This window comes from Streptomyces sp. NPDC058579 (assembly GCF_042718575.1).
GTDB lineage: Bacteria > Actinomycetota > Actinomycetes > Streptomycetales > Streptomycetaceae > Streptomyces.
In genome coordinates, this window is the sequence record NZ_JBHXPI010000045.1 from 1 (window position 1) to 51,676 (window position 51,676).

The 51,676-nt window shown below is 71.9% G+C and carries 49 protein-coding genes; 26 read left to right on the forward strand and 23 right to left on the reverse strand.

All coding sequences use genetic code 11. The annotated features are described in order from the left end of the window. Positions 1-37: 37 nt before the first annotated feature. Positions 38-271 (reverse strand): chaplin, encoded by a 234-nt coding sequence (locus tag ACFWRO_RS31670; RefSeq protein ID WP_384516354.1) that lies wholly within the window; start codon positions 269-271, stop codon positions 38-40. Between the two features lie 190 nt (positions 272-461). Then, entirely contained in the window at positions 462-665 is a 204-nt protein-coding gene (locus ACFWRO_RS31675) for a hypothetical protein (RefSeq protein WP_384516356.1), read from the reverse strand. A 152-nt stretch (positions 666-817) separates the two neighbouring features. Here ACFWRO_RS31675 and ACFWRO_RS31680 point away from each other — a divergent pair, with 152 nt between their 5' ends. Further along, positions 818-1,855 (forward strand): LCP family protein, encoded by a 1,038-nt coding sequence (locus tag ACFWRO_RS31680; RefSeq protein ID WP_384516358.1) that lies wholly within the window; start codon positions 818-820, stop codon positions 1,853-1,855. Here ACFWRO_RS31680 and ACFWRO_RS31685 read toward each other — a convergent pair. Both ACFWRO_RS31685 and ACFWRO_RS31690 read right to left on the reverse strand, forming a co-directional pair. After that, positions 1,852-3,882 (reverse strand): thioredoxin domain-containing protein, encoded by a 2,031-nt coding sequence (locus ACFWRO_RS31685; protein WP_384516361.1) that lies wholly within the window; start codon positions 3,880-3,882, stop codon positions 1,852-1,854. The two genes, ACFWRO_RS31680 and ACFWRO_RS31685, sit on opposite strands and share 4 nt — an antisense overlap. A 149-nt stretch (positions 3,883-4,031) precedes the next feature. Next, positions 4,032-4,424 carry a rodlin gene (locus ACFWRO_RS31690; RefSeq protein WP_384516364.1) on the reverse strand — a complete coding sequence of 131 codons (393 nt, stop codon included), beginning with the start codon at positions 4,422-4,424 and terminating at the stop codon, positions 4,032-4,034. A 243-nt stretch (positions 4,425-4,667) separates the two neighbouring features. Between ACFWRO_RS31690 and ACFWRO_RS31695 the strand changes: the two genes are divergently transcribed. Continuing rightward, positions 4,668-7,877 carry a tetratricopeptide repeat protein gene (locus tag ACFWRO_RS31695; RefSeq protein WP_384516366.1) on the forward strand — a complete coding sequence of 1,070 codons (3,210 nt, stop codon included), beginning with the start codon at positions 4,668-4,670 and terminating at the stop codon, positions 7,875-7,877. 127 nt (positions 7,878-8,004) lie between these two features. Here ACFWRO_RS31695 and ACFWRO_RS31700 read toward each other — a convergent pair whose 3' ends face one another. Continuing rightward, positions 8,005-8,241 carry a hypothetical protein gene (locus ACFWRO_RS31700; protein WP_384516368.1) on the reverse strand — a complete coding sequence of 79 codons (237 nt, stop codon included), beginning with the start codon at positions 8,239-8,241 and terminating at the stop codon, positions 8,005-8,007. Beyond that, positions 8,234-9,115 carry a mycothiol conjugate amidase Mca gene (gene mca / locus ACFWRO_RS31705; protein WP_384516371.1) on the reverse strand — a complete coding sequence of 294 codons (882 nt, stop codon included), beginning with the start codon at positions 9,113-9,115 and terminating at the stop codon, positions 8,234-8,236. The genes ACFWRO_RS31700 and mca overlap by 8 nt, the downstream gene beginning before the upstream one ends. 96 nt (positions 9,116-9,211) lie before the next feature. On the opposite strand from mca, the gene ACFWRO_RS31710 reads away from it, so the two are divergent. The 4 genes from ACFWRO_RS31710 (at position 9,212) to ACFWRO_RS31725 (ending at position 15,169) form a co-directional block, all read left to right on the forward strand. Then, positions 9,212-9,613: a DUF4307 domain-containing protein gene (locus tag ACFWRO_RS31710; RefSeq protein ID WP_384516374.1), complete on the forward strand. Its 402-nt coding sequence runs from the start codon at positions 9,212-9,214 to the stop codon at positions 9,611-9,613. Between the two features lie 189 nt (positions 9,614-9,802). Continuing rightward, on the forward strand, positions 9,803-10,300 hold the full coding sequence (greA, locus tag ACFWRO_RS31715) for a transcription elongation factor GreA (protein WP_384516376.1): 498 nt from the start codon (positions 9,803-9,805) through the stop codon (positions 10,298-10,300). 118 nt (positions 10,301-10,418) lie between these two features. Further along, entirely contained in the window at positions 10,419-12,797 is a 2,379-nt protein-coding gene (locus tag ACFWRO_RS31720; RefSeq protein WP_384516378.1) for a PQQ-binding-like beta-propeller repeat protein, read from the forward strand. 41 nt (positions 12,798-12,838) lie between these two features. Further along, positions 12,839-15,169: a protein kinase gene (locus tag ACFWRO_RS31725; protein WP_384516381.1), complete on the forward strand. Its 2,331-nt coding sequence runs from the start codon at positions 12,839-12,841 to the stop codon at positions 15,167-15,169. A gap of 67 nt (positions 15,170-15,236) precedes the next feature. On the opposite strand, the gene ACFWRO_RS31730 is transcribed toward ACFWRO_RS31725, so the two are convergent. From ACFWRO_RS31730 to ilvA, 3 genes are all read right to left on the reverse strand, one after another. Then, complete coding sequence (locus ACFWRO_RS31730) at positions 15,237-16,043, reverse strand: ABC transporter permease (RefSeq protein ID WP_384516384.1); 807 nt, start codon at positions 16,041-16,043, stop codon at positions 15,237-15,239. Further along, entirely contained in the window at positions 16,040-17,113 is a 1,074-nt protein-coding gene (locus tag ACFWRO_RS31735) for an ATP-binding cassette domain-containing protein (protein ID WP_384516386.1), read from the reverse strand. The genes ACFWRO_RS31730 and ACFWRO_RS31735 overlap by 4 nt, the downstream gene beginning before the upstream one ends. Before the next feature lie 170 nt (positions 17,114-17,283). Continuing rightward, complete coding sequence (ilvA, locus tag ACFWRO_RS31740) at positions 17,284-18,513, reverse strand: threonine ammonia-lyase (RefSeq protein ID WP_384516389.1); 1,230 nt, start codon at positions 18,511-18,513, stop codon at positions 17,284-17,286. Between the two features lie 147 nt (positions 18,514-18,660). Here ilvA and ACFWRO_RS31745 point away from each other — a divergent pair, with 147 nt between their 5' ends. The 4 genes from ACFWRO_RS31745 (at position 18,661) to ACFWRO_RS31760 (ending at position 20,262) form a co-directional block, all read left to right on the forward strand. Next, positions 18,661-19,176, forward strand: coding sequence for a MarR family winged helix-turn-helix transcriptional regulator (locus ACFWRO_RS31745; RefSeq protein ID WP_384516392.1), 516 nt, complete (start codon positions 18,661-18,663; stop codon positions 19,174-19,176). 105 nt (positions 19,177-19,281) lie between these two features. After that, positions 19,282-19,767, forward strand: a complete 486-nt coding sequence (locus ACFWRO_RS31750; RefSeq protein ID WP_384516395.1) for a sigma factor-like helix-turn-helix DNA-binding protein — start codon at positions 19,282-19,284, stop codon at positions 19,765-19,767. Further along, positions 19,764-20,012, forward strand: a complete 249-nt coding sequence (locus ACFWRO_RS31755) for a hypothetical protein (RefSeq protein ID WP_384516398.1) — start codon at positions 19,764-19,766, stop codon at positions 20,010-20,012. The genes ACFWRO_RS31750 and ACFWRO_RS31755 overlap by 4 nt, the downstream gene beginning before the upstream one ends. 58 nt (positions 20,013-20,070) lie before the next feature. After that, complete coding sequence (locus ACFWRO_RS31760) at positions 20,071-20,262, forward strand: DUF1059 domain-containing protein (RefSeq protein WP_384516402.1); 192 nt, start codon at positions 20,071-20,073, stop codon at positions 20,260-20,262. A 57-nt stretch (positions 20,263-20,319) separates the two neighbouring features. On the opposite strand, the gene ACFWRO_RS31765 is transcribed toward ACFWRO_RS31760, so the two are convergent. Continuing rightward, positions 20,320-21,474: a cystathionine gamma-synthase gene (locus ACFWRO_RS31765; protein WP_384516405.1), complete on the reverse strand. Its 1,155-nt coding sequence runs from the start codon at positions 21,472-21,474 to the stop codon at positions 20,320-20,322. A 73-nt stretch (positions 21,475-21,547) separates the two neighbouring features. On the opposite strand from ACFWRO_RS31765, the gene ACFWRO_RS31770 reads away from it, so the two are divergent. The 5 genes from ACFWRO_RS31770 (at position 21,548) to abc-f (ending at position 28,218) form a co-directional block, all read left to right on the forward strand. After that, positions 21,548-22,657, forward strand: a complete 1,110-nt coding sequence (locus ACFWRO_RS31770) for a hypothetical protein (protein ID WP_384516408.1) — start codon at positions 21,548-21,550, stop codon at positions 22,655-22,657. 200 nt (positions 22,658-22,857) lie between these two features. Then, the gene (locus ACFWRO_RS31775) at positions 22,858-24,465 is read left to right on the forward strand and encodes a M48 family metallopeptidase (protein ID WP_384516411.1); all 1,608 of its coding nucleotides are present in this window, start codon (positions 22,858-22,860) and stop codon (positions 24,463-24,465) included. Next, entirely contained in the window at positions 24,462-25,595 is a 1,134-nt protein-coding gene (locus ACFWRO_RS31780) for a hypothetical protein (RefSeq protein WP_384516414.1), read from the forward strand. Before ACFWRO_RS31775 ends, ACFWRO_RS31780 begins: the two co-directional genes overlap by 4 nt. 101 nt (positions 25,596-25,696) lie before the next feature. Then, positions 25,697-26,356: a peptide-methionine (S)-S-oxide reductase MsrA gene (gene msrA, locus ACFWRO_RS31785; protein WP_384516418.1), complete on the forward strand. Its 660-nt coding sequence runs from the start codon at positions 25,697-25,699 to the stop codon at positions 26,354-26,356. A gap of 230 nt (positions 26,357-26,586) precedes the next feature. Then, positions 26,587-28,218 (forward strand): ribosomal protection-like ABC-F family protein, encoded by a 1,632-nt coding sequence (gene abc-f / locus ACFWRO_RS31790; RefSeq protein WP_384516420.1) that lies wholly within the window; start codon positions 26,587-26,589, stop codon positions 28,216-28,218. On the opposite strand, the gene ACFWRO_RS31795 is transcribed toward abc-f, so the two are convergent. Both ACFWRO_RS31795 and ACFWRO_RS31800 read right to left on the reverse strand, forming a co-directional pair. Then, positions 28,201-28,557 carry a DUF1330 domain-containing protein gene (locus ACFWRO_RS31795; protein WP_384516422.1) on the reverse strand — a complete coding sequence of 119 codons (357 nt, stop codon included), beginning with the start codon at positions 28,555-28,557 and terminating at the stop codon, positions 28,201-28,203. The genes abc-f and ACFWRO_RS31795 overlap by 18 nt on opposite strands. A 129-nt stretch (positions 28,558-28,686) precedes the next feature. Beyond that, the gene (locus ACFWRO_RS31800) at positions 28,687-29,766 is read right to left on the reverse strand and encodes an NAD(P)-dependent alcohol dehydrogenase (protein WP_384516425.1); all 1,080 of its coding nucleotides are present in this window, start codon (positions 29,764-29,766) and stop codon (positions 28,687-28,689) included. 128 nt (positions 29,767-29,894) lie between these two features. Here ACFWRO_RS31800 and ACFWRO_RS31805 point away from each other — a divergent pair, with 128 nt between their 5' ends. Further along, complete coding sequence (locus ACFWRO_RS31805) at positions 29,895-30,758, forward strand: helix-turn-helix domain-containing protein (protein ID WP_384516427.1); 864 nt, start codon at positions 29,895-29,897, stop codon at positions 30,756-30,758. Positions 30,759-30,839: 81 nt separating this feature from the next. Here ACFWRO_RS31805 and ACFWRO_RS31810 read toward each other — a convergent pair whose 3' ends face one another. Beyond that, a complete protein-coding gene (locus ACFWRO_RS31810; RefSeq protein WP_384516429.1) occupies positions 30,840-32,108 on the reverse strand; it encodes an Ig-like domain-containing protein in 1,269 nt (422 codons plus the stop codon). A 224-nt stretch (positions 32,109-32,332) separates the two neighbouring features. Continuing rightward, positions 32,333-32,704, reverse strand: a complete 372-nt coding sequence (locus ACFWRO_RS31815; RefSeq protein ID WP_384516432.1) for a hypothetical protein — start codon at positions 32,702-32,704, stop codon at positions 32,333-32,335. Positions 32,705-32,814: 110 nt separating this feature from the next. On the opposite strand from ACFWRO_RS31815, the gene ACFWRO_RS31820 reads away from it, so the two are divergent. Continuing rightward, positions 32,815-33,075, forward strand: coding sequence for an LAETG motif-containing sortase-dependent surface protein (locus ACFWRO_RS31820; RefSeq protein WP_384516435.1), 261 nt, complete (start codon positions 32,815-32,817; stop codon positions 33,073-33,075). A gap of 69 nt (positions 33,076-33,144) precedes the next feature. On the opposite strand, the gene hutH is transcribed toward ACFWRO_RS31820, so the two are convergent. The 5 genes from hutH to ACFWRO_RS31845 form a co-directional block, all read right to left on the reverse strand. Continuing rightward, a complete protein-coding gene (gene hutH, locus ACFWRO_RS31825; protein ID WP_384516477.1) occupies positions 33,145-34,686 on the reverse strand; it encodes a histidine ammonia-lyase in 1,542 nt (513 codons plus the stop codon). 87 nt (positions 34,687-34,773) lie between these two features. Then, positions 34,774-35,889 carry a diguanylate cyclase domain-containing protein gene (locus tag ACFWRO_RS31830; RefSeq protein ID WP_384516438.1) on the reverse strand — a complete coding sequence of 372 codons (1,116 nt, stop codon included), beginning with the start codon at positions 35,887-35,889 and terminating at the stop codon, positions 34,774-34,776. Between the two features lie 93 nt (positions 35,890-35,982). Next, the gene (locus ACFWRO_RS31835; protein ID WP_384516441.1) at positions 35,983-36,780 is read right to left on the reverse strand and encodes an enoyl-CoA hydratase/isomerase family protein; all 798 of its coding nucleotides are present in this window, start codon (positions 36,778-36,780) and stop codon (positions 35,983-35,985) included. Between the two features lie 38 nt (positions 36,781-36,818). Next, positions 36,819-37,994 carry an adenylate/guanylate cyclase domain-containing protein gene (locus ACFWRO_RS31840; RefSeq protein WP_384516443.1) on the reverse strand — a complete coding sequence of 392 codons (1,176 nt, stop codon included), beginning with the start codon at positions 37,992-37,994 and terminating at the stop codon, positions 36,819-36,821. Positions 37,995-38,150: 156 nt separating this feature from the next. Next, on the reverse strand, positions 38,151-39,002 hold the full coding sequence (locus ACFWRO_RS31845; RefSeq protein WP_384516446.1) for a biotin--[acetyl-CoA-carboxylase] ligase: 852 nt from the start codon (positions 39,000-39,002) through the stop codon (positions 38,151-38,153). A gap of 133 nt (positions 39,003-39,135) precedes the next feature. On the opposite strand from ACFWRO_RS31845, the gene ACFWRO_RS31850 reads away from it, so the two are divergent. Next, complete coding sequence (locus ACFWRO_RS31850; protein ID WP_384516449.1) at positions 39,136-40,728, forward strand: acyl-CoA carboxylase subunit beta; 1,593 nt, start codon at positions 39,136-39,138, stop codon at positions 40,726-40,728. A 16-nt stretch (positions 40,729-40,744) separates the two neighbouring features. Then, complete coding sequence (locus ACFWRO_RS31855; protein ID WP_384516451.1) at positions 40,745-40,960, forward strand: acyl-CoA carboxylase epsilon subunit; 216 nt, start codon at positions 40,745-40,747, stop codon at positions 40,958-40,960. Positions 40,961-41,042: 82 nt separating this feature from the next. Here ACFWRO_RS31855 and ACFWRO_RS31860 read toward each other — a convergent pair whose 3' ends face one another. Beyond that, entirely contained in the window at positions 41,043-42,410 is a 1,368-nt protein-coding gene (locus ACFWRO_RS31860; protein ID WP_384516453.1) for an MFS transporter, read from the reverse strand. A 69-nt stretch (positions 42,411-42,479) separates the two neighbouring features. On the opposite strand from ACFWRO_RS31860, the gene ACFWRO_RS31865 reads away from it, so the two are divergent. The 3 genes from ACFWRO_RS31865 (at position 42,480) to ACFWRO_RS31875 (ending at position 44,001) form a co-directional block, all read left to right on the forward strand. Then, positions 42,480-43,115, forward strand: a complete 636-nt coding sequence (locus ACFWRO_RS31865) for a TetR/AcrR family transcriptional regulator (protein WP_384516455.1) — start codon at positions 42,480-42,482, stop codon at positions 43,113-43,115. Between the two features lie 96 nt (positions 43,116-43,211). Next, a complete protein-coding gene (mmpB, locus tag ACFWRO_RS31870; RefSeq protein ID WP_361442946.1) occupies positions 43,212-43,340 on the forward strand; it encodes a morphogenic membrane protein MmpB in 129 nt (42 codons plus the stop codon). Between the two features lie 55 nt (positions 43,341-43,395). Beyond that, on the forward strand, positions 43,396-44,001 hold the full coding sequence (locus ACFWRO_RS31875; RefSeq protein WP_384516458.1) for a nucleoside triphosphate pyrophosphatase: 606 nt from the start codon (positions 43,396-43,398) through the stop codon (positions 43,999-44,001). A 55-nt stretch (positions 44,002-44,056) separates the two neighbouring features. Here the strand turns inward: ACFWRO_RS31875 and ACFWRO_RS31880 are convergent, their stop codons facing one another. Beyond that, positions 44,057-44,500, reverse strand: a complete 444-nt coding sequence (locus tag ACFWRO_RS31880) for a hypothetical protein (protein WP_384516461.1) — start codon at positions 44,498-44,500, stop codon at positions 44,057-44,059. 362 nt (positions 44,501-44,862) lie between these two features. Between ACFWRO_RS31880 and ACFWRO_RS31885 the strand changes: the two genes are divergently transcribed. Both ACFWRO_RS31885 and ACFWRO_RS31890 read left to right on the forward strand, forming a co-directional pair. Continuing rightward, positions 44,863-46,617, forward strand: a complete 1,755-nt coding sequence (locus tag ACFWRO_RS31885) for an acetyl/propionyl/methylcrotonyl-CoA carboxylase subunit alpha (protein WP_384516463.1) — start codon at positions 44,863-44,865, stop codon at positions 46,615-46,617. Positions 46,618-46,693: 76 nt separating this feature from the next. Continuing rightward, positions 46,694-47,248: a TetR/AcrR family transcriptional regulator gene (locus ACFWRO_RS31890; RefSeq protein WP_384516466.1), complete on the forward strand. Its 555-nt coding sequence runs from the start codon at positions 46,694-46,696 to the stop codon at positions 47,246-47,248. An 82-nt stretch (positions 47,249-47,330) separates the two neighbouring features. Here ACFWRO_RS31890 and ACFWRO_RS31895 read toward each other — a convergent pair whose 3' ends face one another. Both ACFWRO_RS31895 and ACFWRO_RS31900 read right to left on the reverse strand, forming a co-directional pair. Then, complete coding sequence (locus tag ACFWRO_RS31895; RefSeq protein ID WP_384516468.1) at positions 47,331-48,287, reverse strand: DeoR/GlpR family DNA-binding transcription regulator; 957 nt, start codon at positions 48,285-48,287, stop codon at positions 47,331-47,333. Positions 48,288-48,464: 177 nt separating this feature from the next. Continuing rightward, positions 48,465-49,904, reverse strand: coding sequence for an NAD(P)H-quinone dehydrogenase (locus ACFWRO_RS31900; RefSeq protein ID WP_362017442.1), 1,440 nt, complete (start codon positions 49,902-49,904; stop codon positions 48,465-48,467). Positions 49,905-50,176: 272 nt separating this feature from the next. Between ACFWRO_RS31900 and ACFWRO_RS31905 the strand changes: the two genes are divergently transcribed. Next, positions 50,177-50,614 (forward strand): gamma-glutamylcyclotransferase, encoded by a 438-nt coding sequence (locus ACFWRO_RS31905; RefSeq protein ID WP_384516471.1) that lies wholly within the window; start codon positions 50,177-50,179, stop codon positions 50,612-50,614. Positions 50,615-50,808: 194 nt separating this feature from the next. Further along, positions 50,809-51,612 (forward strand): purine-nucleoside phosphorylase, encoded by an 804-nt coding sequence (locus ACFWRO_RS31910; protein ID WP_384516474.1) that lies wholly within the window; start codon positions 50,809-50,811, stop codon positions 51,610-51,612. Positions 51,613-51,676 lie beyond the last annotated feature (64 nt).

A 51,676-nucleotide genomic window follows, 5' to 3' on the forward strand; every position in this document is an offset into this window, starting at 1 on the left:
GTCGTAGGACGTTCCGGGGGCCGGCCCTGAGCGTGCGTCAGAAGTTGGCGCAGGTGTTGAAGGCAGCCGGGTTCAGGAAGCCGATCACGTTCACGGAGTTGCCGCAGACGTTGATCGGGGCGTGAATCGGAACCTGGACGACGTTGCCCGAGAGGACACCCGGCGAGCCGATGGCCGCACCGTACGCGTCGGCGTCCGCCATCGCGGGGGCGGCCGCACCCAGGGCCATGAACAGTCCGGCGACGACGACCGCGGCCTTCTTGCACTTCATTTTCTTAGGTCCTTTCCGCGGCGGACGGAATTTCGCGGATTTCGCGAATCGCCGGAGCATTGGAGCCCCCGACCTCCACCGCACACATCACAACGACCATGCCCCGGAAAGGAAACCGGCTTATCGCCACCAGGACGGTATTCACTCCATTGAGCCCACCGCACCTGGGGCGTCGAAGCAATCGGAGGCGTCAGCGCGGCCAGACGGGCATCGCGACCAGCCGCTCCCACTCGCGGTCCGGCATGCCGGGGACGGTGCGCCCGGCCAGCGCCCACTGCTGCACGAGCGAGGAATAGACGGGGAAGGGTCCCCTGTCGACAGGTGGCGGGTCGGCCACGTGACGGCTCTTCGGAATGAAGGCCATCCGCTCCCATTTCCCGGGATCCGCTGCCATCTTCCCTCCCCTCCACGGCGGTTCCCGCATCATTTCACAGTGCCCGCAGGAGAGTGATTCGGCCGGACCATGTCGCGTCGCGAACCTGTGTGCGACGAAACCCGCCTTACGGTGCGGGTCCCCCTGTTTCCGAACCTCGGTGGTGAGCACATATGACCGCAGTCAGATTCTCCCGCACCCGCCGGATCGCGCTCGCCTCGGCGGCGCTCGTCGCCCTCGGATCGGGGGCGCTCGCGGGTGCCGCCCCGGCCCTCCCGTCCCCGGCGCACGGGCTCAACATCCTGGTGGCCGGGCTGGACAGCCGGGCTGGGCTCACCGCCGACGAGAAGAAGCGGTTCAAGGCCGGCGGCAAGGGCTGCGACTGCACCGACGTGATGATGCTGGTGCACATCTCCGCCGCCGACGACCGGGTCAGCGTGGTCAGCATTCCCCGCGACTCGCTCATCTCCTACCCCGAGGAACACATCGACCAGCGGACGGGCACGGTGCACGCGCCGCACCTGGTGAAGGCCGGCTCGACTCACACGGAAGGCGGACCCGCGTTCACGATCGAGGGCGTCGAACGGATGACGGGCACGCCCGTCCACCGCTATCTGGAGATCGACTTCCGGCACTTCGTCGACGGCGTGGAGCACGTCGAAGGCGGCGTGCCGATCTGCACGGCGGAGCCGCTCAAGGACCCGGTCACGGGGATCGACCTCGCCCCGGGCACGAAGAGGGTCCGGGGCGGCGAGGCGCTGCAGTACGTACGGTCGCGGCGCGCGGACGGGAAGATGGACTTCGGGCGGATCCAGAAGCAGCAGAGCTTCGTCGTCAACATGTGGAGGGTGCTGGGGAAGAACCTGCGCGACGACCCGGTCCGACTGTGGCGGCTCGCCTCGACTCTGCCGAGCGCGCCGGCGGGCGAACGCTCCCTCTCCGTACCGGAGATGGTCGGGCTCGTCTTCCGGCTGCGGCACCTCCGGCCGGAAGACCTGGAGTTCGCGATGGTGCCGATCACCCGCTTCAACCCCACCATCGGGGGCGTCGGGTCCTCCCTCTCCTGGGACAGGGAGCAGGCGGCGGAGGTGTTCGAGGCGCTGCGCTCCGACCGGCCGCTGCCGGCGGCCCGCTCCACATCGACGAGCACGATTCCCCGGGGTCTGGGTCTCTACCGGCCGGTCGGAGGCAGCTCCCTCGTCTGCCTCTAGTCGGAGAGCGAGCGGGCCAGTTCGGCCGGGTCCGTCGTCGGCGCGTCGCAGGTGAAGTGGCGGCAGACATAGGCGGCCGCGCCGCCGTTCACCAGCGGGCGGTCCTTGAGCAGCGGGAACTCCTCGCTGTCCGGGGCGCCGAAGGCGACGACGGCGCCGGGCGCCGGGCCGAGCAGCGCGGTCCGGTGCAGCGCCCGGGCCGGGCCGTCGTCGCCGGGGCCGCCGACCACCGCGATCTCGCGCGGCCCGTCGAGCAGGGCCTCCGCCGTGGCGAGCCCCCAGCCGATGAACCGGGGCGCGCGCGGACCGAGCGCCTTGACCACGCCGAGCGCGCCCTCGGCGGCGGTGCGGTGCGCCTCGGAGCCGGTGTGCGCGGCGTACGAGAGGAGGGCGCCGGCGGCGGCCGTCCAGCCGGACGGGGTCGCGTTGTCGGTGGGGTCCTGGGGGCGGCGGATCAGGGTCTCGGCGTCGTGGGCGGTGTCGTAGAGCGCGCCGCCCTCGGCGACGAACTGGTCGAGCACGATGTCGAGGAGGAAGCCCGCGAACTCCAGCCAGACGCCCTCGCCGGTCACCCCGGCGAGCGCGAGGAAGCCCTCGGCGACATCGGCGTAGTCCTCCAGGACGCCCGCGTTCGCCCCGGCCTTGCCGTCCTTGGAGGTACGGGAGAGCCGCGCGCCCTCGCCCATGTGGAGCCGTACGAGAAGGTCGGCGGCCTCGGTGGCGCGCTCGACGAGGTCGGGCCGGTCGAAGAAGGCGCCGGTCTCGGCGAGCGCGGCGATCGCGAGGCCGTTCCAGGCGGCGACGATCTTGTCGTCGCGGCCGGGGCGCTCGCGCTCGTCGCGGGCGGCGAGCAGCCGCTCCTTGATCGAGGCGATCCGGTCGGCGTCGGCGACGCCCGCGTCCTGCGGGAGCTGGAGGACGGAGGCGCCCTCCTCGAAGGTGCCCTCGATCGTGACCCCGAAGTACCGCGCCGCGTACGCGCCGTCCTCCTCGCCGAGCACGGCGTCCAACTGCGCCGGAGTCCAGACGTAGAAGGCACCCTCGACGTGCCTGCCGGTCCCGTCGTCACTGTCGGCGTCGAGCGCGGAGGCGAAACCGCCCTCGGGGGTGCGCAGTTCACGGACCATGAAGTCGGCCGTCTCCAGCGCGACCCGCCGGGCCAGGCCGCTGCCGGTGGCCCGCCACAGGTGCGCGTACAGACGGCACAGCAGGGCGTTGTCGTAGAGCATCTTCTCGAAGTGCGGGACGACCCACTCGCGGTCCACGGCGTAGCGGGCGAAGCCGCCGCCGAGCTGGTCGTAGATCCCGCCCCTGGCCATCGCCTCGCACGTGTCGGCCGCCATCTGCAGCGCGCCCTCCGCTCCCGTACGGGCATGGTGGCGGAGCAGGAACTCCAGCGCCATCGACGGCGGGAACTTGGGCGCCCCACCGAAGCCGCCGCTGCGGCTGTCGTACTCGCGGACCAGGCCGAGCAGCGCCTGCGCCAGCTCCTCCTCACCGGGCACGCCGTCGCCGCCGTAGGCGAGGGAGCGGGCCGAGAGGTCCTTGACGATCTTCCCGGCGACCTCGCCGACCTCGTCACGGCGTTCGGTCCAGGCCCGGGCCACCCCGTCGAGGACGTCACCGAAGGAGGGCATGCCGTGCCGGGCCTCGGGCGGGAAGTACGTACCGAAGTAGAAGGGCTCCGCGTCCGGGGTGAGGAACACGGTCATCGGCCAGCCACCCTGCCCGGTCGCCGCCTGCACGGCCTCCATGTAGACGGCGTCGACGTCGGGGCGCTCCTCCCGGTCGACCTTGACGGCGACGAAGTGCTCGTTGACGTGGGCGGCGGTCGTCTCGTCCTCGAAGGACTCGTGGGCCATGACATGGCACCAGTGGCAGCTGCTGTAGCCGACGCTGAGCAGCACCGGGACGTCGCGGCGGCGGGCCTCCTCGAAGGCCTCGGCCGACCACGGCCACCAGTCGACCGGGTTGTCGGCGTGCTGGAGGAGATAGGGGGACGTCTCATGGGCCAGTCTGTTCGGCATGCCCCCATCCTCGCGCACACGGCGAGGCCCCGGTCGTACGCCACGGGTAGCGGGCGCCGGAACGGGGCAGGGATGGTGGTACGCGAAGCGGCCCCGTTCCTCGCAGGTCGAATGCGAGGAACGGGGCCGCCTCAACGGAGCGGTCGGACTCAGCCGCCGACGTTCCCGTTCTGCGAGAGGACCTCGCCCAGGATGTGCGAGAGGGCGTTGTCGCCGTTCTGCTGCACCGCGTTCTGGTTGCAGGTCTGGTTCGCGACCGGGTTGCCCAGGACGTCCTGGACGGCGACCGGGACGGCGATGACGCCGATCGGCACCTGCGCCTGGAGCTTCTGGACATCGAAGCAGTGGAGGACGCCACCGTTGACGAGACCGAAGTTCGGGCTCATGTAGCCGCCGGTGGAGTTGCTGCCGATCGACTGCTTCGACGTGTTGCCGATGATGTTGGCGCTGCCGCCGTCGTTGCCGGCCGCGGACGCGGCGGTCGCCGACACACCGACGACCGAAGCCGCAACTGCCGCCGTAGCGAGAACCTTCTTGATCACGAGTCTTCCTTCTTGAGCTCGAGGGCCCTGGACGCTCCGTTAGCCGAAGCACGCTGATCAACTGCCCGAAATCGGATTGGTTCCGGGGCGTCACTCGGACGCGGTATTCGGCTGATGAACGCCATCGGACGCCGTGTCGAGGGCCAGGCGTTCGGTAGGCGGGGCGGACCGCTCCCTCGCGCCGACGCGCGTCACGCAGGACACTTGGGGCCGGAAAGCGGAAGCTCTCGGAGGGGGACGCACATGCGGGACAGCCACCGGGCCGATGCCGAGCGGCTGTTGGCACGCGCCGTGGAGGAGGAGGTGCGGCGCTCCGGGGGCCGCTCCGACGCCACGACGCTGCTGGCACGCGGCCGGGCCGCGCTGGACACCATGGCGGCGAGTGCGGGCGAGGAGTACGCGGCCTATCTACGGGCCCTTGAGGAGACGGAGGCCGGGCAGCGGTCCCTGGGGGATCGATTCAGCAGAGCCGCGGTGGGAACGCCCGTGCTGGTCACGGCCGTCGCGGCGGTCGCCGCCTTCGGCGCGGACCTGGCGCTCGGCACGGCCTCCGGGACGGCGCTCGGCGCCGGGGCCGTGGTCGCGGTGGCGGGTGCGGCGACGACCGTGCTGAAGGTGACCGCGGGGCACTGGCCGGCCGCCCACCGAAGAGCGGGCGCGCTCGGCCAGCCGGGCGGCGCCGAGCAGCTGCGGCTGCAGTGGCTGACGGCGCTCGACGTACGGGGCGTGCGGCCGTTCCTCGACCAGCAGCGGGTGCTGCTCGCGACGGCCCAGCAGCCCGCGCAGAAGGTGGTGTCCCAGCTGCGGGGCTCCGACCGCAGCGCGGCGGCCCGCCGGCGTACCGTCCTGGAGCAGTCGTTCGGCCATCTGCCTGACCCGGGCGGGCCGTTCACGGGGCGGCGGGCCGAGCTGGCGCAGATCACGCAGTGGGTGCAGGCGGGCCGGGCCTCGACGCGGACGCGGCCGACGGTCGTGATGCTCCACGGGGAGCAGGGCGCGGGCCGTACGACGCTCGCGGTCCGGGCGGCGCACACGCTGCGGGACCAGTTCCGCGGGGCGTGCGTGGTGGACCTGCGGGGCGGGACGCGCGGCGAGAAGCCGCTGTCGACCCGGGAGGCGCTGCTGCACCTGCTGAACCGGCTCGGCGCGCCGCGTGAGCAGCTGCTGTTCCGCGAGCGGTCGTCTGCGGAGCAACAGGTGCGCAGGCTGGGCGAGTTGTACCACCAGCATCTGACCGGTCTGGCCGTGACGGTGATCCTGGACGACGCGGTGGAGGCGGAGCAGGTCCGGGTGCTGCTGCCGGAGCGCTCGGACAGTCTGGTCCTGGTCACCTGCCGGGAGCCGCTGGACCTGGGCGCGGACGTGCCGGCGTCGGTGCACGCGCTGCCGGTGGCGGCGCTTGACGCAGCGGGCGCGGAGGAGCTGCTGCGGGAGGCGGCGCAGGCGCCGGATCCGGGGCCGTACGACTCCGAGGCGTTCGGGGAGGTCCGGGAGCTGTGCGGCGGGCTGCCGCTGGCACTGCGGGTCGCCGGTTCCTCGCTGGGCCGGCGGTCGATGGGCGAGCTCGCGCGGTCGCTTGCCGGCCGAGGGAGCGCGGATCCCCTCGAACGGGCCCTTTCCGTGCGGTACTTCACCGATCTCGACGAGGACGGGCGGCGGCTGCTGCGGCGGCTCGCGCTCGCCGGGCGGGCCTCGCTGGGGGCCGCCGCGGCCGGGGCGCTGCTCGGCGCGAGCGGGCAGGAGGGGGCGCGGCTGCTCGCGGAGCTGGCCAGGGCGGGGCTCCTGGACCATGTGCGCGGGGAGCGGTACCGGCTGCACGACGCGGTGCGCGGGTTCGCGGCGGCCCGGCTGACGGACGAGGAGGACGCGGCGGCGATCGCGGCGGCGCAGGAGCGGCTGATCCAGAGCTACGCGGAGCTCGCGGACGCGGTGATCCGGATGGTCGACGGCAAGATGTCGACCCGCGCGGACCGCTTCGACGGGCACGGCTTCGGCTCGCTGGACGCGGCGCTGCGCTGGCTGGACGACGAGTCGAGCTTCATCACCGCCGCCCTGCGGCACGCGGAGGGCGTCGACCAGCAGGCGGTACTGAACCTGCTCGGCGCGCTCTGCGACTACTGCCTGCTGCGCGGCGACCTCTACCGGCTCGGCGAGATCAACGAGCTGACGGACGCGGTCGGGCAGGGGCTGCTGTCCCGGTCGGTGCAGTGGCGGACCGGTATCGCCGCCCGGCAGCTCGGCGAGCTCGACAAGGCGCGCACCACGCTGACCTCGGTGGTCTCCCTCTACCAGGAGGCGCACCAGGACGCGGGGGCGGCGCTCGCGCTCTGCTCGCTCGGGATCACCCTGCACCACCAGGGCAACCTCGCGGAGGCCTCGGCGAAGCTGCGGGAGGCGCTGGCGCTCCAGGAGCCGGCCTCGCTCGCGGCCGACCGGGGCTGGACGATGCACGCCCTCGCGGCGGTCGAGCGGGACCGGGCGAACCTGGCGGAGGCGCTGTCGCTGCTGGGCGAGGCCCTGGAGCTGCACCGGGAGAACGAGTCCCTGCACGGCGAGGCCTGGGCGCACTTCCAGCTCGGCCAGGTCTGTCTGCGCATGGGCGACGTGGAGCGGGCCGACACCGAGCTGCGTACGGCTCTGGACCTGTACGGGCGGACCCGCGACGGGCGCGGGGAGGCGTGGGCGCTGACCCAGCTGGCCCGGGGCCGGCTCGTCGAGGGCGAGATCGCGCCCGCGGTCGACGGGCTGCGCCGGGCCCTTGCCCGCCACCGCGAGCAGGAGGACGCCCGGGGCGAGGCCTGGACGCTGTACTACCTGGGGCACGCCCTGGAGGAGCGCGGGGACCTGGACCAGGCGGTACGGGAGCTGGAACGGGCGCGCACGATGTTCTCCCGGATGCGGGACGTGTACGGGCTCGCGTGCGCCCGGCACCACTCGGGGCGGGTCACCCGCGACCAGCGGGCGGCCCAGACCGGCAATCTGCGCAACTCCGGCTTCGCCCGGCAGCTCCTGGTGGACGCGCGGGCGGACTTCCATCGCATCGGGGTGGCCCACGGCGAGGCGTGGACGTGCCTGGAGCTGGCGATCGTGGACGCCGGGAACGGGAAGACGGCGCAGGCCCTGGAGCTGTGCGGGGAGGCGGAGCGGCTGTTCCTGTCGTACGTCGACCGGCGGGGCGCCGACTGGGCCCGCTTCCTGCGCTGCACGCTGCTCCCGTACGCCTCGCCGGGCGGGGCGGAGGTGGGCACGGCGGTGGCCCAGGAGGAGCTGGCCGTCCTGATCCAGGACCGGCACGCGACCCGGGACGGCAAGGTGGAGGACTGCGCGGAGGCGTACACGCTGGTCCTGGAGCGGGGCGTGCAGCTGGAGGCGGGCTGGCAGGCCTGGCAGCTGGGCATGGTCCCGAACCGCCACGCGCGCGAGGTGATGGGGGTGCCGGTGGGGGTGGGGTGAGGTGTGAGCCTCTAGGTGCGGGCTCCCTCTCGGGGAACCCGGGGTCGCCTAGGTGCGGGCTCCCGTGTACCCGGGGTCGCCGAGGTGCGGGCTCCCTCAGGGGAACCCGCACCTGACGGCCGTCGTGCTACTCCCGCGGGGCGGCCTTGGCGGCGGCGGGGGCCGCCTTCGGGTCCGGGGCCTCCTCGAAGGAGACCTTGCCCATGTGGCGGTTCATCGACTTCATCAGCATCCAGACGGCGACGGCCATCACGGCGAAGACGACGAAGCCGAGGACGCCGGGGGTGACCTTGTTCTTGTCCAGCTCATCGGCGGCGAAGGGGACAAGCTGGGTCAGTGCCAGGTGTGCGCTCATGTCAGGCATTGTCGCGGATGCCCGCGAAGAGGTCGTCCTCGGGGAGGGAGGTGGGCACCAGCGACTTGCTGAGCTCGTACTCCTCCGTCGGCCAGACCTCCTTCTGGATCTCCATCGGCACCCGGAACCAGCCACCGTCCGGGTCGATCTGCGTACGGTGCGCGATCAGGGCCTTGTCGCGGATCTCGTAGAACTCCGCGCACGGGACGTGCGTGGTCAGGATCCGCTCCGTGCGCTCGAACTCGTCCCAGCGCTTCAGCCAGTCGCCGTACGGCGACTCCATGCCCCGGTCGAGGAGCGCCCGGTGCAGGGCCTCGGTGCGGGGGCGGTTGAAGCCCTGGTTGTAGTAGAGCTTCTGCGGCTGGTACGCCGGGCCGAACTCGGCCTCCGGGTACTTCTCGGTGTCGGCCGCGCCCTCGAAGGCCACCATCGTGATCTTGTGGGTCATGATGTGGTCGGGGTGCGGGTACCCGCCGTTCTCGTCGTAGGTGGTGATGACCTGCGGACGGAACGCGCGGATCTTGCGGACCAGGGCCCCGGCCGCCGTGTCGACGTCCTCCAGGGCGAAACAGCCCTCGGGGAGCGGGGGCAGCGGGTCGCCCTCCGGCAGGCCGGAGTCGACGAAGCCGAGCCACTCCTGCTCGACGCCCAGGATCTCCCGGGCCTCGTCCATCTCCTTGCGGCGCACCTCGTGGATGTTCGCCTCGATGTAGGCGTCGCCCTGGAGCTTGGGGTTGAGGACGGAGCCACGCTCGCCGCCCGTGCACGTGACCACGAGCACGTCCACCCCCTCGGACACGTACTTGGCCATCGTCGCCGCGCCCTTGCTCGACTCGTCGTCGGGGTGGGCGTGAACGGCCATCAGTCGCAGCTGCTCAGTCAAGACTCGATCCTCTGTGATTCGTCGCTGAGGGAGGTCTCTATAGTGACGGAAACCGGGGGTCGGAAAATTCCCACCCCCGCTGCGAGAGGAACGATCATGAGCGCGGTGCGAGAGCAGCTGCCCGAGGGGCGCTACGGGCGCTCCGCGGACGAGCGCGCCGACCGCAAACTCAAGATCGCCGGTGCGGTTCTCGGCGTGCTGTTCCTCGGGCTCATGGGCTGGTTCGGCTGGCACTACGTCGTCGAGAGCAGGATCAGCGCCGAGATGATCAAATTCGACGTGGTGAGCGACACCGAGGTGCAGGTGCACCTGGAGGTCCGCAAGGACGTCGACGCGCAGGGCGTCTGCACGCTGCGCTCCCGCTCCGAGGACGGGGCCGAGGTGGGTCGCAAGGACGTCCGCTTCGACGAGGCGCGGGGGCGGATCGACACCGTGGTGACCGTTCGGACGACCGCGCGGGCGACCAGCGCGGAGCTGGTCGGGTGTAGCGCGCCGTAGCGGTGGGTAGGGACCGGGTGGCGCGTCGGACCCTGGTTCACTCGCTGACCAGGCGTGACGCCATCTTGATGGTTTATGTCCTCCCCCTTTCTGCCACTAATTGTTAGGCTCGTGGTTTCGCCCGCCCGGGAAGGAAAACCTTCTGGGTAGGGCGATGCTTTGTATTCCCAGTACCTACGAGGAGCACCTGTGACCCAGACCAGCGACAACGTCACCTGGCTCACCCAGGAGGCGTACAACCAGCTGAAGGCCGAGCTGGAGTACCTGTCTGGTCCCGCGCGAACCGAGATCGCCGGCAAGATCGCCGCGGCGCGCGAGGAGGGCGACCTGCGCGAGAACGGCGGGTACCACGCGGCCAAGGAGGAGCAGGGCAAGCAGGAGCTCCGGGTCCGCCAGCTGACCCAGCTCCTGGAGCACGCCAAGGTCGGCGAGGCCCAGGCCGACGAGGGCGTCGTCGCCCCCGGCATGGTCGTGACGATCGCCTTCGACGGCGACGAGGACGACACGATGACCTTCCTGCTGGCCTCGCGCGAGTACGCCAGCAGCGCCATCGAGACGTACTCCCCGCAGTCCCCGCTCGGCGTGGGCGTGAACGGCAAGAAGGCCGGCGAGGACGCCGAGTACGAACTTCCGAACGGCAACAAGGCCGCGGTGAAGATCCTCAGCGCCAAGCCGTACACCGGCTGAGCCCGCTCGCAGTGACGAGGGCCGGACCCCTTCGGGGGTCCGGCCCTTCGCTGTGCATGCACATGTAATGATGCGGGCTGACGTCATGTCACGTCGCGTCACAAGGGGGAGATGAGACGTGCTGGGACCGCTGCGTGAGGGCACGCCACGGCAGATCGGACCGTACGAGTTGTTGGCCCGGCTCGGAGCCGGCGGCATGGGAGAGGTCTTCCTGGGCCGGGCGGACCGCGGGGGCACCTTCGTCGCCGTGAAGACCGTACGGCGGGACGTGGCCTCCGAGCCCGCCTTCCGGGACCGCTTCCGCCGCGAGGTCAAGGTCGCGGGCCTGGTGCGGAGCACGTACGCCGCCGCGCCGGAGGGCGGGGACGCGGACGCCGAGGTGCCGTGGCTTGCGACCGCGTACGTGCCCGGGCCGAGCCTGTCGCAGGCCGTGCGGCGGGGCGGCGCGCTGCCGGTGGCGACGGTACGGGAGCTGGGCGCCGGGATCGCCCGCGCGCTCGACGACCTGCACACCGCCGGGGTGCTGCACCGTGACCTCAAGCCGGGCAACGTGATGCTCTCCGTGGACGGCCCGCGCCTGATCGACTTCGGCATCGCCCGCAGCACCGGCGCCACGACCATGACCGCGACCGGAATGATGGTCGGCACCCCGGCCTTCATGTCGCCCGAGCACGTCCTGGGCGCGCGGCACGTCACGGGCGCCTCGGACGTCTTCTGCCTGGGCTCCCTGCTCTGCTACGCGGCGACCGGCGAGGACCCCTTCGGGGACGGCCCGCTGGCGGCCGTCCTGTACCGCGTCTCCCAGGCGGAGGCGGACCTGAGCCGCGTACCGGACGACCTGCGCCCGGTGCTGGAACGCTGCCTGCGCCTCGCCCCGGCCGAGCGGCCGACCCCGGCGGAGCTGGTGGCGCTCCTCGGCGGCGAGCGCCGGCCGGCGTGGCCGGAGGGCGTGCGGGACCACATCGGCGAGTACGGGCGGGAGTTGGCGCAGCTGGTGGCGTCGGGGGGCCCGCTGGTGGAGGTCCCGGCGGTGGCGCCCGCGCCGGGACCCGGGATGGACCAGCTGCCGACGATGGGGGCGGTGGGGGTGCCTCCGGTCGCTCCGGGGAAGCGGCGGCGTGGGGTGATCGCGGGGGTGGTGGCGCTCGCGGTGCTCGGTGCGGGGGTGGGCGCGTACCTGCTGTGGCCGGAGGGCGAGAAGAAGGCCCCGCCGGCGAAGGCGGCTCCGCCGCCCGCGACCGCGCCGGCCGTCGCGAAGGTCGCCGGCGTCGACGACCGGGGCCTGTCCGACGCCTCCGGGGTCGTCCCGCAGAACCCGGCGCAGCGGCCGGCCGGCTGGAAGCCGTGGCAGGCCAAGCTGACGGCCCCGGCGTTCGGCTGCTCGGCCGGGGAGTCCGTGGTGGTGTGCCGGACGGTGGACGGGCGGTACGAGGCGCTGGATCCGGCTAGTGGGAAGCGGCTGTGGGAGGCGGACCTGGTGCCGGACTCGCGCGACGGCCAGAGCTTCATCGGACCCACCGGTGGGATCTTCGTCGCCGGTGCGACCGCGCGACCGGCGGTCCACGGTTCTGCCGTTGTCCTCACCTCCGGCGAGAAGCTCCAGGTGCGGGACGCGCGGAGCGGGAAGGTCCGCTGGGAGGAGAAGGCCTGGGGCGCGCAGGACCAGAACAGCAGACCGCTCGTGGGCGACGGGGTGGTCTTCGCCACGACCCGTTCCACCACGGACGAGGTCACGGGCAGGACCATGGTCTTCCTGAGCGCGTTCTCCCTGGCCGACGGCCGTCAGCTGTGGACCAAGTCGCTGACCAACGCGTCCCTCGCCCGCTCGCAGTTCCGCCCCTTCGACGCCGTGGCCTTCGCGCAGGGCCGGGTGTACGCGCTGAGCGACGCCGGAATCGTGGCGTACGAGGCCAAGAGCGGCTCCCTGCTTGGGCAAGTACCCAAGGAGGCCGAGGGCTGCGTGACCATGAAGGTTCTCGGTCCCGCGGCGTACTGCACCGATCTCGTGATCGACCCCGTGGACGGGTCGGAGCGGACCATGCTGCACGTCATGGACTCGGCCACCCTCGCGCCCAGAGCCGCCCTACCCGCTCCGGTGGCGGCGCTGAACGCCGCGGCGATGGACTCACGGACGGTCGTCGCCACCGGCGACAAGGGCGTATCGGTCCATGACGCGAAGACGGGGTCGCGGCTCGGTCAGTACCCGATCAAGGCCGCCCCGGCGGGGCTGCGGCAGGCGCTGTCGGCGCCCCTGCTCGCCGGTGACCAGGTCGTGTACGCCGACTACACCTCGCTCTACACCGTGCGGATCGGCAAGGACGGCAAGCCCTCCGCACTGGACGTGCGGCCGGTCCCGGGGGCACCGGGTCCGCGCGCGGAGAAGGACGAGCTCGACTTCGCCGAAATGATCCGGTCCCCCGAGGTGCTGGTCATCGGCGGGATCGCCCACATCGCCTACGACCAGGGCATCGTCGCCTCCGTCGAACTCCCCAAGTGACGTACTGAACCTCCAAGTGGCGTACTGAAAGGACGTGTTCGGTGCTGGAAGCACTGCCCTCCGGGCAGCCGCCGCGCCTCGTCGGCCCCTACCGGCTGCTCGCCCGGCTGGGCGCGGGCGGCATGGGTGAGGTCCATCTGGCGTGCCGGGCGGACGAGCCGACGGCCGATCCGTACCGGATGGTCGCCGTGAAGACCGTCCGGGAGGACCTGGAGGTCGACGGCGACTTCCGGACCCGGTTCCGGCGCGAGATCACGGCCGCGCGGGCCGTGAGCAGCCCGTACGCCGCGCTGCTCGTCGACGCGGACGCCGACACGGCCGTGCCGTGGCTGGCGACCGAGTACGTCCCCGGGCCCTCGCTCGCCGAGGCCGTCACCCGGGCCGGGGCGCTGCCCGTCGCGGCGGTACGGGCGCTGGGCGCCGCGCTCGCGCGGGCCCTTGACTCGGTGCACCGGGCGCAGGTGCTGCACCGGGACCTGAAGCCCGCGAACGTGCTGCTGGGGGCCTCCGGGCCCAAGCTCATCGACTTCGGCATCGCGCAGGCCTTCGAGGCGACGGCGCTCACCTCGACGGGGCTCGTGGTGGGCTCGCCGGGGTTCATGACGCCGGAGCACCTGGTCGGGAGCCGGGCGGTCGTGCCCGCGTCGGACGTCTTCTGTCTGGGCGCGGTGCTCGCGTTCGCGGCGAGCGGGCGCGGACCGTTCCACGACGAGGAGTTGGCGTCGGTCATCTTCCGGATCAGCCGGGCGGACGCCGAACTGTCCGGCGTGCCGGAGGAGTTGCGGCCGGTCCTGGAGCGGTGTCTGCGGCTCGACCCGGCGGAACGTCCGACGGCGGCGGAGCTGGTGGAGCTGCTGGGCGCGGAGGTGCCGACGGCGTTCCCGTGGCCGGGCGGGGTGCTGTCGCTGCTCGCGGAGTACGGGGACTCTGCGCGGCGGATCGGTGAGGCGGCGGCCTCGGGCACGGGCGTGGCGGATCTGCCGACGATCGGCCCTGTGGTCCCGTACTCCCCCACGGTGGCGGGCCGGCGGCCCGCGGCCGTCGAGGCGTCGGAGCCGCGTCGCCGTCCGTGGGGGCGGATCGCGGCGGGAGCGGTGGCCGTGGCGGTCCTCGCGACCGTGGGGGTCGTGGTGCTCAACCGGGAGGCCGGGTCCGGCGGGCAGGGCGGGCAGGGCGGCTCGGCGGGGGCCACGCCGAGCGGCGGCGCGAGTTCGGGAAGTCGCACGCCGACGCCGAGCGCGGGGCCCGTGGCGCTCGACCATGTGATCCAGCCGTACGGGGGCGAGGGGCACGCGGGCGACTTCGGCAAGGACGGCTCCGACCACAAGGCCCGGCCGAAGGGCTGGTCCCCGTGGGGGGTGCAAGTGCCGGCGGGCGTCGGCCCCTGCTCGCTCGGCCCCGAGGTGCTGGTCTGCTCGGGCGACGGCGGCTCCGCGGTCGCGCTGCGCGCCGCTGACGGGACGCAGCTCTGGACGAAGCCGTCGAGGGGCCAGGAGCTGCAGACCGGCTCTCAGTACCCGGCGGTCGTCGGGGACGTGGCCTGGATCACCGCGCACGACGGGCTCGTCGGGTACCGGCTTAGCGACGGCAAGGAGGTGGCGCGGCAGCCCGGGCCCGGGGGTGTGTACGCGGTCAAGGGGACGGATCTGCGAGGCGACGTCCTGTACACGACGTACATCGACAGCACGGACATGGAGAACCCGGGCGGCTTGGTGACGGCGGTCGGGCTTGCGGGCGCCAAGCCGAAGGAACGGTGGCGGACGCCGGTCTCCGTCTTCCCCGAGTCACCGGTCGTGGCGGGCGGGCAGGTGTACGTCACCGGGGACGGCTCGGTGCGGGCGCTGGACGCCGGGACGGGGAAGGAGACGGCCCGGGCGCGGGAGCTCGACAGCTGCTTCAACATCGTCGTCCGCTCGGGCCGCGTCCTGTGTCCGCCGTCGGGGCGAGGCGGCGTCGATGTGCTCGACGCCCGGACCCTGCGGCGGGAGCGGACCATCGGGAAGGGGATGCAGGTGACGGTCCCGCCCGCGGTGAACTCCGCGGGGGTGGTGGCGCTGATCGACGGCGAGCGGCTTGCCACGTACGACCTGAAGTCGGGAGCCGAGCGGTGGAGTCGGCAGCTCGATCGCGCGGGATCGTCGATCGCGTTCGCGGGCGACCGGGTGCTGTCCGTGTCGGAGCGAGCAGTCACGTCGGTGCCTGTGACCGATCCCCCGACCACCTCCCGCGGCGAGGACGAGAGGGACTTTCAGGCGCCCGAGGGATCGGGCGCGGTCGAGGGCGGGGAGTTCGCCTCCGGGGTGCTGGTCGCCGGCGGGGCCGTCTTCATCTCCCTCGCCAGTGGTGTCGTCGTCTCGGGGTACGCGCCCTGAGGGCCTGAGAAGTCGGCGAGGGCCGGAGGGGAGTCGCCCCTCCGGCCCTCGCCGTCCATCGGTGTCCTCAGCCGTCCGCGCGCCGGTACTTGCGGACCGACAGGGTGCGGAAGATGGCGACGATCAGGATCGAGTAGATCAGCGACGCCCACACCGGGTACTGCATCGGCCACGCGTCCGACGGTGAGACGCCCGGGTCGCCGAAGAGTTTGCGGCAGGCCTGGACGGTGGCGCTGAACGGGTTCCACTCCGCGATGGGCTGGAGCCAGCCGGGGAGGTTGCTGGAGTCCACGAACGCGTTCGAGATGAACGTGACCGGGAAGAGCCAGATCAGGCCGCCGGACGTGGCCGCCTCCGGGGTGCGGACGGAGAGGCCGATGAGGGCGCCGATCCAGGTGAAGGCGTAGCCGAGGAGGAGGAGCAGGCCGAAGCCGGCCATGACCTTGGCGAAGTTGGTCGGCTCCGCGTAGCCGGGGCGCCAGCCGATGATGAGCGCGACGATCGCGAGGACCAGCAGGGTCAGCGCGGTCTGCACGAGGTCGGCGAGGGTGCGGCCGGTGAGGACCGCACCGCGGGCCATCGGCAGTGAACGGAAGCGGTCGATGAGGCCCTTGTGCATGTCGTCCGCGATGCCCGCGCCCGCGCCGGCCGTCGCGAAGGTGACGGTCTGCGCGAAGATGCCGGCCATCAGGAAGTTCTTGTAGACGTCCGGGTCGGTGCTGTTGCCGATCTGCATGGAGCCGCCGAAGACGTACGTGAAGAGGATCACGAACATCACCGGCTGAATGAGCCCGAAGAGGATCATCTCCGGGATCCTGGTCATACGGATCAGGTTCCGCTGGGCGATGACCAGGGAGTCGTTCAGGGTGCTCATCGCGCCCCCTCCTTCCGGGCCGGCCTGCGGTCCTGGACCGCGCCGCCCGAGGAGCCGCCCGAGGAGCCGCCCGAGGGACCGCCGCTTTCCCTGTTCTCGCCGTTCCCCTCGGTCAGTTCGGCCGCGTGGCCGGTCAGCGAGATGAAGACGTCGTCGAGGGTGGGGCGGCGCAGACCGATGTCGTCGATCTCGACGCCGACCGCGTCCAGGTCGCGGATGACCTCGGCGAGCAGCTTGGCGCCGCCGGCGACCGGGACGGTCAGCTTGCGGGTGTGGTCCTCGACGGAGACTTCGGTGTGGCCGATCCCCGCCAGGCCGTAGCGCGCGAGGACGTCCTTGGCGCCCGGGATCATCCCCGGCTCGTGGACGACGACCTCGACGCGCTCGCCGCCCGTCTGGGCCTTGAGCTGGTCCGACGTACCCCGCGCGATGACCTTGCCGCGGTCGATGACGCAGATGTCGTGGGCCAGGTGGTCGGCCTCTTCCAGGTACTGGGTGGTGAGGAGGAGGGTCGTACCGCCCGCGACGAGCTCCTGGATGACCTCCCAGAGCTGCTGCCGGTTGCGCGGGTCGAGCCCGGTCGTCGGCTCGTCCATGAACATCACGGGCGGGGAGACGACGAGCGCGGCGGCGAGGTCCAGGCGGCGGCGCATACCGCCGGAGTACGTCTTGGCCGTGCGGTCGGCCGCGTCGGCGAGGTTGAAGCGGTCGAGCAGTTCACCCGCCCTGACCTTCGCCTGCTTGGCGTTCAGCTGGTAGAGCCTGCCGACCATCTGGAGGTTCTCACGGCCGGTCAGATACTCGTCGACGGCCGCGAACTGGCCGGACAGGCCGATCGAGCGGCGGACCTCGTTGGGGTGCTTGAGCACGTCGATTCCGGCGACCTCGGCCCGTCCGCTGTCGGGCTGGAGTAGCGTCGTCAGCACGCGTACGGCGGTCGTCTTCCCCGCGCCGTTCGGGCCGAGCAGGCCAAGGACCGTGCCCTCGGGTACATCGAGGTCCACGCCGTCCAGAGCTCGTACGTCGCCGAAGGTCTTCACCAGACCTTCGGCGTAGATCGCGCCTGGCATGTGGGTTCTCCCAGGGGATTTGGGCGTTTTCCACCCAAGTTTAGGTTTGAAGGGCGGGAGCCGCCCCATGGGTTTGTGACGGAGACCACACACTATCGCGATACATCGCGATATCACAAGACCTGGGAAGAAGCAAAATCGGGCCCCCCTCTCCGGCCCGCCCCCACTCCCTACGGCAGCACCACGTACCCCGCGTCCCGCAGCGCCGCCTCCACCTCCCGGCAGTGCTCCGGACCCTTCGTCTCCAACTGCAGCTCCACCTCCGCCTCCGTCAGACCGAGCTGCGGATCGGTGCGCACATGGCTCACGTCGAGGACGTTCGCGTCCACCACCGTAAGCACCGCGAGCAGCGTCGCGAGCGCGCCCGGCCGGTCCGTCACCCGCAGCCGCAGGCTCAGATAGCGGCCGCCCGCCGCCATGCCGTGGCGCAGGATCCGCTGCATCAGGAGCGGGTCCACGTTCCCGCCCGACAGGACCGCCACCACCGGCCCCCGGAACGCCTTCGGGTCGCTCAGCAGCGCCGCCACCGGGCTCGCCCCGGCCGGCTCGACCACCAGCTTGGCCCGCTCCAGGCAGAGCAGCAGCGCCGTGGAGAGCGCGTCCTCGGAGACCGTACGGATCTCGTCCACGTACTCCTTCACCAACTCGAACGGCACGTCGCCCGGCCGCCCCACCTTGATCCCGTCCGCCATCGTCACCGGCGACTCGATCGCCACCGGGTGCCCGGCGGCCAGCGACGGCGGATAGGCGGCCGCGCCCTCAGCCTGCACGCCGATCACGCGCACATCGGGGCGTACGGACTTCACCGCGAGCCCGATCCCGGCGACAAGACCGCCACCGCCCACGCCGACCAGGATCGTGCGTACCTCCGGGCACTGTTCCAGGATCTCCAGGCCCACCGTGCCCTGCCCCGCGATGATGTCCGGGTGGTCGAAGGGGTGGATGAAGACCGCGCCGGTCTCTGCCGCGTACTCCTCCGCCGCCGCCAGCGTCTCGTCCACGACATGGCCGTGCAGCCGCACCTCGGCGCCGTACTCGCGCGTCGCCGCCACCTTCGGCAGCGGGGCGCCGACCGGCATGAAGACCGTCGAACGCACCCCGAGGAGCGCGGAGGCGAGCGCGACCCCCTGCGCGTGGTTCCCCGCCGACGCGGCGACCACCCCGGCCGCCCGCTGCTCCGGCCGCAGCCCCGCGATCCGTACGTACGCTCCGCGCAGCTTGAACGAACCGGTGCGCTGAAGGTTCTCGCACTTGAGGTGCACCGGCGCCCCCACCAGCGACGACAGGTACCGGCTGCCCTCCATCGCGGTCACCCTGGCCACCCCGGACAACATCTTCTGCGCTCCGCGGACATCGTCGAGGATCAGCGGGTGCAAGGGGTCTGGCCTACGGAAGCTCATGACAGCAAGTCTCGCAGCTCACGGGCCCCGTGGCCGCCCGGGAAAAGGTCGTCGATACCGGTTTGCGCAGCGCAGGTACGCACCCCCGTGGGTCCGCGTACTCTGTCCCCCACCAACCGACCACCGCACGAGAGAGCCCCCACAGCCATGCCCACATCTCAGGACATGACGACTGAGCTTGACCCCGGTCTCCTCGATGCCCTCCAGCACCAGGTGGCCGTCTTCGCCCGCCGGGCCGAACAGACCCGCCTCGGCGGCACCGGGCAGCTCCGCAACTCGATGGACCGCGCCGCCTACCTGCTCCTGAACCGGCTCGACCAGGAAGGCCCGATGGGCGTCAAGGCGCTCGCGGCCGGCATGGGAATCGACTCGTCCACCGTCACCCGCCAGGTCGCCCCGCTCGTCGACACCGGCCTGGTCAAGCGCACCTCGCACCCGGAGGACGGGCGCGCGGTCGTGCTCCAGCTCTCCGCGCGAGGCCTGGCCCGCCTGGAGGAGGTCCGCGCCTCGCGCCGCGAGCTGATGGCGCAGGTGACGGAGGGCTGGACGGCGGCGGAGCGCGAGTCCTTCTGCACCCTGCTCACCCGCTTCAACTCGGCTCTCTCCGCCCGCCAGTCGGGCCTCCCGCCCGCCACCGGCACGGAGCCCACCGCCACGTCCTGACGGACATCCCGACGGACCTCCCGGCGGGCCTCCTGACGGACCGTCCGGTGGATCGCCTGCCGCCGGCCTCTTGACCCCTGCCCTCCCCTGTCCTCATATGAGGACGTGCGAGATCGGCAGGACGCGCGGACGGGCGAACCCCGATTCCGCACCCGGCAGTTCGAGGCGTTCGTGGCGGGGGCGGCGGGGCGGCTCCTGCATGCCGCGACGCTGCTCACGGCCGAGACCCGGTCCCACAACCCGCACGCCCAGGCCCTGTTGACCGCCTCCCTCGCCCACACCTACGCCCAGTGGGACCGGCTGCGCGGCGAGGACCCGTACGACCGCACCCGCGCCGACCTCGCCGCCCGCTTCGCCCGCACCGCCTGGCGCCACCACCGCGGCCGGGGCGGCATCCTCTCCGCGCTCACCCCGCAGGAACGCCTCGTGCTTGTACTGCGGCTGTACGAGGGCGTGGCCGAGGAGCAGACCGCGGCCCTGCTCGGCCTTCCCGAGGACCGGGTACGGGCCGTCTGCGCCCGCTCCGTGTCCGCCCTGCGGGACCGGCGGCGCGGGCAGGGCGGCGGACCGGGCGGGAGGCTCGCCTCGTGAGCCGGTACGAGGACAGGGAGGACGAGGTGCGGCGGATGCTGGACGCCCCGCATCCGCAGGTCCCCGCGGACCTGGTCGCCCGGGCCGTCGAGCGCGGGAACCGGCTGCTGCACCGAGACCGCGCGCTGCGCAGGGCCCTGTGGGCGCTGCTGCTCGCGGCCGTACTCGTGTTCGTGGTGTGGGCGTCGGTCGTCGAGCCCTGGCAGGGCCCCGCGGAGACGACGCCACCGCTCGAAGGCTGGTGACGGCGGTCCTAGGCTGGAAGGACCGGAAGGAGCAGGCGAGCGAGCCGAGGAGGTCGTCATGACCAGGAAAGTCGCCGACTGCCGCAAGGAACCCAGCGTGATGGGATGCACGCTCACCATCACCGGTGAGGAAGAGGAAGTCGTCCGGGCCGCGACCGAGCACGCGATCTCGGTGCACGGGCACTCCGACAGCCCCGAGCTGCGCGCCATGGTGCGCGAGAGCCTGGAGGACGAGAAGGTCGCCGCCTGACCGGGCGCCCTGAGGCGGGGCCCGGTCAGGCTGCGGCACGTACCGGCCCGGTACGTCCTAGCCCAGCGCCTGGCGCAGGTCCGCCAGCAGGTCCTCGACGTTCTCGATGCCCACCGAGAGCCGGACGAGGTCCGCCGGTACTTCGAGGGCGGAGCCGGCCACGCTCGCGTGCGTCATCCGGCCCGGGTGCTCGATCAGCGACTCGACACCGCCCAGGGACTCGCCCAGGGTGAAGAGCTTCGCGCGGTTGCAGACGGCGACCGCCGCCTCCTCGCCGCCGGCGACCCGGAAGGAGATCATCCCGCCGAAGGACTTCATCTGCTTGGCCGCGATCTCGTGGCCCGGGTGCTCCGGCAGACCCGGGTACAGGACCTGGGTGACCTTCGGGTGCTGGGTCAGCATCTCCGCGACCTTGGTCGCGTTCTCGCTGTGCCGGTCCATCCGTACCGCCAGCGTCTTGATGCCGCGCAGCACGATCCACGAGTCGAACGGCCCGGCGACCGCGCCCATCGCGTTCTGGTGGTACGCCAGCTCCTCGCCGAGCGCCTCGTCGGCCGTCACGAGCGCGCCGCCCACGACGTCCGAGTGGCCGCCCATGTACTTCGTCAGCGAGTGGACGACGACGTCCGCGCCGAGCGCCAGCGGCTGCTGGAGGTAGGGCGAGGCGAAGGTGTTGTCGACGACCAGCTTCGCGCCGGCCGCCCGCGCCACTGCCGCGACCGCGGGGATGTCGGTGATGCCGAGCAGCGGGTTCGACGGGGTCTCGACCCAGATCGCCTTCGTACGGTCGTTGACGGCGCCGCGCACCGACTCGACGTCCGAGGTGTCCGCGACGGAGAAGTCGACGCCCCAGCGCTGGACGACCTTGGCGAAGAGCCGGAAGGTGCCGCCGTAGGCGTCGTTCGGGATCACCACGTGGTCGCCGGGCGCGAGCAGCGTCCGCAGCAGGCAGTCCTCGGCCGCGAGACCGGAGGCGAAGGCCAGACCGCGCCTGCCGCCCTCCAGGGCCGCGAGGTTCTCCTCGAGCGCGGTGCGCGTGGGGTTGGCGCTCCGGCTGTACTCGTAACCGCCGCGCAGCCCGCCCACGCCGTCCTGCTTGTACGTGGACACCTGGTAGATCGGCGGGACGACCGCGCCGGTCAGCGGGTCGGCGGTGTTGCCCGCGTGGATCGCGCGGGTCTCGAAGCTCTGGTGGATGTGCTCGTCGCTCATGACTCAGGAGCGTAGTCCCGAGGGCGGGGGCCCGCCGCCCATCGTCTCGGGGAGTGTCCTGGACAATGGACACATGGAGATTCTCTGGTTCCTGATGGTCGCCGCTCTGCTGGTCACTGTCGTGACCCTGTCCGTGCGGCGCCGCCGGTCCGGTGTCGGCATCCGTCAGGTCGCGCCCGGCTCGCCGGACGCCGCCGACCCCGAGGCGTACGGCTTCCTGCGCCAGGAGGAGCAGGACGTACGGATGCCGGGGCCCGACCGCGACCTGCTCGACGTGCTCGACGTGGTCCAGGCGACCCAGGAGTGGCGGGCGGCCTCGCAGCTGCTCGCCGGTACGGGGAAGGAGGGCGAGCTCCGTTGGCAGCGCGTCCAGGCGTTCGCGGGCGCGGCCTCCCTCGAGCTCCAGCAGAAGCCCGGCGTCGGCGGGGCCTGGCTGCGGGCCTGGCGGGCGGAGAACCCCAAGGACGCGGGCGGGGCCGAGGTCCACGCGGAGTTCCTGGTCCAGCAGGCATGGCGCTCGTCCTCGACCGGCACGGACGAGTTCCGGATCATCCTCGAAGAGGCGAAGAAGGCGAGCGAGGAGGCGGCGCTGCTCGCCCCCGGCGACCCCGTCCCGTACATCACGCAGCTCACCGTCGCCCGGGGACTCGGCTACAGCCACGAGGAGTTCGACCAGGTCTGGGCGAAGATCATCGACCGGGCGCCGCAGCACATGGGCGCGCACCTGGCGGCGCTGCACTACTGGTGCGAGAAGTGGCACGGCTCGCGTGAGGACGCCGACCGCTTCGCGACGGCGGCCGCCGCGCGCGCCCCGCAGGGCTCGCTGCTCGCCGCGCTGCCGCTGTTCGCGGTCTACGAGCACCTGCCCGAGATCGTGCTCGTCCAGGACTTCTTCCGGACCGAGGTGGTGCGCAAGGCGATGGAGGGCGCGCTGTACGCGGTCCACTCGGCGCGCTCCGACGACCCGATGCTGGCCCACGTCCGGCACCTGCTCGTCCTCTTCCTGGTCCGCGCGGAGCGCTGGTCGGAGGCGATGGACCAGCTGGTCCACGTGGACGGTCACATCGGCGCCCTCCCGTGGACGCTGAACGGCGACCCGGCGGCGGAGTACACGGTGTACCGGAACCTGGCGGTGGCCGGTTACGAGGCGAACGGCGGCAGCCCGGCGACACTGCGCAGCTGACGCCACCCACCCACTTCACTCGCTCAACGGCCCGCTTCCTCGGAAGCGGGCCGTTCCGCGTGACGGGCACCCGCGCACCGGCGCCGCAGCCCCGCCGACCACTGCTTTTCGGCCACCGTGCATACTCATCCGGTTCCGCACCACCCTGCGGACCACACCATCGAACCACCCGTCATATCCCTGGGGGGGATCCCGACCTGATGGGCCCATATCTGCGCGCCTTCCGCGCGCTCGTTCTTCTCGCCGGGTTCTACCTGCTCGGCTTCGTCCTGCTCGCCGTTCTCGGCGTCCTGGACTACCTCGCGTTCGAGTTCACCGCCGGCGCTCTCGCCGCGAAGATCCTGATCGTGTCGGTGGTCCTCGCCGTCCCGATCGTGCGCGGCATGTTCATGCTCCGTACGCCCGCCCCGGAGCCGCCCGTCGGCATCCGCGTGACGGAGGCCCAGGAGCCGCGGCTCTGGCGGACCGTGCGTGAGCTCGCCGAGCAGGTCGGCACCCGCGCACCGGACGAGATCCTTCTCGTCGACAAGGTCAACGCCGCCGTCGCCGAGGAGGCCAAGCTCTTCGGTCTGCGCGGCGGAAAGCGGACCCTGCTGCTCGGTCTGCCGCTGATGTCCGGCATGGACGAGCGCCAACTGCGCGGTGTGCTGGGCCATGAGCTCGGCCACTACAGCAACTCCGACACCCGCCTTACCCCGCTCATCCGCCGCGGTCACCTCCAGCTGACGCGCACCATCGAGCACTTCGAGGAGCGCGCGGCGAAGAAGGTGTCCAAGGAGCGCGCCAAGCAGGAGAAGGCCGCCGACCGGCGCGTCACCAAGGGCAAGAAGGCCAAGGAGATCAACACCACCGGCTCGGGTGTCACGTACAAGGCGATGGCGAAGATCTACACCGCCTACGCGAAGTTCTACCTGCGCGCGACCCGCTCCATCGGGCGCCGCCAGGAGCTGGCCGCCGACCTCGCCGCCGCGCGGATCGTCGGCCGGGACGCCTACGCCTCCGCGCTGCGCGAGATCAACGTCCTCGGGCCCGCCTACGACTTCTACCTCCGCTGCTACGCCGTCATCGGCACCGGCGTCGGCCTCATGCCCCGCGAGGGCGAGGTCTTCGGCGGCTTCCGGCACCTGCTGCCCGCCCGCGCCGAGGAGTTCGGCGAGCTGCGCGAGGACCTGCCCACCGAGCAGGACCCGTACGACTCCCACCCGCCGCTCGCCGACCGGGTCGCCCGGATCGAGGCGCTGCCGGCGGACGCGACGGACCCGCAGGGTTCGGACCGCCCGTCCCTGGAGCTGCTCTCCGACCCCGTGGGCGCGTTCACCGCGCTGGAGCGGGTCATGCTCACCCCGGAGGCGCTGGCGCTGACCCGGGTGGACTGGGAGGAGCTCGTCCACCGGAGCATGACCCGGATGATCGAGGAGGGCGCCGAAGGCATCCGGCAGGCCGTGGCCGCCGAGACGGGCGGCTCCGCCGAGACCGCGCTGCCCGCGCTGCTCGACGCCGTCCAGGCGGACCCGGCGGTGCTGTGGCGGATCGCCGACCGCTTCCCGAAGTCCGAGGAGGCGGCCGCGGCGACCGGCCGGGCGGCCCGCGAGTTCGCCCGCCCGGTGGTCCGGCGGGTCCTGAACCAGTTGGTCTCCGTCGAGCTGACGGCCCGCGGCACCACCCGCTGGGCGCTGTCCTGGTCCGACTCCGCCTACCTCCGCTACCCCGAGGGCGGCTTCGAGGACCAGCTCACGCTGGCCCTGGACGCCGCCGTCGCCGACCGCCCCGACACCGAACCGCTGCGAAAGCTGGTGCTTGCCTCGTGATCATCTTCCTTTCGGTGCTCGGCGCACTGCTGCTGTTCGTCGTCGGCTACGTGCTGCGCGGGGTGTACTACATCCGCAAGGCCAAGGCCCTGGAGGCCGAGGTCGCCCAGCTGGAGGCCTCGCGCGAGGCCGACGAGGCCGAGGCCGCGCGGGCGGTCGTCGCGCGGGGCTTCGTACCGGGCGACGAGCTGAACACCGAGCTCGCCGCGCCGCCGACGGCGGAGCGGACCGCCGCCCTGGCCGCGGTCGAGGCGGGCGACTGGGAGGCCGGGGCCGCCTGGATCGAGGCGGCCGGCGGCCAGAACTGGGACGAGCGCTGGGAGCGGATCCGCGCCCTCGCCGAGCTCGCCGCCACGGACGACGCCTGGCTCCTGGAGTGGCAGGCCGCCCGGCCCGGCGACCCGGTCGCCGCGCAGGTCAACGCGGACGCGTCGGTGCTCGTCGCGTGGAACGTGCGCGGGAGCAAGCGGGCGAACCAGACCACGCGGGAGCAGTTCCGGGTCTTCCACCAGCTGCTGGCCAAGGCCCAGGAGGCCGCGCACGAGGCGGCCCGTCTCGCCGACCCCGCCGATCCCCTCCCGTACATGATCGAGCAGCCGATGGCGATGGGCCTGGGCTACTCGAACGAGCGGTACGAGGAGCTCTGGGCGGAGATCACCAAGCGGACGACGACGTCCCTGAACCCGCACACCGGTGCCCTGCAGTACTGGTGCGCCAAGTGGAGCGGCTCGCACGAGGAGGCGGAGGCGTTCGCCCTGGCCGCCGCCGCGAAGGGCGCGCCGGGCGAGCTGCTTTCGATGCTGCCCCTGTACGCGTACTTCGAGCAGGAGCAGCACGAGAGCGACATCGACCCGGACGTCTGGCTGAAGGAGCCGAAGATCGTGGCCGCGGTGGACGCGGCCCTGGCCGACGTGGCCGCCGCGGCGCCCGACGACCCGCGGACGGTACGGGTCCGGCACCTGCTGGCGTGGTTCCTGTACTGGCAGGACCGGTACGAGGAGGCGGTGGAGCAGTTCCGGCTGATCGACGGCTGGATCGGCCACGCGCCGTGGACGTACTCGGGCGATCCGCGGGACCGGTACCTGAACGTCCGTGACTACGCGGTCCGCCAGGTGCACGCCACCGACTGATCGGTCTTGGCGCGACGGTGACCAGGGACGGGGGCCGGGAGGGGGAATCCCTCCCGGCCCCCGGGCGTTGTGCGTAACGCCCACCGTCGAGGAGATGCCGCATGTTCCTGTCACGCACCCCCGTCCTCCCCACGCCCGAGCAGGCGCTGAAGGGCCGTCCCGAGCCCGAGTACTCGGTGCCCGAGCGCCACACGGTCCTGGGCAACGCGCTGCTCGGCCCCTACCCCGAGGGGCTCGAGGTCGCCGACTTCGCCCTCGGCTGCTTCTGGGGCGCCGAGCGCAAGTTCTGGCAGACCGAGGGCGTCTGGACGACCCTGGTCGGCTACCAGGGCGGCCTCACGGAGAACCCGGTGTACGAGGAGGTCTGCTCCGGCCTCACCGGCCACACCGAGGTCGTCCGGGTCGTCTTCGACCCCGCGAAGGTCTCGTACGAGCAGCTGCTCAAGCTCTTCTGGGAGTCCCACGACCCGACCCAGGGCTTCCGCCAGGGCAACGACGTCGGCACCCAGTACCGCTCGGCGCTCTACCCCCACTCCCCCGCCCAGGCCGAGACCGCCGAGGCCTCCCGCTCCGCGTACCAGAAGGTCCTGACCGGCTCCGGCTACGGCACGATCACCACGGAGCTCCTCCCGGCCGAGGGCCGCACCTTCTACCCGGCCGAGGGCTACCACCAGCAGTACCTGGACAAGAACCCGGCCGGCTACTGCGGCATCGGCGGCACGGGAGTCTCCTGCCCGATCGGCGTCGCGAAGGCCGAGTAGCCGGGTAGTCCCCTGAGGCAGCGCACGGCCGGGGCGTCCCCGAAAAGGGCCGCCCCGGCCGTGGGTGCTCTGGTTACACTCGATCGCATGGGTTCGTACTACTTCTTTCTCTGATTTCGGCCGTGGACACGGTCTGACCCGCTGATCCGGCGCCCCTCGGGCGCGGCAGTGGTGGTCCCGGTGTCCCCTCTCCCGGCCCGAACGAACCCGCCACCCCAGGGAAAGATCCCATGCGCGATCGCGCCCAGTTGACCGTCCATGACGTCTCCAAGTCCTACGGGACCCGCTCCGTCCTCGAACAGATCTCGTTCTCCGTGCGCCCCGGCGAGAGAGCCGCCGTCATCGGGGAGAACGGGTCCGGCAAGTCCACGCTGCTGCGGCTGCTCGCCGGGGCGGAGGGGCCCGACAGTGGGCGGGTGACCGTCCGGTTCCCCGGTGGCGTCGCCCGGCTCGCCCAGACGCTCGCCGAGACCTTCGGCGTCGGCCCCGAGCACACCGTGCGCGACACGATCGACGCGGCGCTCGCCGAACTCCGCGCGATGGAGCGGGAGATGCGGGCCGCCGAGGAGTCGCTCGGCTCCGCGACCGCCGAAGAACTCACCGCGTACGGCGAGCTGGCCGCGCGGTACGAGGAGCGGGGCGGGTACCAGGCCGACGCTCTCGTCGACGCCGCGCTGCACGGGCTCGGTCTCGGCCACGTGCCGTACGAGCGGCCCGTCGGCACGCTCTCCGGCGGCGAGCAGTCCCGGCTCGCCCTCGCCAGCGTCCTCGCCTCCGGCGCCGAACTGCTGCTGCTCGACGAGCCGACGAACCACCTCGACCGGGCCGCCGCCGGCTGGCTGGAGGAACGGCTGCGCACCCACCGCGGCACCGTCGTCGCGGTCACCCACGACCGCGCCTTCCTGGAGGGCATGGCGACGACCGTCCTGGAGGTCGACCGGGACACGCGGGCCGTGAGCCGGTACGGGGACGGCTGGTCCGGCTACCGCGCCGCGAAGGCGGCGGCCCTGCGCCGCTGGGCCCAGGAGTACGAGGAGTGGCGGGAGGAGCTGGCCCGTACGGAGGAGCTGGTGGCGGCGGCCGGGCAGCGGCTCGCGGGCTCCGGCAAGGACCCCCGGCAGGGCTTCGGCAAGCACCGGCGCTCGTCGGAGAACAAGCTGTCCGGGCAGATACGGGCGGCCAGGACCCGGCTCGAACAGCTCCGTACGTCTCCGGTGCCGCCCCCGCCGGAGCCCCTGCGGTTCCGGGCGGCGTTCACGACGACGGCCCACATCGAGAGCGAACGGCGCGTGCTCGCCGAGCTCGCCGACATCGTCGTCGGCGACCGGCTGCGGCTCGACAAGCTGCGGGTCTCCGCGGGCGACCGGCTGCTCGTCTCCGGGCCCAACGGGGCCGGCAAGACGACCCTGCTCCGGGTCCTCGCCGGGGACCTGCGGCCCGACAGCGGCACGGTCGTCGTCCGGTCCGCCCGGGTCGGGTACCTGGCCCAGGAGCTGCCGCCCGTACCGTCCTCGAAGCCGCTGCTCACGGCGTACGCGGCGGGCCGCCCCGGTCTCCCCGAGGAGCACGCGGACGAGCTGCTCGCGCTCGGGCTCTTCCGGGAGGAGGACCTGACCGTTCCCGTGGCGCGGCTCTCGGTGGGCCAGCGGCGGCGCCTGGAGCTGGCCCGCCTGGTGACCCACCCCGCCGACCTGCTGGTCCTGGACGAGCCGACCAACCACGTGGCGCTCTCCCTGGTGGAGGACCTGGAGGCGGCCCTGGCCGCCTTCGAGGGCGCGGTGGTCGCGGTCTCGCACGACCACCGGTTCCGCGCGGGCTTCGGCGGGACCCGTCTTGAGCTCCGCTCAGGCCGTACGGCTTGACGCTGCGCGCAGCATCGCGGCGGTCGTCGCCGGGTCGTACCCGGGGGCGACCCCGTCGATCAGCAGCAGGTCGCCCGGGATGTGCCGGGCGCGCAGCGGGATCAGCTCCTGGTACGCGGCGGAGTCGTACCAGCGGCGGGCGTGGTCCATCGACGGGAAGGAGACGAGGACGAGGTCCTGGGGCCACGCGCCCTCCCGGACCTCCCGCTCGGGAGCGCCGTGGACGAGGAAGCTGCCGCCGAAGGGGTCGAGCGTGGACTGGACGCGCTCCATGTAGGTGAGGACGTCGTCGTGGATGCCAGGCTGCGGGGTCAGGTTCGCGAGGGCGTATGCGGTCATGACGCAAGGGTGCCGGGGCATGCCGTACGGGGTCGATTACCTCGTACGTCATGCCCCGGCACGCCCTCAGGCCCTCAGGCCCTCAGGTCCTCAACTCCTCAGGCCCGCAGGCCCCGAGGCCCGAGTTCCTCAGATCGTCGACGCGTCGATCACGAAGCGGTACCGCACATCGCTCGCGAGCACCCGCTCGTACGCCTCGTTGATCTGGTCGGCGCGGATCAGCTCGATCTCGGCGCCCAGGCCGTGCTCCGCGCAGAAGTCCAGCATCTCCTGGGTCTCGGCGATGCCGCCGATCGCCGAGCCGGCGAGCGTCTTGCGGCCGAGCATCAGCGGGAACAGGTTGAGCGAGATCGGCTCCTCGGGGGCGCCGACGTTCACCAGCGCGCCGTCGGTCCTGAGCAGCCCGAGGTAGGCGCCGAAGTCGAGCGGGGCGGAGACGGTGGAGACGATCAGGTCGAACGTACCGGCCAGCTCGGTGAAGGTCGCCGGGTCGCTGGTGGCGTAGTAGTGGTCCGCGCCCAGCTTGAGGCCGTCCTCCTGCTTCTTCAGCGACTGGCTGAGCACGGTCACCTCGGCGCCGAGCGCGTGGGCGATCTTGACGCCCATGTGCCCGAGGCCGCCGAGGCCGACGATCGCGACCTTCTTGCCGGGGCCCGCCTGCCAGTGGGCGAGCGGCGAGTAGAGGGTAATGCCGGCGCAGAGCAGCGGAGCGGCCTCGTCGAGTGCGATGCCGTCCGGGATGCGCAGGGTGTAGTTCTCGTCGACGACGATGTGGGTGGAGTAGCCGCCGTAGGTCGGCTCGCCGTCCTTGCCGAGGGCGTTGTACGTGCCGACCATGCCGCCGCCCGTGCAGTACTGCTCCAGGCCCTGCAGGCAGTACTCGCACTCGCGGCAGGAGTCGACGAAGCAGCCGACGCCGACACGGTCGCCGATCTTGTGCCGGGTGACGCCGGTGCCGACCTCGGTGACGACGCCGGCGATCTCGTGGCCGGGCACCATCGGGAAGATGCCCTCGCCCCAGCCGTCACGGGCCTGGTGGATGTCGGAGTGGCAGATGCCGGCGTACTTGATCTCGATGAGCACGTCGTGCGCGCCGACGGGGCGGCGGGGCACGGTGGTGCGCTCCAGCGGCGCGTGCGCGGCGGGGGCGGCGTAGGCGGCGACAGTGTCGGTGGCGAGGTTCGCGGTGGTCGTGGCGCTCGTGGTCATGGCACCACCGTGCCGAAGTACGGAGCCGCCACCCAGCCCTCTGTTCTGCCTACGACCAGCGTGCCTACCACTGGCAGGGACAGGAACACCTGGCCGTCCGCAGGGACGACCTGGGATAATCGGGTCGCATGGATCTCAGTGCCGAACTCAGCGAATTCCTGCGCTCGCGCCGGGCCCGGCTGAAGCCGGAGGACGTGGGCCTGCCGGACTACGGCCGCCACCGCCGCGTACCGGGCCTGCGGCGGGAGGAGCTGGCGCAGCTGGCCGGGGTCTCCGTCGCGTACTACACGCGCCTTGAGCAGGGCAACGGGCGCAACGTGTCCATGGAGGTCCTGGACTCGATCGCGCGGGCGCTGCGGCTGACCGACTCCGAGCGCGCGCATCTGACGCACCTGGCGAAGCCGACGGCGAAGAAGAAGCATCACCGGGCGACGATCGCCCGGCCCCAGCAGGTGCGGCCCGGCCTCCGGCAGCTGCTCGACTCGATGGAGACCGTCCCGGCCTTCGTCGTCGGCCGGCGCCTCGACATCCTCGCCTGGAACCGGATGGCCCGGGCGCTGATCGGCGACTTCGCGACCTGGGAGCCGCGCGAGCGGAACATGGCGCGGATGCTCTTCCTCGACCCGAACTCCCGCGATCTGTACATCGACTGGGACTGCAAGGCGACCGAGACGGTGAGCGTGCTGCGGCTGTACGCGGGCTGCTACCCGGAGGATCCGGCGCTGCTGGAGCTGGTGGGCGAACTGTCGGTACGGAGCGAGGAGTTCCGCTCGCTGTGGGCGGCGCACACGGTCGCCGACAAGGGGCACGGGAGCAAGCGGCTGCGGCATCCGCTGGTGGGCGAGATGACGCTCCAGTACGAGTCGCTGAGGGTCGCGGGCCCGGACCCGGATCTCATGCTGGTGACGTACCACGCGGAGCCGGGGACGGCCTCGGCGGACGCCCTGCGGCTGCTCGCGCAGTGGGGCGTGGACGAGCCGGCCGTCCGATAGCGGGAACGGGACGGTACGAAGAACGGCGGCCCCCTCCACACGGGAGGGGGCCGCCGTTCTCACAGACGCGTACCGGTCGGATCAGACCGCCGAGCCGGCCTTCCAGGCGGACCAGCTCATGTTCCAGCCGTTGAGGCCGTTGTCCGGGGCGATCGTCTTGTCCTTGGAGTTCTTGACGATGACGACGTCGCCGACGATCGAGTGGTCGTAGAGCCAGGCGGCCATCTGGTTCGGGTCGCCGGCGCCCTTGACGTCGTTCAGGCCCACGCAGCCGTGGCTGGTGTTGGCGGAGCCGAAGATCGAGTCCGGGCCCCAGTAGTTGCCGTGGATGAACGTGCCCGAGGTGGACAGGCGCATGGCGTGCGGGACGTCCTTGATGTCGTACTCGCCCTTGCCGTCGTCGTCGGTGAAGCCGACGGTGGCGCCGTTCATCCGGGTCTCCTTGAACTTCTCGGAGATCACCATCTGACCGTTGTAGGTCGGGTTCTCCGGGGAGCCGGCGGAGATCGGGATGGTCTTGACCGTCTTGCCGTCCTGCTTGATCGTCATCGTCTTCGTCGCGACGTCGACGGTGGAGACCTGGTTCCGGCCGATCTTGAAGGTCACGGTCTTCTGCTGGACGCCGAAGACACCCTTGGCGCCCTCGACGCCGTCGAGGTCCAGCTTCAGCGTGACCGTCGAGCCCTCGGTCCAGTAGTCGTCGGGGCGGAAGTCAAGGCGCTGGGAGTTGAACCAGTGCCCGACGACCTCCTGGCCGGTGCTGGAGGTCACCTTGACGCCGCCCTGGACGGCGGCCTTGTCGGTGATGGCCTTGTTGAAGTTGATCGACACCGGCATGCCCACGCCGACGGTGGAGCCGTCCTCGGGGGTGAAGTTGCCGATGAAGCTGTTGGCCTGCGAGACGGTGGTGAAGGACGAGTTCTCGTGCGCCTCCAGGCCGTCCGCGTCCTTCGCCGTCGCCGAGAGCTTGTAGACGGTGGCGCGCTTGAGGGCCCCGGTGGGCTTCCAGCTCTTGCCGTCGGCGGCGATCTCACCCTTGACGGGGGTGCCCTCGGCGGTGGTGAGCGTGACCTCGGTCAGCGTGCCCTCGGTGACGGAGACCTTGGCGTCGTTGTTGATCGACGCGTTGGCCGCACCGTTCTTCGGCGAGATGGCTATCTGGGCCTTCGACGTCTTCTGCGCCGCGGCCTCGTCGACCTGAGCCTGTGACTGGTCCGACTTGGAGGGATCGGCCGCGCCGCTCTTGTCCCCGTCGCTGCACGCCGAGAGCACCAATACGCCGCTGAGCACCGCGGCAGCCGCCGCCAGGCTCCTCCGGCGCTTGCTGTCCGTCATCACACGCTTCTCCATCGTCGCCGAATCCCTGCCAACACTCGTCACTCGTCTGAACATCCATGAGACCCTGCCCGGTTCCGCGAGCGGGGAGTTTGTGGGCAACGCCACTGATCAACACGTACGCACGGAGCGTTCGGTTCCCGTATGCGTTTCTCGAACGCGGTCCCGTACAGGGCGAAGCCCCGGTACGGAAGGCCGTACCGGGGCTTCGAGGGGGTGTGGCGCCCCCGTCAGACCTGTCAGACCCGTTCCGTGTCTTCCGCGCGCTCGTCTTCGTCCTCGTCCTCGTCCTCGTCCACCTCATCTTCCTCGTCGAGGTCCCACTCCTGGGCATCGGGGTCGTGGTCGACCTCCTCGCTGCTCCACGAGGCCTGTACGAGCTCGATCCCGGGGACCTCGCTGACCAGGTCGAACGGTTCGATCAGATAGGCCAGCGCCTCGGCGTTGTCCTCGCGTACGGCGGAGCGGGCGTGCACGCGCTCCTCCTCCGGCATGAACTCGTCGGTGTCGATCCGGCCGAGGGCCGCGCCGGTCAGCTCCTCGGAGCCGGTGATCTCCAGGACGACTTCCACCCGAAGCCGTACATAACGTGATGTCTCGGAAGTGCTCATACGACGGAGCGTAGGCCGCCGGGGCGCTCGACTTTCATCCGACCCGCTGTGTTCATTAGCATCGTCGGCAGCTGCCAATTCGCGGTTTCCGCAAGGGGGATCGAATCTCTGTGTCCGTCGCACGACGCCCGCTGCTGACCGCCACGACGGCCGGGGCGCTGCTCTTCGCTCTCTGGTTCGTCCCGTCCGCGAACGCGACCGACGAGGGCCGCGTGGGCGCGGCCGGGCAGGAACACACGGCCGAGGGCCCGCGGCTCGCGGAGACGGGCGGCCCGAACACGACGCCGTACGTGATCGGCGGGACGGGCTTCCTGGCGGTCGGGGCCGGGTTCGTAGCCCTGGCGATGAGACGCGGGGGCCGCGCGCACTGAGGCGTACTGAGCTGTACGAGGAAGGGCCGCCGCCCCGGCTGGGGACGGCGGCCCTTTTTCGTTCCCCGGCTAGGCCAGCGGCCCGGTGACCGGCTCCACGGCGGCGACCAGCTTGCCCTCCCGTACGAAGGCGTCGGCGCCCTCCAGGTCGGGGGCGAGGAAGCGGTCCGGGCCCGGGCCCTCGACCCCGGCGGCGCGCAGGGCGTCGATGGCGGCCTGCGAGGCGGGGGCGGGGGTGAGGCCGCGGCGGAGCTCGATGCCGCGGGTGGCGGCGTACAGCTCGACGGCGATGATCCGGTTGAGGTTGCCGATCGCGGTGCGCAGCTTGCGGGCGGCGGACCAGCCCATGGAGACGTGGTCCTCCTGCATCGCGGAGGACGGGATGGAGTCGGCGGAGGCCGGGACGGCCAGCCGCTTCATCTCGCTGACCAGGGCGGCCTGGGTGTACTGGGCGATCATCAGGCCCGAGTCGACGCCGGCGTCGTCGGCGAGGAAGGGCGGCAGGCCGTGGGACCGGTTCTTGTCGAGGAGCCGGTCGGTGCGGCGCTCGGCGATGGAGCCGAGGTCGGCGGCGGCGATCGCGAGGAAGTCGAGGACGTACGCGACGGGGGCGCCGTGGAAGTTGCCGTTGGAGCGGATCTGGCCGTCCGCGAGGATCACGGGGTTGTCGACGGCGGAGGCGAGCTCGCGCTCGGCGACCGTACGGGCGTGGGCCATGGTGTCGCGGCCGGCGCCGGCGACCTGCGGGGCGCAGCGCACGGAGTACGCGTCCTGGACGCGCGGGGCCTCTTCCTCCTGGAAGTGGCCGGTGAGCCCGGAGCCCTTGAGCACGGCGAGCATGTTGGCGGCGGAGGCGCCCTGGCCGGGGTGGGGGCGGATGGCGTGCAGCTCGGGTTCGAGGACCTTCTCGGTGCCGAGGAGGGCCTCCAGGGAGAGCGCGGCGGTGATGTCGGCCGACGTGTAGAGGTTCTCCAGATCGGCGAGGGCCATGATCAGCATGCCGAGCATGCCGTCGGTGCCGTTGAGGAGGGCGAGGCCCTCCTTCTCGCGCAGCTCGACGGCGTCGATCCCGGCGGCGGCGAGCAGCTCGCCGGCAGGCTTCACGACACCGTCGGGCCCCTCGGCGTCGCCCTCGCCCATCAGGGTCAGGGCGCAGTGCGAGAGCGGCGCGAGGTCGCCGGAGCAGCCGAGGGAGCCGTACTCGTGGACGACGGGGGTGATGCCCGCGTTGAGGACGTCGGCCATGGTCTGCGCGACCTCGGGCCGCACGCCGGTGTGCCCGGAGGCGACGGTCTTGAGCCGCAGGAACATCAGGGCCCGCACGACCTCCCGCTCGACGCGCGGGCCCATGCCGGCGGCGTGCGAGCGGACGATGTTGCGCTGGAGCTGCGCGCGCAGTTCGGGGCTGATGTGCCGGGTGGCGAGGGCCCCGAACCCGGTGGAGACGCCGTACACGGGCTCAGGCTTGGCGGCAAGCGCGTCGACAACGGCACGTGCCCCGGCGAGCGCCCGCACGGCCTCGGGCGACAACTCGACGCGCGCACCGTGGCGGGCGACGTCGATGACGTCCTGGAAGCTGGTGCCGGACGTGCCGAGGACGACTGAGTGCATATCCATATTCAGCACCCTACGGATTGAAGACCAACATGTCACTAGTCGACCTGGGGGCAGGTCCTTACCGATGTTCCGGACGCCGGCCTAGACCGGCGGTGCGTCGCGGAAGCGTCGGCGGTCTCGGGCGCCCGGTGGGGCGTCGGCGAGGGGGATGACCGTGCCGTCGCGGCCTGCCACCACCGGTTTTGCCGAGCGGGCCGCCTTGGCCTGGTACTGGGCCGCGTCCGCGAGGCGGAAGAGGCGGCGGGCGGATTTGACCGGGCCGATGGGGTCGCCCGTGGACGCGACGCCGCACGCCACGCCTTCGCCCAGCTCAAGCTCCCCAGCCCGTACACAGAGTTCGTCGGCTACCGCCACCACCTCGTCCGACGTCGGGCCGATCGACAGGAGGCAGAACTCGTCGCCGCCGAGCCGCGCCGAGAGCGCGCCCGGGAGCATCGCACCGCATCGTGAGAGCACCGAGCCGAAGCGTTCGAGCAGGCGGTCGCCGACCGCGTGGCCGTGGGTGTCGTTGACGCGCTTGAGGCCGTTCAGGTCGCAGACCACCAGGCTCACCACGGAACCGTCGACCCGGTAGCGCTCGATCGCCTCGTCGAGCCGGGTGTCGACCGCGCGCCGGTTCGCGAGCCCGGTCAGCGGGTCGGTGAAGGCCAGCTTCCGCACCTCCTCCAGGCGTTCCGCCTGGGCGATGCCCGCCGCCACCACGGCCGCGAGCACCGCCGCGAAGTCCGCGTCGTCGCGGTCGAAGACCGGCGCACCCCTCGGCCGCGCCACGTACAGCTCGCCCCAGGCCCTGCCGTGCAGCACCACCGGCGCGACCACGCAGCAGCCCCGCCCGCGCATGCGCAGGCCCGTGACGCGGCCGGTCGGGACGCGGTCGTCCGCGGTCTCCACCCAGGCGTCGGGCTCCCCGCCACCGGCCCACTGCGCGTGCAGGAACTCGGTGATCTCGGGGAACTGGTGCACCGGGTACGTCTCCGCGTCGGGGAACTCCTCCTCGCCCGCGGCCCGCTCGCCGGCGTTCACGAGCACCTTGAGCCGGCCGTGGTCGCGCTCCCAGACCGAGAGTGCGGCGAAGGTCCCGCCGAGCCCGTCGCGGGCACCCAGCGCCGCGGCCCGCCAGAACTCGCGCGGGGTGTGCGCCGCCGCCATCGCCTGCGCCAGCGCCACTACGGCCCGCAGCCGAACGTCCTCTCCCATTCATCCAGTTTAGGGACGTTTCGCCCTTTTTTACGCGTGGAGCATCACGGAACGTGACAATCGACGTCGAATCGGCGTCTTCTCAGCCGATTCTCAGACCCCCGGCCACTCCGGCTTCCGCTTCTCGTTGAACGCCGCCACGCCCTCCGCCCGGTCCCCCGAGAACGCCACCGAGCGCCACGCCGCGTCCTCGACCTCCAGGCCCGCCCTCAGGTCCAGGCCCTGTCCGAGCCGCAGCGCGCGCTTCGAGGCGCGCAGGCCGACCGGCGAGTTGGCCGCCATCCGGCCGGCCAGCTCCAGGGCAGCCGTGCGGGCGTCCTCCGCGAGCACGTCGACGAGGCCCAGGTCACGCGCCTCCGCCGCCTCCACACGCCGCGCGGTGAAGACCAGTTCGGCCGCGCGCGCCGCGCCCACCCGGCGCGGCAGCAGCTGCGTACCGCCGCCGCCAGGGATCACGCCCACCGACACCTCGGGCAGCCCGACCACGGCCGTCGCGTCGGCGACGATCACGTCGCAGGCGAGCGCCAGCTCGTAGCCGCCACCGAGCGCGAAGCCGTGCACGGCGGCGACGGTCGGCATCGGCAGGTCGAGCACGCCGCCGTACGCGCCGCGCGAGACGGGCCGCTGCTGGACCATCTGGGCGTCCGTGAAGGAGTTGCGCTCCTTGAGGTCGGCGCCGACGCAGAAGGCCCTGTCGTTGGAGGACGTCAGCACCGTCACCCGTACCGAGTCGTCCGCCGCGAGCGCCGCGCAGGCGGCGCTGATCGAGCGGGCCATCTCCAGGGAGACCGCGTTCATCGCCTTGGGCCGGTCGAGGACCAGCTCGGCGACGTGCTCGTGCCTACGGACCGCGACGAATTCACCAAAGCGCTGCTCGGACTGCTCGGACATGGCCCGTCCCTCCCGGTTAACGACTGTTCACCGGGATCCTAGGTCGGGCGACGGGTCAGGTGCCAGGGCTCCACGACGCCGAGACCGCGCACCGGGCGCTGCCACATCGGCTGCAGCGCGAAGCGGTACGTCGGCGCCTGCTCGCCCTCCTTCTCGGCGCGGGCCGCCTCCTCGGCCGCCTGCGTCTCCGAGACGGGCGCGTCGCCGGTACGGGTCAGCTCCTCGGCGAGCGCCCCGTCGACCAGGACGGTGTCCTTGGGCGCTATCGAGGTGAGCCGGCTCGCGAGGTTCACCGTCGTACCGAAGACGTCGCCCATCCGGGTCGTCACCGTGCCGAACGCGATGCCCACGCGCAGGGCGGGCATCGTCTCGTCGTGGCTGAGCGTCTCGATCAGGCGCAGCGCGATCTCGGCGGCGGTCCCCGCGTCGTCGGCGGCGTACAGCACCTCGTCGCCGAGGGTCTTGATCAGCCGGCCGCCGTGCGCGGCGACGAGGTCGGCGCAGGTGGTCTCGAAGGCCTCGACCAGCTCGCCGAGCTCCTCCTCCTCCAGGCGGCGGGTCAGCCGGGTGAACCCGACGAGGTCGGCGAAGCCGACGGCCAGCCGCCGGTCGACCATCTCCTCGTCGTCGGCGGCCTGCACGACACGCCCTGTGGCGGCGGCGAGCTGGCGGCGCCAGACGTAGATCAGGAACTCCTCCAGCTCGGGCAGGAGCAGCTCGACCAGGGGGTACGTGACCTCGGTACGCGTCATCCCGGGCTCGGGCGGCTCGGTGAGGCCCTCCAGGAACGAGTCGATCTGCCACTCGGCGAGCCGGGCGGTGGTCTGGCCGGTGGACCGGGCGACCTGGACGGCCATGGGCTCGCTGAGCAGCCCCGCCTCGACGAGACCGGCGAGGCGGCGCAGGGCGAGGACGTCGGCCTCGGTGAGCGCCTTGGCCTGGCCGATGTCGGCGAAGCCCATGGCGCGCCAGAACCGGGAGGCGAGCTCCATGGAGACGCCGGCCGTGCGGGCGGCCTGGAAGGGGGTGTAGCGGCGGTCCGCGCCGAGGATGAGCTGTTCCAGGCGGATCGCGAGGGGGTCGTCGGTCGGCTCGGCCGTGTGGTCGACGTGGTGGTGCGGCGTGGGGTACGCCGGCGGCTCCGCCTCAGCCGGCGGCTCCGCCTCGGCGGGTGGCTCCGCCTCACCGCCGTTGTGCGCGTCGTCGACGGTCACCGGCCGCCTCCTGCCGTTTCCCTGCCCACTGCCCTGCCGATCTGTCGCCCTGGATCGCGCTCCACGATACGACAGGTGTGTGCCAGCTCACGCCGTTCCGGCGGTTCGACGGTCTCCCGGGGGCGGCGCGGTCCCGCCCCCGGGTCACAGCCGGGTTCAGCCCGTGGCGCGGACGTGGACGATGTCGCCCGCCGCGACCGCCTCCGTGCCGCCGCCCTCGGTCGCCACCACCAGGCGCCCGTCGCCGTCCACGCCGACCGCCTCGCCCTCCAGCATCCGCTCGCCCGGGAGGTCGGCCCGGATGTGCCGGCCCAGGGTCGAGCAGCCCGCCTCGTACGCGGCCTGGAGGCCGGAGGCGACCGGGTCGCCGTCGGCCCGGGTCCACTCCCCGTACCAGTGCTCCAGGGAGCGCAGGACGGAGCGCAGCAGCGTGTCGCGGTCCGTGGAGATCGCGTCGGCGAGGAGCAGCGAACCGGCGCCCGGCACCGGCAGCTCCTCCGCCTTCAGGGTCACGTTGACCCCGATCCCGACGACGACCCCGTCCTCGCCCGCCCGCTCGGCGAGGATCCCGCCGGCCTTCCGCTCCTCGCCCCCGACCGAAACCAGCAGGTCGTTCGGCCACTTGAGGGAGAGGTCCACGCCGGCGGACTTCGCGAGCCCGGTCGCCGCCGCGACGCCCGTGAGCAGCGGGAGCCAGCCCCAGCGGTGCACGGGCACGTCCGGCTTGAGCAGGACGGAGAGGAAGAGCCCCGCGCGCGGCGGCGAGACCCAGTCGCGGTCGAGGCGGCCGCGCCCCGACGTCTGCTCCTCGGCGACGAGCACGGCCCCCTCGGGCAGCTCGTCGGCGCGGGCGGCCAGGTCGGAGTTGGTGGAGCCGACCGTGGTGACCAGGTCGAACGAGGTCCAGAGCCCGTCGGGGAGGACGAGCGCGCGGCGCAGCGCGGCGGCGTTGAGCGGGGGCCGGTCCAGGTCGGACCACCGCGCTCCTGAGGCATCTGAGGACGTCATGCAAGCCAGACTAGGTGTGGCAAAGACCGCAGTGCCGAACCGTATCGCCGTCGATACGCTACGGGTCAGTAGCCGAGCAGTAGCCCATTCGTAGTAAACGAACCCCCGTGACCAGGCAGGGAGCCGCATCCCGATGTCCGAGTCGGTAGAGCCGCAAGAGATCGACATTCACACGACCGCGGGCAAGATCGCGGACCTTCAGCGCCGGATTGACGAGGCCACCCACGCCGGCTCCGAGCGGGCGGTGGAGAAGCAGCACGCGAAGGGCAAGCTGACCGCGCGGGAGCGGATCGCACTCCTGCTCGACGAGGGCTCGTTCGTGGAGCTCGACGAGCTGGCCCGGCACCGGTCGACCAACTTCGGCCTGGAGAAGACCCGTCCGTACGGCGACGGTGTGGTGACCGGCTACGGCACGGTCGACGGCCGTCCGGTCGCCGTCTTCTCGCAGGACTTCACGGTCTTCGGCGGCGCGCTCGGCGAGGTCTTCGGCCAGAAGATCATGAAGGTCATGGACTTCGCGCTGAAGACCGGCTGCCCGGTGGTCGGGATCAACGACTCGGGCGGCGCGCGGATCCAGGAGGGCGTCATGGCCCTCGGCATGTACGGCGAGATCTTCCGCCGCAACACCCATGCCTCCGGCGTGATCCCGCAGATCTCCCTGGTCGTCGGCCCCTGCGCGGGCGGCGCGGTCTACTCCCCCGCGATCACCGACTTCACCGTCATGGTCGACCAGACCTCGCACATGTTCATCACGGGCCCGGACGTCATCAAGACGGTCACCGGTGAGGACGTCGGCTTCGAGGAGCTGGGCGGCGCGCGCACGCACAACACCACGTCCGGTGTGGCGCACCACATGGCCGGTGACGAGAAGGACGCGATCGAGTACGTCAAGTCCCTGCTGTCGTACCTGCCGTCGAACAACCTCTCCGAGCCGCCGGCCTTCCCGGAGACCGCCGAGACGGAGGCGACGGACGAGGACCGCGAGCTGGACGTCCTGATCCCGGACTCCGCCAACCAGCCGTACGACATGCACACCGTCATCGAACACATCGTCGACGACGGCGAGTTCCTGGAGACGCAGTCGCTGTTCGCGCCGAACATCCTCACCGGCTTCGGCCGCGTGGAGGGCTTCCCGGTGGGCATCGTCGCCAACCAGCCGATGCAGTTCGCCGGCTGCCTGGACATCAACGCGAGCGAGAAGGCCGCGCGCTTCGTGCGCACCTGCGACGCGTTCAACGTCCCGGTCATCACCTTCGTCGACGTGCCGGGCTTCCTGCCGGGCGTGGACCAGGAGTACGGCGGCATCATCCGCCGGGGCGCCAAGCTGATCTACGCGTACGCCGAGGCGACGGTCCCGCTGATCACCGTCATCACCCGCAAGGCCTTCGGCGGCGCGTACGACGTCATGGGCTCCAAGCACCTGGGCGCCGACCTGAACCTGGCGTGGCCGACCGCGCAGATCGCGGTCATGGGCGCGCAGGGCGCGGTGAACATCCTGCACCGCAGGACGATCGCGGCGGCCGAGGATCAGGAGGCGGAGCGGGCGCGGCTGATCCAGGAGTACGAGGACACCCTGCTCAACCCGTACACGGCGGCCGAGCGCGGCTACATCGACGGGGTCATCCTGCCGTCGGACACCCGCCCGCAGATCGTGAAGGGCCTGCGTCAGCTGCGTACAAAGCGGGAATCCCTCCCTCCGAAGAAGCACGGCAACATCCCCCTCTAGACCTCAGGGAGTCGACATGATCAAGGTCGTACGAGGAAACCCGACCCCGGAGGAGCTGGCCGCCGCTCTGGCGGTGGTCCAGGCCCGGGCCGCGGCGACTGCTGCGGCCGCCGCGGCCGGCGGTGACGGCCCGGAGTCCCCGGAGGGCTGGTCGGACCCGGCCCGCATCGCCCGTTCGGTACGGCCCCGGCCGGGGCCGCGCTCGTGGGCGCGGTCCTACTGGCCGGCGTAGCTCTTCTGGTTTTTCGACTGTCTCGACGCCGAAGGCCGGACCCCATGCGCGGGGTCCGGCCTTTCGCGTACCCGGGAAGCCGTCACGTGCGGCGCAGGAAGATCCCGGCCAGGACGGCGCCCACGACGACGATCGCGGCATTGACCAGGACCGCGAGGCCGATGCCGTCGAAGACCGTGGTGGAGGTGACGACGACGGCGCTCATGATCGGCGTGCCCATGGTGATGCCGATCTGCTGGGTCATCGTGGCGAGGCCGGTCGCCATGCCCTGCTCGGAGTCGGGCAGCCCGGAGGTGGCGGTGACCATGAAGCCGACGATGGCGAGCATGTTGCCGACACCGCCGACGAAGGTGGCGGCGAGCAGCAGCCAGAGCCAGCTCCGGTCGTCGCCGAGGGCGTAGAGGGAGACCGTGGCGACGGCCTGGATCAGCCCGCCGACGACGAGGGCGGCGCGGGAGCCGTACCGGCCGATGAAGCGCGGCGCGAAGACCCCGCCGATGACCGTGCCCGCGCCGAGCACGCCGAACGACAGGCCGGCGGCGAGCGGCGAGAAGCCGAGGACGTCCTGCAGGTAGAGCGTCATCAGGAAGACCAGCGAGGTCTCGGTGACGAAGGCGACGAGCCCGGCGAGGTTGCCCCAGATCACGGTGGGGCGGGCGAGGATCCGTACCGGTACGAGGGGTGAGGCGGCGCGGCGCTCCACGAACCAGAAGGCGACCAGCAGGGCGATGCCGACCGGCAGCGCCAGGGGCTCGGTGGTGAGGCCGTAGACGAGCGCGAGGAGGCCGCCGGTGACGGTGATCGCGCCGGGGACGTCGAGGCGCGGGCGGACGGCCGGGCGGCTCTCCTTGAGCACGGCGGGCGCGACGAGCAGGACCGCGAGGGCGACGGGCACGTTGATGAAGAAGGCCCAGCGCCAGGAGAGCAGCTCGGTCAGGACGCCGCCGAGGATCGCGCCCGTGGTGAACCCGGCCGACATCAGCGCGCCGTTCAGGCCGAGCGCCTTGGCGCGCAGGGGGCCCTCGGGGAACGAGGACGTGAGCAGGGAGAGCCCGGCGGGCGTGACGGCGGCGGTGGCGAGGCCCTGGGCGACGCGCGCGGCCATCAGCAGGGCCGGGTCGGTGGCGAGGCCGCCGAGGAGCGAGGAGAGCCCGAGGAGCGCCATGCCGCCGAGGAAGAGGCGGCGGCGTCCGACGAGGTCGGCGACGCGCCCGAAGAGGAGGGTGAATCCGGCGGCGGCGAGCGCGAAGGCGGTGGCGATCCACTGGAGGTTCGCCAGCGAGAAGCCGAGTCCTTCGCCGATGACGGGCAGCGCGACGTTCAGGATCGAGAAGTCGACGGCCAGCATGAACTGGGCGACGAGGAGGACGAGGAGGACGAGCCGCATCCGTCCGTCCATACGTGCGGCGGGCTGGGTGCCGGCCTGTGACCGGACATCGGTGGCAACCATCGGCGGACCCCTTAATGGGAATCTGTTTCCGTTAAGATGTCCCGTACCGTAGCAGACTCGAAGGCGTTAATGGAACAGGAGACCCGTTTGAGTGAGAGCCAGCCGGCCGTGCCCGGCACCGTGCGTCCCGGGGGCCGTACCGCGAAGGTGCGCCGGGCCGTCCTCGAAGCGACCGAGGACGCCCTGGCCGCCACGGGCTTCCACGCGCTGAACATGGACCATGTCGCCGCGAGCGCGGGCGTGGGCAAGACGACCGTCTACCGGCGCTGGGGCTCCCCCGTCGGCCTCGTCGCCGACCTGCTGCGCGACATGGCCGAGCAGTCCCTGCCGGCCTCCGACACCGGCAGCCTCGCGGGCGACCTGCGGGCCAACGCCGCACTCGTCGTCAGGACGCTCACCGACGCCCGGATGGGCGGCGTCTTCCGCGCGGTCATCGCGGCGGCGGCCTGCGACGAGGAGTGCGCCGAGGCGCTGAACGGCTTCTACCGGGCCCGCCTGGAGGAGTGGGCCCCGGTGGTGAAGCGGGGTGCGGCGCGCGGCGAGATCCCGCCGGAGACGGACGAGCTGGAGCTGCTGCGCGCGGTCTCCGCCCCGCTCTACTACCGCTTCATGATCACGCGCGAGCCGCTGGGCCCGGAGGACGGCGAGCGGGCGGCCCGGGCGGCGCTGACGTCGGCCGAGGCGGGGGTGTTCACCGCGCCGTAATCAGGCGTTCGACTAGTCCTTCTAGTCCTTCGGCACCGGGGCGCTTGAGTACGAGTACTCAGGCGCCCCGGCCGTCGCACGAGCAGGATCGGACGCATGCTGTGGTCCGACCCGGAGAACGAGCCGCCGAAGGAGATGCGCGACATGCAGGCGATGCTGCGTCGCGCGTCGATCCTGCTGGCCCTGGCGATGGTGGTGGCGATGTTCGTGGTCGGCGTCCACTGAGTGGCCGGTCCACCGAATGGGCGCCGGGAGCGGCCGTACTGGCTACGCTTCCCCCATGACTCCTGATCGCCGCCGTGTCGTGCTCGCCTCCGCCTCGCCCGCCCGTCTCGGACTGCTGCGGCAGGCCGGACTCGCCCCCGAGGTCATCGTGAGCGGCGTCGACGAGGACAAGGTCCACGCCCCGACGCCCGCCGAACTGGCCCTCGCGCTCGCCGAGGCCAAGGCCGCCCATGTGGCCGCCCGCCCCGAGGTCTTCGGCGCGCTGGTCATCGGCTGCGACTCGGTCCTCGAACTCGACGGGCAGGCCCTCGGCAAGCCCGCGGACGCCGAGGACGCCACCGCCCGCTGGAAGGCCATGCGGGGCAGGGTCGGCATCCTCCAGACCGGGCACTGCGTCTACGACACGGCCGCCAAGCGCTACGAGTCGGCGACCGCCTCGACCGTGGTCCGCTTCGGCGAGCCGACCGACGCCGAGGTCGCCGCGTACGTGGCGAGCGGCGAACCGCTGCACGTGGCGGGCGCGTTCACCCTGGACGGCCGTTCGGCGCCGTTCATCGACGGCATCGACGGCGACCCGGGCAACGTGATCGGCCTGTCCCTGCCGCTGCTGCGCAGGCTGCTCGGCAAGCTGGGGGTCTCGATCACGGACCTGTGGCACTGACGACGGGGCCCAGGTTCCCGGACGGGCCCAGGCTCCCGGACGGGAACCACGCTTCCTACGCGGGCGCCGGCGCCCCTTCGGGGGTCTCGGGGGTTCCGGGCGTGTCGGCGCCCTTGCCGTACGCCACCAGCGTCAGCACGATCAGGCCGAGCACCACGGTCATGAACGCGAAGGCCCCCCAGCCGATCAGACCGACCGTCACGGCGCCGAGCAGCCCGTGCACGACGGCGCAGCCGACGAGCAAGGCCCGGCCCGCCCGCCCCGGCCGCTTGTCACGGATGCCGGCGATCAGCGCGACGGTGGCGCAGAGCGCGAGGAGCAGCCCCGAGACGATGCCGAGCACCCACGTGCCGGTCACCATGTGGTCGGGGTCGAGCCCGTCCAGGGACATCGACTGGGCCTCGACGAAACGGGCCATGACGGCGTTGAGCCCGACGATGGCCGGCGCCTCCAGGAACAGCACCCCCGCCGTCACGAGCGCTATCGGTCTGCGGGCCACCTCGGCCACCCCCTGTATACGACTGTTACCGACAGTACGAACGACTGCGCGAAGGCTACTGCCGGGTAAACCCGCGGACAAGGGTCGGCGACGGACGTTCCCAGGGCAAAGAATCATTGCGCCATTCGTAGGGACTCCACAAAGAAACCTGATCGGCGACTGGTCGCCCGAACAGAGACCTGTGCCACACCTCGGAGCTACTGTGCCGTAGAGGAGTCCTGCGTACCGTGGTACGACAAGGGATTTCATGACCCCGAACGCCTCGTATCACGCTCCGTGTGGGCAAGCTCACCACTGGGGACGGGTCGAAAGGCCGTGTCGGTAGTCCCTAAACTCAGCTTGTTTTCAAGGAGGGAGCCATCGTGCGCAAGGTGCTCATCGCCAACCGTGGCGAAATCGCAGTCCGTGTGGCCCGGGCGTGCCGGGACGCGGGGATCGCGAGTGTGGCCGTCTACGCCGAGCCGGACCGGGACGCTCTGCACGTCCGCGCGGCCGACGAGGCGTTCGCCCTGGGCGGTGACACCCCGGCCGCCAGCTATCTGGACATGGCCAAGGTGCTCGCGGCGGCGAAGGACTCAGGGGCGGACGCGATCCACCCCGGTTACGGCTTCCTCTCCGAGAACGCCGAGTTCGCCCAGGCCGTCCTGGACGCCGGTCTGACCTGGATCGGCCCGCCGCCGCAGGCGATCCGGGACCTCGGTGACAAGGTCGCCGCCCGGCACATCGCCCAGCGCGCAGGCGCGCCCCTGGTCGCCGGCACGCCCGACCCGGTCTCCGGTGCGGACGAGGTCGTCGCCTTCGCCGAGGAGCACGGCCTGCCGATCGCGATCAAGGCCGCCTTCGGCGGTGGCGGTCGTGGTCTGAAGGTCGCCCGGACTCTCGAAGAGGTCCCGGAGCTCTACGACTCGGCCGTCCGTGAGGCCGTCGCGGCCTTCGGCCGGGGCGAGTGCTTCGTCGAGCGCTACCTCGACAAGCCCCGCCACGTCGAGACCCAGTGCCTGGCCGACAGCCACGGCAACGTCGTCGTCGTCTCCACCCGCGACTGCTCCCTCCAGCGCCGCCACCAGAAGCTGGTCGAGGAGGCCCCCGCGCCGTTCCTCACCGAGGCGCAGAACGAGCAGCTGTACGCGGCGTCGAAGGCGATCCTGAAGGAGGCCGGCTACGTCGGCGCCGGCACGGTGGAGTTCCTCGTCGGCACGGACGGCACGATCTCCTTCCTGGAGGTCAACACCCGCCTCCAGGTCGAGCACCCGGTCACCGAAGAGGTCACCGGCATCGACCTCGTACGCGAGATGTTCCGGATCGCCGACGGCGAGGAACTCGGTTACGGCGACCCGGAGATGCGCGGCCACTCCTTCGAGTTCCGCATCAACGGCGAGGACCCGGGCCGTAACTTCCTCCCCGCCCCCGGCGTCGTGACCGACTTCGCGCCGCCGTCCGGCCCCGGTGTCCGCCTGGACGCGGGCGTGGAGTCCGGCTCCGTGATCGGCCCGGCCTGGGACTCGCTGCTGGCCAAGCTGATCGTCACCGGCGCCACCCGCGAGCAGGCCCTGCAGCGCGCGGCCCGTGCGCTGGCGGAGTTCAAGGTCGAGGGCATGGCCACCGCCATCCCGTTCCACCAGGCCGTCGTCGTCGACCCCGCCTTCACCGCCGACCCGTTCACGGTCCACACCCGCTGGATCGAGACCGAGTTCGACAACCAGATCAAGCCCTTCGCCCCCGCCGGCACCGAAGCCGACGAGGACGAGACCGGCCGCGAGACCATCGTCGTCGAGGTCGGCGGCAAGCGCCTGGAGGTCTCCCTGCCCTCCTCGCTCGGCATGACCCTGGCCCGTACCGGCCTGGCCGCCGGCGCCAAGCCGAAGCGCCGCGCCGCGAAGAAGTCCGGGCCGACGGCCTCCGGCGACACCCTCGCCTCCCCGATGCAGGGCACCATCGTCAAGGTGGCCGTCGAGGAGGGCCAGGAGGTCAAGGAGGGCGACCTGATCGTCGTCCTGGAGGCCATGAAGATGGAGCAGCCGCTGAACGCGCACCGCTCCGGCACGGTCAAGGGCCTCTCCGCCGAGGTCGGCGCCTCCCTCACGTCCGGCGCCGCGATCTGCGAGATCAAGGACTGACCGCACACCCGCTGTACGAAGGGCCCGCAGGCGCACCGCCGGTGGGCCCTTCGCCCGTATCCGGAGGGATGGCCCCATGCGTGCGGACGCGCGCCGCAACCACGAACGGCTGCTGACCGAGGCCCGCGCCGCCTTCGCCGAGCACGGCACCGACGCCTCCCTCGAGGACATCGCGCGCCGTGCAGGGGTGGGCATCGGAACGCTGTACCGGCACTTCCCCACCCGTGAGGCGCTGATCAACGCCGTCTTCCAGGAGGCGCTCGCCGCGCTGCTGCAGCGCGGGGAGGAGTTGGCGGGGGCCGAGGAGCCGTGCCCGGCGCTCGTGGAGTGGCTGCGCTGCCTGATCACTCATGCGAGTGAGTACCGGGGCTTGTCCCGGGCGTTGATGCCCGCCATGTCGGGTTCTCGGGAGGCGCGTTCGGCGCTCGCGCAGTGCGGTGTCCCGTTGCACGCGGCGGGCGAGACGCTGCTGTCCCGGGCCCAGAAGGCGGGGACGGTACGCGACGAGGTGTCCATCGGCGATCTGATGCGGCTCGCGAACGCGATCGCCCTGGCGGCGGAACAGTCCCCGGAGGACCCGGAGTTGGCCGACCGCCTGCTGGCGCTGACCGTACGGGGCCTGAAGCCCTAGCCGGGGATCCGCCCCGGCGCACCCGGTGGGCCCCCTGGGGGAGGGACCCCTGAAACCGAGCCTTCGTACGAGCCTCAGCGCCTCAGCGCCTCCGCATGTCGGCCACCCGCGCCGCGCGCTCGGGGGCGAGCACCTCACCGTTCAACGCCCCGCCCGCGCTGCGGAGCTGGCCGCCGGGGTGGCGGCCCCGCTGTCCCGGGAGGGGGACGTCGCGGCGGGGGCGTCCCGGCGGGGGGACCTGGTGGTCACCACCCGCGCCCGTGCCGGCCACGGCGATCTGTACGCCCTGGTCGGCCAGCGCCTGGAGCTCCGTCGCGGCACGGTCGTCGTGCGCGGGGGGCTCGTCGGTGACGAGGCGGGTGATCACGTCCGTGGGCACCGTCTGGAACATGGTGTCGGTGCCGAGCTTGGTGTGGTCGGCGAGGACCACGACCTCGGCGGCAGCCTGCACCAGCGCCCGGTCCACGCTCGCGGAGAGCATGTTCGACGTGGAGAGCCCGCGCTCGGCGGTCAGACCGCTGCCGGAGAGGAAGGCCCGGGAGACCCGCAGCCCCTGGAGGGACTGCTCGGCCCCGCTGCCCACCAGCGCGTAGTTGGAGCCGCGCAGCGTGCCGCCGGTCATGACGACCTCGACCCGGTTGGCGTGGGCGAGGGCCTGGGCGACGAGCAGGGAGTTGGTGACCACGGTCAGACCGGGCACGCGGGCGAGCCGGCGGGCCAGCTCCTGCGTGGTCGTCCCGGCGCCGACGACGATGGCCTCGCCCTCCTCGACGAGGCTCGCGGCGACGTCGGCGATGGCCGTCTTCTCCGCGGTGGCGAGATGGGATTTCTGCGGGAAGCCGGATTCTCGCGTGAAGCCGCCCGGCAGTACCGCACCGCCGTGCCGGCGGTCGAGGAGTCCTTCTGCCTCCAGCGCCCGTACGTCTCGTCGTACGGTCACTTCAGAGGTCTGGACGACGCGGGCGAGCTCCCGGAGCGACACGGCTCCGTTGGCGCGCACCATTTCGAGGATCAACTGACGACGTTCTGCAGCGAACACGAAACTGACAGTAACCTGCGCGGCCGGAACTTTTCAGCACTATGCGCCGAATTGCAGAAGATACGCACAGACGGGGCCTCCAAGTGGTATGGGAGGCCCCGTCGTTGATCGTTCTATGCCCCGCCTTGCCGGGGGTTGTCCAGATCGCCCCAGGCGGGAGGGGTGATCGGCGGGTGATCAGGCCTCGCCCGTCGCCTTTCGGGTGTGCAACTGCCGTGCCACTTCCGCGATCGAGCCCGACAGGGAGGGGTACACGGTGAAAGCGTTTGCGATCTGTTCGACCGTCAGATTGTTGTCGACCGCGATCGAGATGGGGTGGATCAGCTCGCTCGCCTTGGGGGCGACGACACAGCCGCCGACCACGATCCCGGTGCCCGGGCGGCAGAAGATCTTGACGAAGCCGTCCCGGATGCCCTGCATCTTGGCGCGCGGGTTGCGCAGCAGCGGCAGCTTGACGACCCGGGCGTCGATCTTGCCCGCGTCCACGTCGGCCTGCGTGTAGCCGACGGTCGCGATCTCCGGGTCGGTGAAGACGTTCGAGGAGACCGTCTTCAGGTTCAGCGGGGCCACCGCGTCGCCGAGGAAGTGGTACATCGCGATCCGGCCCTGCATGGCCGCCACCGAGGCGAGCGCGAAGACTCCGGTGACGTCACCGGCCGCGTAGACACCGGGGGCGGAGGTGCGGGAGACCTTGTCGGTCCAGATGTGCCCGGAGTCCTTGAGCCGGACCCCGGCCTCCTCCAGACCCATTCCGGCCGAGTTCGGGATGGCGCCGACGGCCATCAGGCAGTGGGTGCCGGAGATGACCCGGCCGTCGGAGAGGGTGACCTCGACCCGGTCACCGACCCGCTTGGCGGACTCGGCGCGCGAGCGGGCCATGACGTTCATGCCGCGGCGGCGGAAGACGTCCTCCAGGACGGCGGCGGCGTCCGGGTCCTCGCCGGGCAGGACGCGGTCGCGGCTCGACACCAGGGTCACCCGCGAGCCGAGCGCCTGGTAGGCACCGGCGAACTCGGCGCCGGTGACACCGGAGCCGACCACGATGAGCTCCTCGGGGAGCTCCTTGAGGTCGTAGACCTGGGTCCAGTTGAGGATCCGCTCGCCGTCCGGCTGGGCGTCGGGCAGCTCGCGCGGGTGGCCACCGGTCGCGATGAGCACGGCGTCGGCGGTCAGCGCCTCCTCGGAACCGTCGGCCGCCGTCACGATCACCTGACGGGAACCGTCCATGGCCTGACGGCCGGAGAGCCGGCCACGACCGCGCAGCACCCGGGCGCCGGCCCGGGTCACGGAGGCGGTGATGTCGTGGGACTGGGCCAGCGCGAGCCGCTTCACCCGTCGGTTGACCTTGCCGAGGTCGACGCCGACGACGCGGGCGGCCTGCTCCACGTGCGGGGTGTCGTCGGCGACGATGATGCCCAGCTCCTCGTACGAGGAGTCGAAGGTCGTCATCACCTCGGCCGTCGCGATGAGGGTCTTCGAGGGGACGCAGTCGGTGAGGACGGACGCGCCGCCGAGACCGTCGCAGTCGACGACGGTCACCTCCGCGCCGAGTTGGGCCCCCACCAGGGCAGCCTCGTATCCGCCGGGTCCGCCGCCGATGATCACGATCCGGGTCACTGGGATCTACGCCTCGCGCTCTCGTTCTGCCGGGGGGTCCCCCGCTGGGCTGCAGTGCGTACGCCATTGTCCCGCACGCTTCAAGTGCGTACCCCATTGTCCCGTACGCGAGGGACGGACTCGCGCCGGGGCCACCGATCGGCCGTGGGGTGTCTTGTGGATCATGCAGGGCTCGCGGCTCGCTTACCGGCCTGATCCACAGGACACCCCCTGGCACCAGCCCCACCTCGCTCTTCCGCGGACACCCGCTCCCCTCCCGTACCCTCGATCCCATGTCGCTCTACGCCGCGTACGCCGGCAACCTCGACGCGCGGCTCATGACCCGCCGCGCCCCGCACTCCCCGCTGCGCGGCACCGGCTGGCTCAACGGCTGGCGGCTGACCTTCGGCGGCGAGCAGATGGGCTGGGAGGGCGCGCTCGCCACCATCGTCGAGGCGCCGCGTTCCCAGGTCTTCGTCGCGCTGTACGACATCGCGCCGATGGACGAGGACTCCATGGACCGCTGGGAGGGCGTCAACCTCGACATCTACCGGCGGATGCGGCTCCGCGTGCACACCCTGGACGGCGAGGAAGCGGCCTGGGTGTACGTCCTGAACGCGTACGAGGGCGGGCTGCCGTCCGCCCGCTACCTCGGCGAGGTGGCCGACGCGGCGGAGTCGGCGGGGGCGCCGCACGACTACGTGATGGAGCTGCGCAAGCGCCCGTGCTGAGGGGACGGGAAGCCGCGTGGGCACAAGCGCATCAGGGCGACCACTAGCCCATTCGTCGGAAACGACAAGACAACGATCGCATGTCCGTCAGCATCGTCATCTACGCGCGTAGGCATTCTCGGGCTAGGCTGCTGCGGGTACGAAATCCGTCCGGGGCTCCCCTCGGACCCCCCCTCCCCGAGGCGAGAGAGTCAGTGAACGCAACTGCCACCCCGTACGAGGCCGCCGAGGCCGCTGCCGCGCGACTTCGCGAGCTGACCGGAATCGAGACCCACGACGTGGCGCTCGTCATGGGCTCCGGCTGGGCGCCGGCCGTCGACGCGCTCGGCGCTCCGGAGGCCGAGTTCCCCGTGACCGAGCTGCCCGGCTTCCCGCCGCCGGTCGTCGAGGGACACGGCGGCAAGGTCCGCTCGTACAAGATCGGCGCCAAGCACGTCCTGGTCTTCCTGGGCCGCACCCACTTCTACGAGGGCCGGGGCGTCGCCTCCGTCGCCCACGGTGTGCGCACCGCCGTCGCCGCCGGCTGCAAGACCGTCGTCCTGACCAACGGCTGCGGTGGTCTGCGCGAGGGCATGCGCCCCGGCCAGCCGGTCCTGATCAGCGACCACCTCAACCTGACGGCCGCCTCGCCGATCGTCGGCGCGAACTTCGTGGACCTCACCGACCTCTACTCGCCGCGCCTGCGCGCGCTGTGCAAGGAGATCGACGAGACCCTCGAAGAGGGCGTCTACGTGCAGTTCCCCGGCCCGCACTACGAGACCCCGGCCGAGATCAACATGGTCCGCGTCATGGGCGGCGACCTGGTCGGCATGTCCACCGTCCTGGAGGCCATCGCGGCCCGCGAGGCGGGCGCCGAGGTCCTGGGCATCTCCCTGGTCACCAACCTGGCGGCGGGCCTCTCGGGCGAGCCGCTGAACCACGAGGAAGTCCTCCAGGCCGGCCGCGACTCGGCCGCCCGGATGGGCGAGCTGCTGACGCGGGTCCTCGACCGCATCTGAGGTACGACGGGGCGGGGCGGGGACGGGAGCCGCTGCGCGGGGCTCCCTTCCCCACCCCGCCCCT

Bases quoted from the DNA above. Each gene is read 5' to 3' on its own strand.
- ACFWRO_RS31845 (WP_384516446.1), bottom strand. From the start codon at position 39,002: ATGACGTCCTCAGATGCCTCAGGAGCGCGGTGGTCCGACCTGGACCGG.
- ACFWRO_RS31860 (WP_384516453.1), bottom strand. From the start codon at position 42,410: ATGGTTGCCACCGATGTCCGGTCACAGGCCGGCACCCAGCCCGCCGCA.
- ACFWRO_RS31685 (WP_384516361.1), bottom strand. From the start codon at position 3,882: ATGCCGAACAGACTGGCCCATGAGACGTCCCCCTATCTCCTCCAGCAC.
- ACFWRO_RS31710 (WP_384516374.1), top strand. From the start codon at position 9,212: ATGAGCGCGGTGCGAGAGCAGCTGCCCGAGGGGCGCTACGGGCGCTCC.
- ACFWRO_RS31735 (WP_384516386.1), bottom strand. From the start codon at position 17,113: ATGCCAGGCGCGATCTACGCCGAAGGTCTGGTGAAGACCTTCGGCGAC.
- ACFWRO_RS31865 (WP_384516455.1), top strand. From the start codon at position 42,480: ATGGAACAGGAGACCCGTTTGAGTGAGAGCCAGCCGGCCGTGCCCGGC.
- ACFWRO_RS31800 (WP_384516425.1), bottom strand. From the start codon at position 29,766: ATGACCACGAGCGCCACGACCACCGCGAACCTCGCCACCGACACTGTC.
- ACFWRO_RS31835 (WP_384516441.1), bottom strand. From the start codon at position 36,780: ATGTCCGAGCAGTCCGAGCAGCGCTTTGGTGAATTCGTCGCGGTCCGT.
- ACFWRO_RS31680 (WP_384516358.1), top strand. From the start codon at position 818: ATGACCGCAGTCAGATTCTCCCGCACCCGCCGGATCGCGCTCGCCTCG.
- ACFWRO_RS31770 (WP_384516408.1), top strand. From the start codon at position 21,548: ATGGAGATTCTCTGGTTCCTGATGGTCGCCGCTCTGCTGGTCACTGTC.
- ACFWRO_RS31810 (WP_384516429.1), bottom strand. From the start codon at position 32,108: ATGGAGAAGCGTGTGATGACGGACAGCAAGCGCCGGAGGAGCCTGGCG.
- ACFWRO_RS31695 (WP_384516366.1), top strand. From the start codon at position 4,668: ATGCGGGACAGCCACCGGGCCGATGCCGAGCGGCTGTTGGCACGCGCC.
- ACFWRO_RS31905 (WP_384516471.1), top strand. From the start codon at position 50,177: ATGTCGCTCTACGCCGCGTACGCCGGCAACCTCGACGCGCGGCTCATG.
- ACFWRO_RS31855 (WP_384516451.1), top strand. From the start codon at position 40,745: ATGATCAAGGTCGTACGAGGAAACCCGACCCCGGAGGAGCTGGCCGCC.
- ACFWRO_RS31775 (WP_384516411.1), top strand. From the start codon at position 22,858: ATGGGCCCATATCTGCGCGCCTTCCGCGCGCTCGTTCTTCTCGCCGGG.
- hutH (WP_384516477.1), bottom strand. From the start codon at position 34,686: ATGCACTCAGTCGTCCTCGGCACGTCCGGCACCAGCTTCCAGGACGTC.
- ACFWRO_RS31830 (WP_384516438.1), bottom strand. From the start codon at position 35,889: ATGGGAGAGGACGTTCGGCTGCGGGCCGTAGTGGCGCTGGCGCAGGCG.
- ACFWRO_RS31805 (WP_384516427.1), top strand. From the start codon at position 29,895: ATGGATCTCAGTGCCGAACTCAGCGAATTCCTGCGCTCGCGCCGGGCC.
- ACFWRO_RS31700 (WP_384516368.1), bottom strand. From the start codon at position 8,241: ATGCCTGACATGAGCGCACACCTGGCACTGACCCAGCTTGTCCCCTTC.
- ACFWRO_RS31850 (WP_384516449.1), top strand. From the start codon at position 39,136: ATGTCCGAGTCGGTAGAGCCGCAAGAGATCGACATTCACACGACCGCG.
- ACFWRO_RS31745 (WP_384516392.1), top strand. From the start codon at position 18,661: ATGCCCACATCTCAGGACATGACGACTGAGCTTGACCCCGGTCTCCTC.
- ACFWRO_RS31670 (WP_384516354.1), bottom strand. From the start codon at position 271: ATGAAGTGCAAGAAGGCCGCGGTCGTCGTCGCCGGACTGTTCATGGCC.
- ACFWRO_RS31765 (WP_384516405.1), bottom strand. From the start codon at position 21,474: ATGAGCGACGAGCACATCCACCAGAGCTTCGAGACCCGCGCGATCCAC.
- msrA (WP_384516418.1), top strand. From the start codon at position 25,697: ATGTTCCTGTCACGCACCCCCGTCCTCCCCACGCCCGAGCAGGCGCTG.
- abc-f (WP_384516420.1), top strand. From the start codon at position 26,587: ATGCGCGATCGCGCCCAGTTGACCGTCCATGACGTCTCCAAGTCCTAC.
- ACFWRO_RS31760 (WP_384516402.1), top strand. From the start codon at position 20,071: ATGACCAGGAAAGTCGCCGACTGCCGCAAGGAACCCAGCGTGATGGGA.
- ACFWRO_RS31730 (WP_384516384.1), bottom strand. From the start codon at position 16,043: ATGAGCACCCTGAACGACTCCCTGGTCATCGCCCAGCGGAACCTGATC.
- ACFWRO_RS31675 (WP_384516356.1), bottom strand. From the start codon at position 665: ATGGCAGCGGATCCCGGGAAATGGGAGCGGATGGCCTTCATTCCGAAG.
- ACFWRO_RS31795 (WP_384516422.1), bottom strand. From the start codon at position 28,557: ATGACCGCATACGCCCTCGCGAACCTGACCCCGCAGCCTGGCATCCAC.
- ilvA (WP_384516389.1), bottom strand. From the start codon at position 18,513: ATGAGCTTCCGTAGGCCAGACCCCTTGCACCCGCTGATCCTCGACGAT.
- ACFWRO_RS31890 (WP_384516466.1), top strand. From the start codon at position 46,694: ATGCGTGCGGACGCGCGCCGCAACCACGAACGGCTGCTGACCGAGGCC.
- mmpB (WP_361442946.1), top strand. From the start codon at position 43,212: ATGCTGTGGTCCGACCCGGAGAACGAGCCGCCGAAGGAGATGCGCGAC.
- ACFWRO_RS31875 (WP_384516458.1), top strand. From the start codon at position 43,396: ATGACTCCTGATCGCCGCCGTGTCGTGCTCGCCTCCGCCTCGCCCGCC.
- ACFWRO_RS31815 (WP_384516432.1), bottom strand. From the start codon at position 32,704: ATGAGCACTTCCGAGACATCACGTTATGTACGGCTTCGGGTGGAAGTC.